The organism is Pseudomonas fjordensis (genome assembly GCF_976987115.1).
The window spans coordinates 3007274-3064944 of sequence record NZ_OZ336860.1 but is presented as its reverse complement, the minus strand read 5'-3'; the positions used below and the strand labels follow the sequence as shown (position 1 = coordinate 3064944).

The 57671-nt window shown below is 60.8% G+C and carries 47 protein-coding genes and 1 pseudogene (1 of these 48 cut by a window edge); 26 read left to right on the top strand and 22 right to left on the bottom strand.

Features of this window, described 5'->3' with window-relative positions:
- The 6 genes from ACWHXD_RS13710 to ACWHXD_RS13685 form a co-directional block, all read left to right on the top strand.
- On the top strand, positions 1–299 hold the 3' end of the coding sequence (locus ACWHXD_RS13710) for a TolC family outer membrane protein (RefSeq protein ID WP_138763038.1). 1045 nt of this gene lie to the left of the window's left edge; only the last 299 of its 1344 coding nucleotides appear in the window; its start codon lies beyond the left edge, outside the window; it ends in the stop codon at positions 297–299.
- Between the two features lie 87 nt (positions 300–386).
- A complete protein-coding gene (locus tag ACWHXD_RS13705) occupies positions 387–1283 on the top strand; it encodes a LysR substrate-binding domain-containing protein (protein WP_019820111.1) in 897 nt (298 codons plus the stop codon).
- A 217-nt stretch (positions 1284–1500) separates the two neighbouring features.
- Positions 1501–2742 (top strand): multidrug efflux RND transporter periplasmic adaptor subunit MexE, encoded by a 1242-nt coding sequence (gene mexE / locus ACWHXD_RS13700; protein WP_098952677.1) that lies wholly within the window; start codon positions 1501–1503, stop codon positions 2740–2742.
- Positions 2743–2754: 12 nt separating this feature from the next.
- Positions 2755–5934 carry an efflux RND transporter permease subunit gene (locus tag ACWHXD_RS13695; protein ID WP_044273664.1) on the top strand — a complete coding sequence of 1060 codons (3180 nt, stop codon included), beginning with the start codon at positions 2755–2757 and terminating at the stop codon, positions 5932–5934.
- Positions 5931–7346: an efflux transporter outer membrane subunit gene (locus ACWHXD_RS13690; protein ID WP_069558350.1), complete on the top strand. Its 1416-nt coding sequence runs from the start codon at positions 5931–5933 to the stop codon at positions 7344–7346. Before ACWHXD_RS13695 ends, ACWHXD_RS13690 begins: the two co-directional genes overlap by 4 nt.
- Before the next feature lie 290 nt (positions 7347–7636).
- Entirely contained in the window at positions 7637–8161 is a 525-nt protein-coding gene (locus ACWHXD_RS13685) for a hypothetical protein (RefSeq protein ID WP_098951584.1), read from the top strand.
- 725 nt (positions 8162–8886) lie between these two features.
- Here ACWHXD_RS13685 and ACWHXD_RS13680 read toward each other — a convergent pair.
- The gene (locus ACWHXD_RS13680; RefSeq protein WP_138763040.1) at positions 8887–9906 is read right to left on the bottom strand and encodes an AraC family transcriptional regulator; all 1020 of its coding nucleotides are present in this window, start codon (positions 9904–9906) and stop codon (positions 8887–8889) included.
- Positions 9907–10074: 168 nt separating this feature from the next.
- On the opposite strand from ACWHXD_RS13680, the gene efeU reads away from it, so the two are divergent.
- Genes efeU through efeO (ACWHXD_RS13660) form a run of 4 tightly spaced genes read left to right on the top strand, consistent with a single transcriptional unit; the run spans position 10075 to position 14293 of the window.
- Positions 10075–10920 (top strand): iron uptake transporter permease EfeU, encoded by an 846-nt coding sequence (gene efeU / locus ACWHXD_RS13675; RefSeq protein WP_138763041.1) that lies wholly within the window; start codon positions 10075–10077, stop codon positions 10918–10920.
- A gap of 10 nt (positions 10921–10930) precedes the next feature.
- Positions 10931–12133: an iron uptake system protein EfeO gene (gene efeO, locus ACWHXD_RS13670; protein ID WP_138763042.1), complete on the top strand. Its 1203-nt coding sequence runs from the start codon at positions 10931–10933 to the stop codon at positions 12131–12133.
- A gap of 14 nt (positions 12134–12147) precedes the next feature.
- Positions 12148–13452 (top strand): iron uptake transporter deferrochelatase/peroxidase subunit, encoded by a 1305-nt coding sequence (gene efeB / locus ACWHXD_RS13665; protein ID WP_138763043.1) that lies wholly within the window; start codon positions 12148–12150, stop codon positions 13450–13452.
- Positions 13453–13477: 25 nt separating this feature from the next.
- Positions 13478–14293 carry an iron uptake system protein EfeO gene (efeO, locus tag ACWHXD_RS13660; protein WP_138763044.1) on the top strand — a complete coding sequence of 272 codons (816 nt, stop codon included), beginning with the start codon at positions 13478–13480 and terminating at the stop codon, positions 14291–14293.
- Positions 14294–14364: 71 nt separating this feature from the next.
- Here the strand turns inward: efeO (ACWHXD_RS13660) and pssA are convergent, their stop codons facing one another.
- A complete protein-coding gene (gene pssA, locus ACWHXD_RS13655) occupies positions 14365–15708 on the bottom strand; it encodes a CDP-diacylglycerol--serine O-phosphatidyltransferase (protein ID WP_138763045.1) in 1344 nt (447 codons plus the stop codon).
- Positions 15709–15833: 125 nt separating this feature from the next.
- On the opposite strand from pssA, the gene ACWHXD_RS13650 reads away from it, so the two are divergent.
- Together ACWHXD_RS13650 and ACWHXD_RS13645 are read left to right on the top strand one after the other, a co-directional pair.
- On the top strand, positions 15834–16397 hold the full coding sequence (locus ACWHXD_RS13650) for a TetR/AcrR family transcriptional regulator (protein ID WP_032891997.1): 564 nt from the start codon (positions 15834–15836) through the stop codon (positions 16395–16397).
- A gap of 54 nt (positions 16398–16451) precedes the next feature.
- Positions 16452–16931 carry a nuclear transport factor 2 family protein gene (locus tag ACWHXD_RS13645; RefSeq protein ID WP_138763046.1) on the top strand — a complete coding sequence of 160 codons (480 nt, stop codon included), beginning with the start codon at positions 16452–16454 and terminating at the stop codon, positions 16929–16931.
- A gap of 530 nt (positions 16932–17461) precedes the next feature.
- On the opposite strand, the gene ACWHXD_RS13640 is transcribed toward ACWHXD_RS13645, so the two are convergent.
- Both ACWHXD_RS13640 and ACWHXD_RS13635 read right to left on the bottom strand, forming a co-directional pair.
- Positions 17462–18619 carry a PQQ-dependent sugar dehydrogenase gene (locus ACWHXD_RS13640; protein ID WP_138763047.1) on the bottom strand — a complete coding sequence of 386 codons (1158 nt, stop codon included), beginning with the start codon at positions 18617–18619 and terminating at the stop codon, positions 17462–17464.
- Between the two features lie 12 nt (positions 18620–18631).
- Complete coding sequence (locus tag ACWHXD_RS13635; protein WP_032892000.1) at positions 18632–18943, bottom strand: hypothetical protein; 312 nt, start codon at positions 18941–18943, stop codon at positions 18632–18634.
- Between the two features lie 185 nt (positions 18944–19128).
- On the opposite strand from ACWHXD_RS13635, the gene ku reads away from it, so the two are divergent.
- Positions 19129–19968, top strand: coding sequence for a non-homologous end joining protein Ku (gene ku, locus ACWHXD_RS13630; RefSeq protein WP_138763048.1), 840 nt, complete (start codon positions 19129–19131; stop codon positions 19966–19968).
- 24 nt (positions 19969–19992) lie between these two features.
- A complete protein-coding gene (gene ligD, locus ACWHXD_RS13625; RefSeq protein ID WP_138763049.1) occupies positions 19993–22509 on the top strand; it encodes a DNA ligase D in 2517 nt (838 codons plus the stop codon).
- A gap of 18 nt (positions 22510–22527) precedes the next feature.
- On the opposite strand, the gene lpxO is transcribed toward ligD, so the two are convergent.
- Entirely contained in the window at positions 22528–23427 is a 900-nt protein-coding gene (gene lpxO / locus ACWHXD_RS13620) for a lipid A hydroxylase LpxO (RefSeq protein WP_003191066.1), read from the bottom strand.
- A 264-nt stretch (positions 23428–23691) separates the two neighbouring features.
- Positions 23692–25017, bottom strand: coding sequence for a Wzz/FepE/Etk N-terminal domain-containing protein (locus ACWHXD_RS13615; protein ID WP_138763050.1), 1326 nt, complete (start codon positions 25015–25017; stop codon positions 23692–23694).
- Between the two features lie 340 nt (positions 25018–25357).
- On the opposite strand from ACWHXD_RS13615, the gene ACWHXD_RS13610 reads away from it, so the two are divergent.
- A complete protein-coding gene (locus ACWHXD_RS13610) occupies positions 25358–25744 on the top strand; it encodes a TIGR03067 domain-containing protein (RefSeq protein WP_138763051.1) in 387 nt (128 codons plus the stop codon).
- Between the two features lie 254 nt (positions 25745–25998).
- Here the strand turns inward: ACWHXD_RS13610 and ACWHXD_RS13605 are convergent, their stop codons facing one another.
- Positions 25999–26811, bottom strand: a complete 813-nt coding sequence (locus ACWHXD_RS13605) for a class I SAM-dependent methyltransferase (protein WP_138763052.1) — start codon at positions 26809–26811, stop codon at positions 25999–26001.
- A gap of 155 nt (positions 26812–26966) precedes the next feature.
- On the opposite strand from ACWHXD_RS13605, the gene ACWHXD_RS13600 reads away from it, so the two are divergent.
- Both ACWHXD_RS13600 and ACWHXD_RS13595 read left to right on the top strand, forming a co-directional pair.
- Positions 26967–28205, top strand: a complete 1239-nt coding sequence (locus tag ACWHXD_RS13600; protein WP_138763053.1) for an MFS transporter — start codon at positions 26967–26969, stop codon at positions 28203–28205.
- A gap of 142 nt (positions 28206–28347) precedes the next feature.
- Positions 28348–29934: an ABC-F family ATPase gene (locus tag ACWHXD_RS13595; protein ID WP_003191057.1), complete on the top strand. Its 1587-nt coding sequence runs from the start codon at positions 28348–28350 to the stop codon at positions 29932–29934.
- Between the two features lie 59 nt (positions 29935–29993).
- On the opposite strand, the pseudogene ACWHXD_RS13590 reads toward ACWHXD_RS13595, so the two are convergent.
- Positions 29994–30119: pseudogene (locus ACWHXD_RS13590) on the bottom strand (outer membrane lipoprotein carrier protein LolA); the annotation flags it as partial.
- Positions 30120–30157: 38 nt separating this feature from the next.
- On the opposite strand from ACWHXD_RS13590, the gene ACWHXD_RS13585 reads away from it, so the two are divergent.
- A complete protein-coding gene (locus tag ACWHXD_RS13585) occupies positions 30158–31330 on the top strand; it encodes an MFS transporter (RefSeq protein WP_138763054.1) in 1173 nt (390 codons plus the stop codon).
- Here ACWHXD_RS13585 and ACWHXD_RS13580 read toward each other — a convergent pair.
- Both ACWHXD_RS13580 and ACWHXD_RS13575 read right to left on the bottom strand, forming a co-directional pair.
- Complete coding sequence (locus tag ACWHXD_RS13580; RefSeq protein WP_098951605.1) at positions 31324–32361, bottom strand: alpha/beta hydrolase family protein; 1038 nt, start codon at positions 32359–32361, stop codon at positions 31324–31326. The genes ACWHXD_RS13585 and ACWHXD_RS13580 overlap by 7 nt on opposite strands.
- Before the next feature lie 191 nt (positions 32362–32552).
- Positions 32553–33164 carry an FMN-dependent NADH-azoreductase gene (locus ACWHXD_RS13575; protein ID WP_003191051.1) on the bottom strand — a complete coding sequence of 204 codons (612 nt, stop codon included), beginning with the start codon at positions 33162–33164 and terminating at the stop codon, positions 32553–32555.
- Positions 33165–33289: 125 nt separating this feature from the next.
- On the opposite strand from ACWHXD_RS13575, the gene ACWHXD_RS13570 reads away from it, so the two are divergent.
- Complete coding sequence (locus tag ACWHXD_RS13570; RefSeq protein WP_032892007.1) at positions 33290–34198, top strand: LysR substrate-binding domain-containing protein; 909 nt, start codon at positions 33290–33292, stop codon at positions 34196–34198.
- Positions 34195–34551, top strand: coding sequence for an MmcQ/YjbR family DNA-binding protein (locus ACWHXD_RS13565; protein WP_138763055.1), 357 nt, complete (start codon positions 34195–34197; stop codon positions 34549–34551). Before ACWHXD_RS13570 ends, ACWHXD_RS13565 begins: the two co-directional genes overlap by 4 nt.
- Here the strand turns inward: ACWHXD_RS13565 and ACWHXD_RS13560 are convergent.
- Together ACWHXD_RS13560 and ACWHXD_RS13555 are read right to left on the bottom strand one after the other, a co-directional pair.
- Complete coding sequence (locus ACWHXD_RS13560) at positions 34540–34923, bottom strand: DUF1294 domain-containing protein (protein WP_003191046.1); 384 nt, start codon at positions 34921–34923, stop codon at positions 34540–34542. The two genes, ACWHXD_RS13565 and ACWHXD_RS13560, sit on opposite strands and share 12 nt — an antisense overlap.
- Positions 34920–35750: an undecaprenyl-diphosphate phosphatase gene (locus ACWHXD_RS13555; protein ID WP_044273643.1), complete on the bottom strand. Its 831-nt coding sequence runs from the start codon at positions 35748–35750 to the stop codon at positions 34920–34922. The genes ACWHXD_RS13560 and ACWHXD_RS13555 overlap by 4 nt, the downstream gene beginning before the upstream one ends.
- Before the next feature lie 226 nt (positions 35751–35976).
- Here ACWHXD_RS13555 and ACWHXD_RS13550 point away from each other — a divergent pair, with 226 nt between their 5' ends.
- Positions 35977–37611 (top strand): methyl-accepting chemotaxis protein, encoded by a 1635-nt coding sequence (locus tag ACWHXD_RS13550; RefSeq protein WP_032892009.1) that lies wholly within the window; start codon positions 35977–35979, stop codon positions 37609–37611.
- A 47-nt stretch (positions 37612–37658) separates the two neighbouring features.
- Here ACWHXD_RS13550 and dctM read toward each other — a convergent pair whose 3' ends face one another.
- From dctM to ACWHXD_RS13510, 8 genes are all read right to left on the bottom strand, one after another.
- Positions 37659–38939 (bottom strand): C4-dicarboxylate TRAP transporter large permease protein DctM, encoded by a 1281-nt coding sequence (gene dctM, locus ACWHXD_RS13545; RefSeq protein ID WP_057012696.1) that lies wholly within the window; start codon positions 38937–38939, stop codon positions 37659–37661.
- Positions 38939–39571: a TRAP transporter small permease gene (locus tag ACWHXD_RS13540; RefSeq protein ID WP_138763056.1), complete on the bottom strand. Its 633-nt coding sequence runs from the start codon at positions 39569–39571 to the stop codon at positions 38939–38941. Before ACWHXD_RS13540 ends, dctM begins: the two co-directional genes overlap by 1 nt.
- A gap of 140 nt (positions 39572–39711) precedes the next feature.
- Positions 39712–40695 carry a TRAP transporter substrate-binding protein gene (locus ACWHXD_RS13535; protein ID WP_138763057.1) on the bottom strand — a complete coding sequence of 328 codons (984 nt, stop codon included), beginning with the start codon at positions 40693–40695 and terminating at the stop codon, positions 39712–39714.
- 571 nt (positions 40696–41266) lie between these two features.
- Entirely contained in the window at positions 41267–42082 is an 816-nt protein-coding gene (locus ACWHXD_RS13530; protein WP_138762636.1) for an HpcH/HpaI aldolase/citrate lyase family protein, read from the bottom strand.
- A 14-nt stretch (positions 42083–42096) separates the two neighbouring features.
- A complete protein-coding gene (locus ACWHXD_RS13525; RefSeq protein ID WP_032892013.1) occupies positions 42097–43290 on the bottom strand; it encodes a CaiB/BaiF CoA transferase family protein in 1194 nt (397 codons plus the stop codon).
- On the bottom strand, positions 43283–44650 hold the full coding sequence (locus ACWHXD_RS13520; RefSeq protein ID WP_138762635.1) for an MmgE/PrpD family protein: 1368 nt from the start codon (positions 44648–44650) through the stop codon (positions 43283–43285). The genes ACWHXD_RS13525 and ACWHXD_RS13520 overlap by 8 nt, the downstream gene beginning before the upstream one ends.
- Positions 44651–44661: 11 nt before the next feature.
- Entirely contained in the window at positions 44662–45825 is a 1164-nt protein-coding gene (locus tag ACWHXD_RS13515; protein WP_138762634.1) for an acyl-CoA dehydrogenase family protein, read from the bottom strand.
- A gap of 28 nt (positions 45826–45853) precedes the next feature.
- On the bottom strand, positions 45854–46672 hold the full coding sequence (locus ACWHXD_RS13510) for an HTD2 family dehydratase (protein ID WP_138762633.1): 819 nt from the start codon (positions 46670–46672) through the stop codon (positions 45854–45856).
- A gap of 243 nt (positions 46673–46915) precedes the next feature.
- Here ACWHXD_RS13510 and ACWHXD_RS13505 point away from each other — a divergent pair, with 243 nt between their 5' ends.
- The 3 genes from ACWHXD_RS13505 (at position 46916) to ACWHXD_RS13495 (ending at position 50638) form a co-directional block, all read left to right on the top strand.
- Positions 46916–47797: a LysR family transcriptional regulator gene (locus ACWHXD_RS13505; protein WP_003191032.1), complete on the top strand. Its 882-nt coding sequence runs from the start codon at positions 46916–46918 to the stop codon at positions 47795–47797.
- A gap of 209 nt (positions 47798–48006) precedes the next feature.
- Positions 48007–49830, top strand: coding sequence for a serine hydrolase domain-containing protein (locus tag ACWHXD_RS13500; RefSeq protein WP_098951614.1), 1824 nt, complete (start codon positions 48007–48009; stop codon positions 49828–49830).
- A gap of 16 nt (positions 49831–49846) precedes the next feature.
- Positions 49847–50638 carry a MipA/OmpV family protein gene (locus ACWHXD_RS13495; RefSeq protein WP_138762632.1) on the top strand — a complete coding sequence of 264 codons (792 nt, stop codon included), beginning with the start codon at positions 49847–49849 and terminating at the stop codon, positions 50636–50638.
- Positions 50639–50771: 133 nt separating this feature from the next.
- On the opposite strand, the gene ggt is transcribed toward ACWHXD_RS13495, so the two are convergent.
- Positions 50772–52496 carry a gamma-glutamyltransferase gene (gene ggt / locus ACWHXD_RS13490; RefSeq protein ID WP_098951617.1) on the bottom strand — a complete coding sequence of 575 codons (1725 nt, stop codon included), beginning with the start codon at positions 52494–52496 and terminating at the stop codon, positions 50772–50774.
- Between the two features lie 201 nt (positions 52497–52697).
- Here ggt and ACWHXD_RS13485 point away from each other — a divergent pair, with 201 nt between their 5' ends.
- Together ACWHXD_RS13485 and ACWHXD_RS13480 are read left to right on the top strand one after the other, a co-directional pair.
- Positions 52698–53843, top strand: coding sequence for a MalY/PatB family protein (locus ACWHXD_RS13485; RefSeq protein WP_032892019.1), 1146 nt, complete (start codon positions 52698–52700; stop codon positions 53841–53843).
- A gap of 89 nt (positions 53844–53932) precedes the next feature.
- Positions 53933–57118, top strand: coding sequence for a dermonecrotic toxin domain-containing protein (locus ACWHXD_RS13480; RefSeq protein WP_192901651.1), 3186 nt, complete (start codon positions 53933–53935; stop codon positions 57116–57118).
- A 39-nt stretch (positions 57119–57157) separates the two neighbouring features.
- Here the strand turns inward: ACWHXD_RS13480 and ACWHXD_RS13475 are convergent, their stop codons facing one another.
- Positions 57158–57373 (bottom strand): TOBE domain-containing protein, encoded by a 216-nt coding sequence (locus ACWHXD_RS13475; RefSeq protein ID WP_003173733.1) that lies wholly within the window; start codon positions 57371–57373, stop codon positions 57158–57160.
- Positions 57374–57671 lie beyond the last annotated feature (298 nt).

Sequence of the window (57671 nt, the reverse complement as noted above, 5' to 3'; positions counted from 1 at the left end):
ACGCCGGGCTGAAGGCGCGCCAGGCTTACCTGCAAGTCACCAACGGCATGAGCCAATACCAGGCACTCAAGCAGGCCTTGAACTCTAGCCAGATCAACCTTGCCGCCGTGACCCACGGGTTCGAAGCCGGTTCCCGCATCAACACCGACGTGCTGGATGCCCAACAAAAAGTCACCGATACCCAGCAACGCCTGGCCCAACAACGTTATGCGATCCTGATGGCCCAGTTGCACCTGTTGGCATCCACCGGCAACCTGAGCGACGCGCGCCTGCGGGATATCAGTCATACGCTGAACTGACGCACTGATCAGTAGTGCGCTGACATTCGCTCAACGTGAGGGCTGATTTGGATTAAGCTTGGGCATCTCAAAAATGGAACACTGCCCATGTTCGACCTCAACGAACTCTTCCTCTACGCCAAGGTGGTCGAGCACGGCGGGTTTGCGGCGGCGGGTCGAGCGTTGAACCTGCCCAAATCGACCTTGAGCCGCAGGGTCAGCCAGCTTGAAGCCAGGCTGGGAGCACGGCTGATACAGCGTTCGACGCGCCAATTCCAGGTGACCGATATCGGCCATGCCTATTACCGCCATTGCGTGGCGATGATTGCCGAAGCCGAGTCAGCAGAAGATGTGATTGCCTTCAACAAATCAGAGCCGCGGGGCGTGATCCGCCTGAGCTGCACCACCGCATTGCTCAACTACTGGGTGGCGCCGATGCTCGCCCAATTCATGGCGCAATGCGCCAGCGTCGAACTGAACGTGAAGAGCTTCAACCGCAAGGTCGACATCATCAGCGAAGGCTATGACATGGCCTTGAACCTGTGTTTCCCACCGCTGGAAAGCAGTGAGCTGGTCATGAAGGTACTGGCTAAAAGTCCTCAGGTACTGGTGGCGAGCGCGACTTTTTTGCAGGACGCTCCCCTGCCCTCGCTACCGGCTGACCTTGCCGGGCTGGCGACTATCCATTGGGGCAACCCGTTGCTTCAATACCTGTGGGACCTGACCGGGCCGGACGGCGCGACGGCCCAGGTCGCGCACACGCCGCGCCTGGTCAGTGATGACATGTCGACCCTGAAAAATGCAGCACTGGCGGGCGTGGGCATCGCCAACCTGCCCCAAGTCGTCGTGAAAGACGAGTTGGCCGATGGCCGCCTGATTGCCGTATTGCCTGAATGGCAACCCGCTGAAGGCGTGATCACCGCCGTGTTCCCCTCCAGGCGCGGGCTGATGCCGTCGGTGCGGTCCTTGATCGATTTTCTGGGCGATGCGTTTGAGGCGCCGTGATGCTCCCACGCGGTGCTGGGAAAGTTCCTTGCACCCTGAGCAACAGTCTTTTGTCATCAATCACATTGATAGCTCCCTAACAAAACCCCCATGCTAGAGGGCTGACTCCGCGCTTATATCATTCCGAATGATAGTTACCTTTGCTTCATTCGATTCGTGACATACCGCCTCCCCGCGCATGATCCGCCCATCTCAAATACATTGGCGGATGCACCTCATGGAACAGTCACTCAAACATTTGCGCTTCCCCCTGGCGATCTTGGCCGTGGTGGTGATGAGCGCGTGCGGCAAGACCCCGGAACAAGCGGCCGCCATGCCTCCAGCCAAGGTCAGCGTGGCCAAGGTGTTGGAACAACCGGTCAACGAATGGGACGAGTTCACCGGGCGCCTTGAAGCCCCGGAAACCGTGCAGATTCGTCCTCGGGTGTCTGGCCAGATTGACCAAGTCGCTTTTACTGAAGGCGCTTTGGTGAAGAAAGGCGACCTGCTGTTCCAGATCGACCCTCGCCCGTTCCAGGCCGAAGTGCGCCGCCTCGAGGCCCAGCTTGCACAGACCAAAGCCGCCGCCACCCGCAGTGAAAACGAAGCGCAACGTGGCGAGCGCCTGCGCCAGAGCAATGCGATCTCCGCCGAACTGGCCGACTCGCGCACCACCGCCGCCCAGGAAGCCCGCGCCGCCATGGCCGGGATCCAGGCGCAGTTGGACCTGGCCAAGCTGAACCTGAGCTTCACCCGCGTGACCTCGCCCATCAGTGGCCGCGTCAGCCGTGCCGAAATCACCGCCGGCAACCTGGTGACCGCCGATACCACGGCGCTCACCAGCGTGGTGTCCACCGACAAGGTCTACGCCTACTTCGACGCCGATGAGCGCGTATTCCTCAAGTACACCGAACTGGCCCGTGAAGGCCGGCGTGGCGCAACCACACCTGTGTACCTGGGCCTGTCCAACGAAACCGGCAACCCGCACCTGGGCCAGATGAACTTCGTCGACAACCAGGTCAACCCGGCCACTGGCACCATCCGTGGCCGTGCGGTGTTCGATAACAGCAAGGGCGAATACACCCCTGGCCTGTATGCGCGCTTGAAGCTGGTCGGCAGCGGCACCTATTCGGCCGTGTTGATCAATGACGAAGCGGTCGGCACCGACCTGGGCAAGAAGTTCGTGCTGGTGATGGACGGCGACAAGCCGGCTTATCGCGCGGTGGAACTGGGGCCGAAAATCGAAGGCTTGCGCATCGTACGCAGTGGCCTGACCAAGGACGACACCGTGATCGTCAAGGGCCTGCAACGTGTGCGCCCAGGCTCGCCGGTCGCGCCGGAAACCATCCCGATGGCCAGCAAGGAAACCCTCGCCGCCTTGGCCCAACAACGACAAGCGCTTGAAGCCAGCAACCTGGAGCAAGTAGCGCCGCAAACCGCAGCGCCCAAGCTCGCAAGCGTCGCGGCTCCACGCGGTTAAGGAATACTTAAGATGAATTTTTCCAAGTTCTTCATTTCACGGCCGATCTTCGCAGCGGTGCTGTCGCTGTTGATCCTGATCGCCGGTGCAATCTCGCTGTTCCAACTGCCGATCAGCGAATACCCGGAAGTGGTGCCGCCGACCGTGGTGGTGCGCGCCAACTTCCCGGGCGCCAACCCCAAAGTCATCGGTGAAACCGTGGCCGCGCCGTTGGAGCAAGCCATCACTGGCGTCGAGAACATGCTCTACATGTCCTCGCAATCCACCGCCGACGGCAAGCTGACCCTGACCATCACCTTCGCCCTGGGCACCGACCTGGACAACGCGCAGGTGCAGGTGCAAAACCGCGTAACGCGCACCCAGCCCAAGCTGCCGGAGGAAGTGACGCGTATCGGTATTACCGTGGACAAGGCCTCCCCCGACCTGACCATGGTGGTGCACTTGACCTCCCCGGATCAGCGTTACGACATGCTGTACCTGTCCAACTACGCGATCCTCAATATCAAGGATGAACTGGCCCGCCTGGGCGGCGTCGGTGATGTGCAGTTGTTCGGCATGGGCGACTACTCCCTGCGCGTGTGGCTCGACCCGAACAAAACCGCTTCGCGCAACCTGACCGCCACCGACGTGGTCACAGCGATCCGCGAGCAGAACCGCCAGGTGGCAGCCGGTGCCCTGGGGGCCCAGCCTGCGCCTAGCGACACCAGCTTCCAGTTGTCGGTGAATACCCAGGGCCGCCTGGTCACTGAGGAAGAGTTCGAGAACATCGTGATTCGCGCCGGCGCCAACGGTGAAATCACGCGCCTCAAGGACATCGCCAGGGTCGAACTGGGCTCCAGCCAATATGCGCTGCGCTCGCTGATCGATAACCAGCCCGCCGTCGCGATTCCGATTTTCCAGCGTCCCGGCTCCAATGCCATCGACATCTCCAACGATGTGCGCAGCAAGATGGCCGAGCTGAAAAAGAGCTTTCCGGCGGGGATGGATTACCGCATCGCCTACGACCCGACCATCTTTGTACGCGGTTCGATCGAAGCGGTGGTGCATACCCTGTTTGAAGCACTGATTCTCGTGGTGCTGGTGGTGATCCTGTTCCTGCAGACCTGGCGCGCCTCGATCATCCCCTTGGTGGCGGTGCCGGTTTCGTTGATCGGTACGTTTGCGGTGATGCACCTGTTCGGGTTCTCACTCAACGCCCTGTCATTGTTCGGCCTGGTACTGGCCATCGGTATTGTGGTGGACGATGCCATCGTGGTGGTGGAGAACGTCGAGCGCAATATCGAGCTGGGCCTGGAGCCCTTCCCGGCAACCGAAAAAGCCATGAGTGAAGTGACCGGCCCCATCATCGCCACGGCGCTGGTGCTGTGTGCGGTGTTCATTCCGGCCGCCTTTATCAGTGGCTTGACCGGGCAGTTCTACAAGCAGTTCGCCTTGACCATCGCGATCTCAACCGTGATCTCGGCGTTCAACTCCCTGACCCTGTCCCCTGCCCTGGCCGCTGTGTTGCTGCGCGGTCACGACGCACCGAAGGACCGTTTCTCCAAGTTCCTCGACAAGGTCTTCGGTGGCTGGCTGTTCCGTCCTTTCAACCGCTTTTTCGAAAAGGCCAGCCATGGCTACGTAGGCACCGTGCGCCGGGTGATTCGCGGCAGCGGTATTGCCTTGTTCGTCTACGCAGGTTTGATGGTGCTGACGTTCTTCGGGTTTGCCCACACGCCGACCGGTTTCGTACCGGCCCAGGACAAGCAATACCTGGTGGCCTTCGCCCAACTGCCCGACGCCGCAAGCCTGGACCGTACCGAAAACGTGATGAAGCGCATGTCGGAGATCGCCCTGAAACAACCCGGCGTGGAAGCTGCAATTGCCTTCCCGGGCCTGTCGATCAACGGGTTCACCAACAGCCCGAACAGCGGCATCGTGTTCGTGACCTTGAAGCCCTTCGATGAGCGCAAAGACCCGAGCATGTCCGCCGGTGCGATTGCCGGTGCACTGAACGGCCAATACGCCAATATCGAAGAAGCCTACATGGCGATCTTCCCGCCGCCGCCGGTACAAGGCCTGGGCACCATCGGTGGTTTCCGCCTGCAGATCGAAGACCGTGGCAACCTCGGCTATGACGAGTTGTACAAAGAAGTGCAGAACGTGATTGCCAAGAGCCACGGCGTGCCTGAGCTGTTCGGCCTGTTCACCAGCTACACGGTGAACGTGCCGCAAGTGGACGCGGCCATTGACCGCGAAAAGGCCAAGACCCACGGCGTGGCGATCAGTGACATCTTCGACACCCTGCAGGTCTACCTGGGCTCGTTGTATGCCAACGACTTTAACCGCTTTGGGCGCACCTATCAGGTCAACGTGCAGGCCGAGCAACAGTTCCGCCAGGACGCCGACCAGATCGGCCAGCTGAAAGTGCGCAATAACAGAGGCGAGATGATCCCCCTGGCGACCTTTATCAAGGTCAGCGACACCTCGGGCCCGGACCGTGTGATGCACTACAACGGCTTCATCACCGCAGAAATCAACGGCAACGCCGCGCCGGGCTACAGCTCTGGCCAGGCCCAGGCCGCGATTGAAAAACTGCTCAAAGATGAACTGCCCAACGGCATGACCTACGAGTGGACCGACCTGACCTATCAGCAAATCCTCTCGGGCAATACCGCGCTGTTTGTGTTCCCGCTCTGCGTACTGCTGGCGTTCCTGGTGCTCGCCGCCCAATACGAAAGCTGGAGCCTGCCACTGGCGGTGATCCTGATCGTACCGATGACGCTGCTGTCGGCCATCACCGGGGTGATTATCTCGGGCGGCGACAACAACATCTTCACCCAGATCGGCTTGATCGTACTGGTGGGCCTGGCGTGCAAAAACGCGATCCTGATCGTCGAGTTCGCCAAGGATAAACAGCAGGAAGGCCTCGACCCGCTCGCCGCGGTACTGGAAGCCTGCCGCCTGCGTCTGCGGCCGATCCTGATGACCTCGTTCGCGTTCATCATGGGTGTGGTGCCACTGGTACTCTCCAGCGGTGCCGGCGCCGAGATGCGCCATGCCATGGGCGTGGCGGTGTTCTCCGGGATGATCGGTGTGACCTTCTTCGGTCTGTTGCTGACGCCAGTGTTCTACGTACTGATCCGTCGCTATGTCGAGCGCAGTGAAGCGCGCAAAGCGGCCAAGGCCTTGAAGCTGGAGACACAGCAATGAGTGTGAAAATATTCCTGCCGAGCCTGCTGGTGCTGGCGCTCGCCGCCTGTGCCGTAGGCCCGGACTACAAGACCCAGCCACTGGAGGCGGCCAACATCACGGCCGCCGCCGACACCAAGAGCTACGACCACGCCAAGTACGAAGGTATCTGGTGGCAGCAGTTCGACGACCCGACCCTCAACCAGTTGGTGACCCAGTCCCTGAGCGGCAACCGTGATTTACGCGTGGCCTTCGCCCGTCTGCGGGCGGCACGGGCCATCCGTGATGATGCGGCCAACGACATCATGCCGGTGGTCACCTCCCGCGCCAGCAGCGATGTGGGCAAGGGCCAGATTCCCGGCCAGACCACCAAGCGTGTCAACAGCGAGCGCTACGACCTGGGCCTGGACATGGCCTGGGAAGTGGATTTGTTCGGGCGTATCCGTCGCAACCTGGAAGCCAGCGACGCCGACCAACAAGTGGCCGAAGCCGACCTGTACCAACTGCAAGTCACCATGATTGCCGAACTGGTGGACGCCTACGGCCAACTGCGCGGCGCGCAACTGCGTGAACGCATCGCCCTGGACAACCTGAAGAACCAGCAGGAGTCGCGCACCATCACCGTCAGCCTGCGCGATGCCGGCGTGGGTGATCAACTCGACGTCGAACGCGCCGACGCGCGCCTGGCAGCGGTTGAAGCCAGCGTGCCGCAACTGCAGGCCGAACAAGTGCGTGAGCGCAACCGCATCGCCACCCTCCTCGGCCAGCGCCCCGACAAACTGAGCGTGGACCTGAGCCCGAAAGACCTGCCAGCGATTGCCAAGGCGTTGCCAATTGGCGACCCGGGGCAACTGCTGCAACGACGCCCGGACATCCTCAGCGCCGAACGCAAACTGGCCGCCGCCACCGCACGTATTGGCGTGGCCAAGGCCGACCTGTTCCCACGGGTGAGCCTCAGCGGCTTCCTCGGCTTCACCGCCGGGCGCGGTTCGCAGATCGGCTCGGCCGCCGCGAATGCCTGGTCCCTGGGCCCGAGCATCACCTGGGCCGCGTTTGACCTGGGCAGCGTGCGTGCGCGTTTGCGCGGTGCGAATGCCGAAGCCGATGGCGCCTTGGCGACCTATGAACAGCAAGTGCTGCTGGCGCTGGAAGAGTCCGAAAACGCCTTCAGCGATTACGGCAAGCGCCAGCAACGCCTGGTCTCGCTGATCCGCCAAAGCGAATCCAGCCGCGCCGCCGCCGACCTCGCGGCGATCCGCTACCGCGAAGGCACCGTGGACTTCCTGGTCCTGCTCGACGCCCAACGCGAACGCCTGGCCGCCGAAGATTCCCAGGCCCAGGCTGAAGTCGACCTGTATCGCGGGATAGTGGCGATCTACAAGGCGCTGGGTGGTGGCTGGCAGCCGGATACGGTAGTCGCCAGCAACAAGTGAGGTAAAGAGCTCCTTTGGTTGGTCGCATCCAGCCAATTTTTAGCCCTGCGGTCCATTCGGTCGTGGGGCTTTTTTTTGCCAGGACTTCCTAAAATGTTGAAAGTTATTTCTGTAAGCCAATTAGGAAGTCCTTCGTAGGTAATTTCCTAGTACTGCGCTACACCTGGCTTCCAGCTTTAAATACTTCAGAAACAACAGTGCGTTTTCATGTAGGCAAACAGCACCCCACGTTAAAGTAATTGGCGCACGTGTCGACAACCAAGTGCCACTTACTAATGGAGGAAGGCGACATGGCTATCATGTTGACTGCTGAGCAGATGAGGCATACGAAGGCAACCAACGCTTACGTTATTAAAAACCCTGAGCAAATAACGAATGAATTCACAATCACTGAGGAGTCCGTAGCAGCTGACACACTAAATCTTGGTGAAACAAAAAAAATCGCCGACCTGAAAGAATATTTAAAGGGCTTTGACATGACAGCCATAAGCTCAGATGACCTCAGAAAAGTAGCGCGACGATTATTCGACAATGAAATGATAGATATACATGCATTTGTAATATTCGCCGAAGGCAATTTGGCGAGTGGTGCAGATGGCCTTCCTACAGAAACAGACGTTAAATTCAACGCCATCGCTTTGTTTAATGAGCGGCTTGAGGACTACAATGATTTCCTTGAGAATAATCCTGCAGACGTGAAAGAAGATACTTTGAGGTGGCGGCGGGGGATGATAGATGCCAATCACGCGATAGGTGCATTGACCTACTTCGTCAACTCTTCCAGCAGTGATTTAAAGATTCATGAGCAAGCTTGAATCCAAGTCGTTTGGGCAGTGCGCTAAGGAGGATCTTAACGCACTGCCAATGCAGGCCTTCAGCGGCCGTACTTGGCGATGCCTGAGTAGGATTTCACATCAGGGTCGGAATTGAACATAGCGACTCGATAGGTACCAAACGATCCAGAGTATGAAGCGCTGCTCCCAAAGCTTGTCGCAACAGATTGCCAAGAGGCTCCCAACTGCTTTTGGATAATCAACTGTGGCGCCCGCCCTCCTCCCGTGGAAGCTGAGGCGTCAATAGTCGCACCCGCACATCCATTCGCGGAAGTTATGGCGAACGGACCATACACTGTCGTTTCGACACCAGGCGGCAAAAGCCCGCTATAGCTGTCACTTATATACAGACACAAGGCCGGCACCTGAGCAGACAAAAGCATTAACGCGAGACACGGCAACGCAATAAGACATTTCATGATCTCACCTCAAATCAGCAAATAGTAAATAAATACCCACTCGAAATATCTGATCTTTTATTTCCCCATAAGCGCACCTCACAGTTAAGCAATGGCTGCCAGCACACGACACTCGATATCAACCCAGCAGATATCAAGCACCCACTAATGCGGGTGAGAACACGTTGCTTACGGTGCACGAAATCAAGCGCTAAATATGCCAGCCACGTCCTAAAATATAGAAGGAGCGTTCTGTCATACTTGGGTGAAGGAATAAGTGAGAACTGTCCTAATCCCGCATGACGGAAGTTAGAGTCGACTCGGCTCGCTCAAAATCAAACTCCGATAATGCCCGGGATTCGATCCAGACCACTTACGAAACGCCTTGTAGAACGAACTCGCATCGGCAAACCCCAACCGCGTGGCAATTTCCGCAAAGCTGATTTGCGGTTCAGCCAGCCACACAATCGCCAGTTCCTTGCGCACGCTGTCCTTGAGGCCTTGATAGGTCTGCCCTTCTTCCGCCAAACGGCGGCGTAGTGTGGACGCAGAAATACACAACCGGGCGGCAAGCCCCTCGGTTTCCGGCCAGGTGTCGGGGGGCATCTGCCGCAAGTCGTGCTTGATGCGCGTGGCGAGGCTTTCCGGGTCGCGGTATTTGACCAGGATGTTAGCCGGTGCATGAGCCAGGAAACGCTGGAGCTCTTGCGGGCTGCGCTTGATCGGCAGGTCCAGGCAATCAGCGGAAAAGATCATGCGGGTGCGTGGTCGATCAAAGCGCAGGTTGTCAGAAAACATCACCTGATAATCGTCACAGAAGTCCGGCTGCGCGCAACGCAGCTCAATGGCGAGGATCGGAATACGCCGCCCCGCCAGCCAGCAGGCGACGCCGTGGACGATCATCCAATAGGTGAAGTAGGTAAACGCTCGCTTGGGCTCATCAGGCTCGAGCAGGACAATTTCCGCCAGGCTCTGTTGGCGCACCAGCTGGGCTGGCAGGTGCTCCAGCATCAGCGAGAGAAACCCCAAGCCGGTTTCCAGGCCGGCCGCCAGGCTGGGTTGCGCCATGGCGGCGCGACACAGGAACGCCAGGCTGCCGGATTTGAGTTTGCGCGGGTCCATACCAAAGAACTCATCATCCCTGCGCCGCGCCAGCAAACGCCACAGGCGTGCATAGGCGGTGGCCGCCACGCGAGCGCCGGGCTGCTCAAGCAATTCCGGGGCAATCCCGACTTTACTCAATGCCTCAACGGTGGCCGCTCCCGGCGCGCAACTCTGCAACAGCGCTTCGCGCACGAGGTGGATGGAGATGGTGTCTTTTTCCGACATGGGGCGTTGAGCTGTCCAGCTGCGGTGTGGTTGGCCTGCATCATAAGGGCGGTTGCGCTTCGCCACCACTGTTCAGCCCACGTTCAGCAAAGGTCAATATTTCTTGTTTAGCAATGAGTATCATTATGTTACAACTTAGCTCCCTAACTAGTTGCGCCCGGGTGCCCGATGCTCGTTCCTTTTTTAATCATGCTGCGCGAAGGCATTGAAGCGGCATTGATCGTTGGCATTATCGCCAGTTACCTGCAACAGACCGGGCGTGGCCAGTGGATGCCCGCAGTGTGGATCGGCGTGTTCCTTGCGGCGGCGCTGGCGCTGCTGGTGGGCGGTGGCCTGGAGTTGGTCAGTGCGGAATTCCCGCAAAAACAGCAGGAATTGTTTGAAGGTGTCGTCGGGCTGGTCGCCGTGGGCATCCTCAGTTCCATGGTGTTCTGGATGCGCAAGGTGGCGCGCTCGATTAAGCACTCGCTGCATGAGTCCCTGGACCATGCACTGGCCGGCTCCAGGCATCAGGTGTTCGCCCTGATCGCCATGGTGTTTTTCGCCGTGGCCCGCGAAGGGCTGGAGACGGTGTTCTTCCTGTTGGCCGTGTTTCAGCAGAGCGAAGGCCCAGGTGCTCCGGTGGGCGCCCTGCTCGGCCTGATCTTGGCCATTGTCGTGGGTTTGCTGATTTATTCCGGCAGCATGCGCCTGAACCTCGGCGCATTTTTCCGCTGGACCGGCCTGTTCATCCTGGTGGTCGCCGCCGGCATTCTCGCCAACTCGGTGCAAGCCCTGCATGAAGCCGGCGTGTGGAATCACTGGCAGACCGTGCTGTTCGACTTCAGCGCCGCATTGCCCATGGACAGCCCACTCGGTTCAGTACTGGCCGGCATGTTCGGTTACCAGGAGGCGCCGACCGTCAGCACCCTGGGCGCCTATCTGATTTACCTGGTGGTGGCCCTGGTGATGTTCTTCCTGCCCTCGGCCCCGACCCAGCCTGTTGCCAACACTTCTTCCGTTTCCAGCCAGTAAGGACCGTCTCTTGCCCAACCCAACCCCTCAATCGGCCCCGCCGTCCCGCACCCTGCGCTGGGGCGTGGCCGGCTCGGTGGTGGTGATGATCGCCGCCGGTGGCCTGTTCTACTACGCCTCGCAATTGGCCGCCGGCAAGCGCCAGGCCAACCACAATGAAATCGCGGTGACCATCCACAGCCACGCCTGCGAACCCAACGCCCTGACGGTACCGGCCGGGCATGCCAGCTTTCGCATCATCAACCGTTCCGACCGCGCGGTGGAGTGGGAAATCCTCGACGGCGTGCTGGTGGTCGAAGAACGGGAAAACATTGCCCCGGGCCTGAGCCAGGTGATCAACGCCAACCTGCTGCCCGGCGACTACGCCATTACCTGTGGCCTGCTGAGCAACCCGCGCGGCACCTTGCATGTCACGCCCACGGCAGAGTCTGACGCCCAGGCCAAGGCCAAGCCGTCGATGGTGGCCTTTATCGGCCCGTTGTCGGAGTTTCGCGTGTACTTGAGCGGCCAAGGCGGTGCGCTGGTCAAGGCCGTGACGGCCCTGCAACAGGCCATCGCCGCCGGTGACCTGGCCCAGGCCCAGGCGCTGTATGTACCGGCCCGCGAGGCGTATCAGCGCCTGGCGCCTGCGTCCCAGCGCCTGGCCGAATTGGATAACGCGATCAACGCCCGCGCCGATTACTTTGAAAAACGCGAGCAAGACCCCGCCTTCAGCGGCTTCCACCGTCTTGAATACGGCCTGTTCCAGCAACACAGCCTTGACGGCCTGGCGCCGGTTGCCCAACGCCTGGTCACCGACGTCACCACGCTCAAGCAACAGTTACTGGCCCAGTCCCTGCCACCGGAGCAACTGGTGAGCATTGTGGTGCGCAACCTAAACAGCCTGGCGGACGTGCGGGCGGCGAGCGGTGAAGAGGAACGCTACAGCCACATCGACCTGAACGGCTTTGCCGCCAACCTGGAGGTCGCGCACAAAGTGGTCGACCTGATGCGCCCGTTGCTGGGCAAGTCCGCCGCCGACCTGTTGCCCACTATCGACAGCGCGCTCAGCGCCTTCGACGCCGAACTCAACGGGCTCAAGGTGAATGACCGCTACCCCAGCTACGACAAGATTACAGCCGATCAGCGCAAGCAGATCGCCGACAAGGCCAAGGCACTGGCCGTTGCACTCGATGGAATCGACCCCGCCCTTGGCCTTTCCGGCCTGCAGTGAAGACGACCGCATACATGAGTGATACAGAACAGTTTGACCTCCAACGTCGCCGCGTCCTGTTGGGCATGGCGGCCACCGGCGCTGCGATTGCCGGCAGCAGCCTGAGCTGCCCGGCGATGGCTGCAGCGGCTGAGCAAGTCACCACCGCACCGCGCAGTGACAAAACCCAGGACCACCAGGCGTTTTTTGGCAAGCACCAAAGCGGCATCGTCACCCCGCGCCCGGCCTGCGGCATGGTCGTGGCGTTCGATGTGCTGGCCAGCGACCGCGAAGACCTGGAACGCCTGTTCCGCACCCTCAACGAGCGCATCGCGTTCCTGATGACCGGCGGCACCGTGCCCCAGGTCGACCCGAAATTACCGCCTACCGATTCCGGCATCCTTGGCCCGGTGGTCACGCCAGATAACCTGACCATCACCGTGTCGGTCGGCGAGTCATTGTTCGACGAACGCTTCGGCCTCGCGGCAGCCAAACCCAAGCGCCTGAGCCGCATGGTCGGTTTTCCCAACGATGCGCTGGAGCCCGCGCAGTGCCATGGCGACCTGAGCCTGCAGTTCAGCTCCAACACGCCGGACACCAATATCCACGCCCTGCGCGACATCGTCAAAAACCTGCCCGACCTGCTGCTGGTGCGCTGGAAGCAAGAAGGCAGCGTGCCGCCCCAGGCACCGACTAAACCCGGTGAACCGGCGCAGAGTGCGCGCAACTTCCTGGGCTTTCGCGATGGCTCGGCCAACCCCAATTCCAACGATGACAAGGCCATGGACCAGATCGTCTGGGTACAGCCCACCAGCGACGAACCGGCCTGGGCCGCCCATGGCAGTTACCAGGCCGTGCGCATCATCCGTAACTTTGTCGAGCGCTGGGATCGCACCCCGCTGCAAGAACAGGAAAGCATCATCGGCCGTATCAAACCCACGGGCGCGCCCATGGACGGCCAGCATGAAACCCAGGTCCCGGACTACAGCAAGGACCCTGAAGGCAAGTTGACCAAGCTCGATGCCCACATCCGCCTGGCCAACCCGCGCACCCCGCAGACCCAGGCCAACCTGATCCTGCGGCGGCCGTTCAACTACTCCAACGGCGTCAACAAGAACGGTCAACTGGACATGGGCTTGTTGTTCATCTGCTACCAGGCTGACCTGGAGAAAGGCTTTATCAGCGTGCAAACCCGGCTCAACGGCGAGCCGCTGGAGGAGTACCTCAAGCCCGTGGGTGGCGGGTATTTCTTCACCTTGCCCGGGGTCACCGGGCCCAAGGATTTCATCGGGCGCACGCTGCTGGCTGCAACGCACCCTCACGAACCTGCCAAGACCTAAAACACACCAGAGCGGAATGTCTCCCATGAAGAAGTCGTCTATTGCGTTGTTGTTACTCAGCCTTTCGCCACTGGCAAGCTTCGCCGCTACTGCGCCGTTGGACCTGGTGGGCCCGGTGTCGGATTACAAGATCTACGTCACCGAAGAAATCGGCGAACTGGTCACCCAGACCCACGCGTTCACCGACGCCATCAATAAGGGCGACCTGGCCACGGCCAAGAAGCTGTATGCGCCGACTCGCGTGCACTATGAATCCATCGAGCCGATCGCCGAGCTGTTCAGCGACCTCGACGCCTCCATCGACTCCCGTGTGGACGACCATGAAAAAGGCGTGACGGCCGAAGACTTCACCGGCTTTCACCGCATTGAATACGCACTGTTCTCGCAGAACTCGACCCAGGGCCTGCAAGCGCTGACCGCCAAGCTCAACGCCGATGTGAATGACCTCAAGACCCGCGTCGATGGCCTGACTTTCCCGCCGGAGAAAGTCGTGGGTGGTGCCGCTGCGTTGCTGGAAGAAGTCGCGGCCACCAAAATCTCCGGTGAGGAAGACCGTTACAGCCATACCGACCTGTACGACTTCCAGGGCAACATCGACGGCGCGAAAAAAATCGTCGACCTGTTCCGTGGCCAGATCGGGCAGCAGGACCAGGCCTTCCTGGCCAAAGTCGACAAGAACTTTGCCAGCGTCGACAAGATCCTGGCCAAGTACAAAACCAAGGACGGCGGCTTTGAGACCTATGACAAGGTCAAGGACAACGACCGCAAGGCGTTGGTCGGCCCGGTCAACACCCTGGCCGAAGACCTCTCGACCCTGCGCGGCAAGCTGGGTTTGAACTAACTGCCGCGCACAAAAAAACACCCAGTCCCTGTCGAAGGGGCTGGGTGTTTTTTTGCGGGCACGTTGCTCAGCTAGAGAATGCGATACAGCAAGCGCTCGATCCGCACCCGGCTGACACGCCGCAGGAACTTGCCGACAGCGGGCGGGTAATCCACCAGCGTCTGCAATTGCTGGTAACCCTGGATACGCGTGGTGTGCTGGAAAATATTCGCAAGCTCGGCGCTTCGCGGCTCCAGCCATTGGCCTTGAGGGTCGTCGATCAGCAAGCCATTTTCCAGATCAAGGCGAAATGCCCGAGGGTTGAGGTTGTTGCCGGTGAGCAAGGTGTAGCGCTCATCCACCCACATGCCCTTGAGGTGGTAGGTGTTATCGCCGTCGCGCCATAAGTGCAGGTTCAACTGGCCGCTGTTGATCATCGGCTGGTGCCGCTTGGCAAAGCGTCGCAGGCTGATCTCGTACAGGTACGGCAACGCCGCAATCACCTTGAAAGGCTCGGTGGGCGGAATGTAGAAGTCGTTGGCGGTCTTGTCGCCCACCACGATGTCGATCTTCACGCCGCGTGCCAGGGCGCGGTTGATCTCACGGGTCACCGGCAATGGCAGGTTGAAATACGGCGTGCAAATAGTCAGTTGCTGCTGGGCGCTGGCGATCAGTTCGAGGATCACCCGGCTCAACGGGTTGTTCTTGCCGACGCCCAGCAAGGGGCTGACCGACAGATGGTCGTTGGGCAATTGCCCGGCCGTGGTGTCGTAGGTCGCATGCTTGAGACGGCTGCGCAGGTCGCCGATGTCGTTGCGCAAGCTGCGGGTGGTGGGCGGGTTCGGCAGATCCAGGCGATGCACGGCCTTGGACGCTACCAGGCCGTGTTCCACCAGGTGCTGCATCGAATCGGCCAAGGGTTGGCTATGGATCAGGTGGTAACGGTCGAAGCGGTATTTGTCGAACTTGTGCAGGTACACATTGTTCAGGCTGGCGCCGCTGTAGAGCACGCTGTCATCGATCACAAAACCCTTGAGGTGCAACACGCCGAACAGCTCGCGGGTTTGCACCGGCACGCCGTACACCGGCACTTCGGTGGCGTGGCGCTGGGTCATCGCCTGGTACCAGGCGCTGTTGCCCGGTTGCTTGCCCGCGCCGATCAACCCACGCTGGGCGCGCAGCCAATCCACCATCACCACGATGTCCAGTTCAGGCCGTGCGGCCTTGGCGGCGTGTAGCGCGTCGTAGATTTCCTGCCCCGCCTCGTCCTGCTGCAAGTACAAGGCAACGATGTAGATACGCCGCGTGGCCTGGGCGATTTTCTCCAGCAGGCAGCGACGATAGGCGTCAGCGCTGGGCAGCACCTCAATGGCCTCGTTGGACAACGGAAAACCGCGCAGCTTGGGCAACAGGGAGCGTTTGAAGAACGACGGCATAGGGCTCGCAATGGGTCGAATCCGAAGAGGCCCAAAGCTTACACCATGAGGCTGCTCAGGTCTCGCGGTGGGTAATTTAAAAAAACCTGTTGACCATGAAGAACGATCGTTCTACTGTATTCGACATGAACGATATAACCCAGAATGAAACCCGCGACATCATCCTCGACGTCACCGAGAAGTTGATCTATCGCCACGGCATCGCTGCCACCGGCATGGACTTACTGGTGAAAACCGCCGGTGTGTCGAGAAAAAGTATCTACCGCTACTTCGCCAACAAGGATGAGTTAGTGGTGGCCGCCCTGCAACGCCGCGACGAGCGCTGGATGCAGTGGCTGCGCAGCGAAGTGGAACGCAGTGACGACAGCGGCGAGCGCCTGCTGGGGCTGTTCAGCGCGCTCAAGCGCTGGTTCGGCTCGGCAGACTTTCGCGGCTGCGCTTTTATCAATACCAGTGGCGAAACTGGCGACGCCCAAGACCCGGTGCGCCTGTTGGCCAAAGCCCATAAACGCAAACTGTTCGAGTACGCACTTGAACTGTGCCAAGCACATGGCACACCCGACCCGGAGCAGCAGGCCGCGCAACTGCTGATTCTGATCGATGGCGCCATTACCGTTGCCCTGGTCATGGGTGATTCAACAGCTGCCGATAATGCGCAATGCATGGCGCGAACTTTACTGCAACTGTGAACCCACAGCCCAGGCAACTTTAGACCCAACCTTTATTGCTTTGAGGAGTCGCCCATGTCAGCCCAAGAAGAAGTCCGCCCGCCCCTGCCGCCGTTTACCCGCACGTCTGCCATCGAAAAAGTTCGCCTGGCCGAAGATGGCTGGAACTCCCGCGACCCGCAGCGCGTGTCCCTGGCTTATACACTGGATACGAACTGGCGTAACCGCGCCGAATTTGCCCATAACCGCGAAGAAGCCAAGCAGTTCCTGACCCGCAAATGGGCCAAAGAGCTGGATTATCGACTGATCAAGGAATTGTGGGCCTTCACCGATAACCGCATCGCCGTGCGCTACGCCTATGAATGGCACGATGATTCGGGTAACTGGTTTCGCTCGTACGGCAATGAGAACTGGGCGTTCGATGAGAACGGCTTGATGGCCAACCGCTTTGCCTGCATCAACGATATGCCGATCAAGGAGAGCGAGCGCAAATTCCATTGGCCGCTGGGGCGGCGCCCGGATGAGCATCCGGGCCTGTCAGAACTGGGGCTATAACCCCGATTCTGTAGGCAGCGTGAGATCCAATGTGGGAGCTGGCTTGCCTGCGAAGACGGCCTTACAGTCGACACCGTTATACCGAGTACATATCCATTGCTGCGGTAACGGCCACTTAGGGTTCCGCTCTGACAGCGGGTCACTTTTGGAAAAGAGCCCCAAAAGTAACCAAAAGGGCTCTTGCCCCACCACTCGGCACCTCGCTGTGGCTCGGTGTGCCCGTAATCCGCCAGTGATTTGGGGGGCCGCCGCCACGCGCCATCCATGGCGCGGGGCGGCTAAACCGGCATCCCTGCCGGTTTACCCCCCAAATCCCTGTCGAATTCCGGCCAGCGTGGTTTAACGGGGCGCCTGAGATCAAGAGCAGATCAAGAGCAGAGCAAGAGCGACTCGCTTCGCATCGTGGTTACCGTCTGCTGTTACAACCCACAACGTTGTGTAGATACCTATGCCTTCGCAAGCCAGCTCACACATTTGGATCGCGGGGCATCAATTGGATCAACGTCTGCTAACAGCGCCCTCCCACACGTTTAGTCCTGATTCAGCCCCACTCGATACAACACACCGTCATCCTCATCCGTCAGCACATACAGAAACCCATCCGGCCCCTGCCGCACATCGCGAATCCGCGCTTTCAATTCGCCCAGCAAGCGTTCCTCGTGAACCACCTTGTCACCCTCGAACTGCAAGCGAATCAGCTCCTGGCTGACCAGCGCACCGATAAACAGGTTGTGCTGCCAGGCCTTGAACCGGTCGCCGTCATAGAACGCCATGCCACTGATGCCCGGCGACTTCTCCCACACATGATGGGGCGCCACTGTGCCCTCTGCCGTTTTGCCCTTGGCTTCGGGAATCGGCAGCAGGGAATAGTTGATGCCATGGGTCGCCAGCGGCCAGCCATAGTTCTTGCCGCGCTCGATGATATTGACTTCATCACCGCCACGGGGCCCGTGTTCATTTTCCCAGATCGTGCCGCTCCAGGGGTTCAGGGCCAGCCCTTGCGGGTTGCGCTGCCCGTAGGACCAGATCTCGGGACGCACGCCGGGCTGACCGACAAAGGGGTTGTCATCCGGCACGCGCCCATCCGGGTAGATGCGCACCACTTTGCCTTGCAACTTGTCCAGGTCCTGGGCCGTAGGGCGGTCGTTGTTTTCACCCAGGGTCACGAACAGGTAGCCGTCCCGGTCAAAGGCCAGGCGCGAACCGAAGTGGTTGCCGGTAGACAGCTTGGGCTCCTGGCGCAGAATCACCTTGAAGTCCTCCAAGCCGCTCAGGTCAGTTGCCAAGCGCCCACGCCCTACGGCAGTGCCAGCCTTGCCGCCCTCGCCACCGCCTTCGGCGTACGACAGGTACACCAGGCGGTCCTGCTTGAAGTCTGGCGACAGCACCACATCCAGCAACCCGCCCTGCCCTTTGGCCCATACCTGCGGCACGCCCTTCAAGGGTGCAGACAGCTTGCCGTCCGGGCTGACAAAGCGCAGGTTTCCAGGCCGTTCGGTCACCAGGAAACCTTGCTGGTCGGGCAGAAACGCCAACGCCCACGGATGGTCCAGGCCCTTGGCGATCGGTGTTGCGGTGATGCTGCCTTGCTCGCTGGGGAACTGTTGGCTATCGGCGGCATACACCGCGCTCAACGGCAGTAACGCGGCGGCGCACAGGGCGGCTAGCAGGGTTTTACGTACAAACATAAGGCGAAATCCTCAGCGGCGATTGCCGTTGGCATCATAGGTGGGCGCTTTGGGTGCGGTGGCCGGGCGGCTGGGGGCCGCCTCCTGCTTGGGGTAGCGGTTGCCAATGCCGCCGTTTTCCAGCGTCGGCCTCGGGTTGGCCGGGACAGGCTGAATACTGCGAACCGCCGGTGCATTGGGCTGCGTGCCCTGCATGCTATTGGGGTTGGCCCGGTGAATAGGGCCGTGGTCGCTGCTGCGGCCCGGCAGGTTTTGCGCCTGGGCCAATGGCGCAAGGGCCAGGCCCAGCGCCAGTGCTGCAAGATGACGTACACAAGGGTTCATGGCCAAACCTCTCTATGCCAGGTACTACGTGCTTTCGATAACACGCTACGCCGTGGGTTCGGGTTGTGACACTAAATAGTTTCTCATCAGGTGTAACACGATCTGTCCGAGCATCTATCCGCCGAAACTTTTGCCCTGCGCTGTGAGTCACCAGCACACAGGCTCTTCGTTGAGGAATCACACCTATGCCACGGGCAATCTGGAAAGGCGCCATCAGTTTTGGCTTGGTTCACATCCCGGTATCGCTGGTCTCGGCGACCTCTTCACAAGGCGTCGACTTTGACTGGCTGGACAAGCGCAGCATGGACCCGGTGGGCTACAAGCGCATCAACAAAACCACCGGCAAGGAAGTCACCAAGGAAAATATCGTCAAGGGCGTGGCCTTTGAAAAAGGACGCTACGTGGTGCTCAGCGAAGACGAGATTCGCTCGGCCCACCCCAAGTCCACCCAGACCATCGAAATCATCGCCTTCGTCGCCAGCGACCAGATCCCTCTGCAAAACATCGACACGCCCTACTTCCTCGCCCCGGACAAACGCGGCGGCAAGGTCTACGCACTGCTGCGCGAAGCGCTGAAAAAAACCGGCAAGGTCGCGCTGGCCAACGTGGTGCTGCACACCAAGCAACACCTGGCTGCGTTGATGCCGCTGGAGTCGGCCCTGGTGCTGGTCATGCTGCGCTGGCCCGCCGAAGTGCGCAGCCTGGATGAACTGGAACTGGGCAGCGATGTGACAAAACCGACCCTGGCCAAAGGTGAATTGGACATGGCCAAGCGCCTGGTCGAAGACATGAGCGCCGACTGGCAGCCCGATGAATACCGTGACAGCTTCCAGGACAAGATCCGGGCGCTGGTAGCGAAGAAGGCCAAGGCCGGCAAGATAGAAGATGTGGAAACGGCCGAAGGCGGCGAAGAGCGCAAGTCCGCGGATGTCATCGACCTGACCGAACTGCTCAAACGCAGCCTGGCGGGTAAACCTGCGGCGAAAAAAACCGCCACGAAAAAGTCCAATAACAAGGCCTCTTGAGCCTGCCATTGACGGGAGAACGACATGGCAAAGCCCCTGAGCGAGTACAACCGCAAGCGCGATTTCAAGATCACCGCCGAACCCGCCGGCAGCTCACCCAGCAAACGTAAAGCCTCGGCCTTAAGCTTTGTGATCCAAAAACATGATGCACGCAACCTGCATTACGACTTTCGCCTGGAACTTGATGGCGTGCTGTTGAGCTGGGCGGTGCCCAAGGGCCCAAGCCTGGACCCGAGCCAGAAACGCCTGGCGGTGCATGTGGAAGACCACCCACTGAGCTACGGCAGTTTCGAGGGCAGCATTCCCGCCGGCCAATACGGTGCGGGGGATGTGATCGTGTGGGACCGAGGCATTTGGCAACCCCACGATGACCCACGCAAGGCCTATGCGGCGGGTAAACTCAAATTCACCCTGATCGGTGAGAAGCTCTCCGGTGACTGGGCTCTGGTACGAACCCGGCTCAAGGGCAGCGGCGACAAAGAGCAATGGCTGTTGATCAAGGAAAACGATCAGCAAGCGCGCCCGGCGGCTGAATTCGATATTGTCGAGGCCGAGCCGGCCAGCGTGCTCAGTGATGCGGTGGTGGGTAAGCCAAAAGCCAAAGCCAAGGCCAAACCCAAGGCCGCGCCAAAAGCCAAAGCGCCCAAGCGTACCGCTGCCCTGCCGGATGAGTTCGCCCCTCAATTGGCAACCCTGGTGGACCGGGCGCCCGAAGGTGACTGGCGCTACGAGATCAAGTTCGACGGCTACCGCATCATGGCGCGCATTCGCGACGGCGAAGTGCGCCTGTTCACCCGCAACGGCCACGACTGGACCGAGCGCCTGCCGCGTCAGTGCAAAGCCTTGCAAGCCCTCAAGCTCAAGGACAGTTGGCTGGATGGCGAAGTGGTCAGCCTCAATGGCGACGGGCTGCCGGATTTCCAGGCGCTGCAAAACGCGTTCGATATCGGCCGCAGCCTGGACATCGTCTATTACCTGTTCGATGCCCCGTTTTTGAACGGTCGCGACCAACGCGAAGACCCGGTCGAAGAGCGTCGTGCTGCGCTTAAATCCGCACTGTCGGGCAGCCGAAGCAAATTGCTGCGCTTTTCCGAAGCCTTTGCCGCCAGCCAGCGCGATATTTTCGAAAGCGCCTGTGACCTGGCGCTCGAAGGTGTGATCGGCAAGCGTGCCGGCAGCCCCTACGTGTCGCGGCGCAGTGACAACTGGATCAAGCTCAAATGCCGCCTGCGCCAGGAATTCGTGATCGTCGGCTACACCCGCCCTCAAGGTTCGCGCAGCGGCTTTGGTGCGCTGCTGCTGGCGGTCAACGATGACACCGGCCTGGTCTATGCCGGGCGCGTAGGCACGGGCTTTGATCAGGCGGCGCTGAAAAGTATCTATGCCCAGCTCACCCCGCTTGAGCGCAAGGACTCGCCACTGCAAAAGCCGCTGACCAGTGCCCAGGCCCGTGGCGTGCACTGGGTTGAGCCGAGCCTGGTCGGTGAAGTGCAATTTGCCGAGTGGACCCGTGAAGGCGTGGTGCGCCAGGCCGCGTTTGTGGGCCTGCGTACCGACAAGCCAGCCTCGCAGATCATTCATGAACAGCCGCGTGCGGCCAAGTCGGTCAAGGCATCCGGGGCATCGAAAGCCGGTAAAGCCCAGGCAACGGTGAAGAACGTGAAAATCACTCACCCCGATCGCATTATCGACACGCACAGCGGCACGCAAAAACAGCAACTGGCGCAGTTCTACACCGATATCAGTGAATGGATACTGCCCTTCCTGCGTGGACGTGCCGTGTCATTGTTGCGGGCGCCGGAAGGTATTGAAGGTGAGCAGTTCTTCCAGAAGCACTCAGAGCGCATGGCAATCCCGCACATCAAGCAATTGGACCCGGCGCTGGATCCAGGTCATGCGCGCCTGATGGAAATAGACAGCGTGGATGCCCTGGTCGGCGCCGTGCAAATGGGTACGATCGAGTTTCACACCTGGGGGGCCACCGCAGACAAGATCGAAACGCCTGACCTGTTTGTTCTCGATCTCGACCCGGACCCGGCACTGCCCTGGAAAGCCATGCTGGAAGCCGCCCAACTGACCCTGTCGGTACTCGATGAGCTGGGCTTGCAAGCCTTCGTTAAAACCAGCGGCGGCAAGGGCCTGCATTTGATCGTGCCGTTGGCCCGGCGCGATGGCTGGGACACCGTGAAGGCGTTCGCCAAAGCCATTGCCCAATTCATGACCCGGCAACTGCCCGAACGCTTTACCGCCACCAGCGGCCCCAAGAACCGCGTGGGCAAGATCTTTATCGATTACCTGCGCAACGCCCGTGGCGCCAGTACCGTGGCGGCGTATTCAGTGCGGGCACGCCCGGGCCTGCCAGTGTCGGTGCCGGTGAGTCGAGAGGAGTTGAAAGGGTTGCGCGGCGCCCAGCAGTGGACAGTGGCGAACCTGCATCAGCGGCTACAAGCGTTGAAGGACGACCCGTGGGCCGGGTATGCCAATCGGCAGAAGATCAGCAAAAAGATGTGGGACAAGCTGGGCGCGCAACCCCCTGAGTGATCCGCGCCCTGAGCCAGGTCAGATAAGAATGAAGATCAGCGCCAGACCGGCAAAGATCGCCCACTTTTCCAGGTAGTAGCGCGTGCGATTACGCTTTTTGAGCTCTTTGCCACGCAAGCGAATCTTGTACAAGCGAGTGAAGGCACGGTTGAGGCCGCCGGTCTTGTCGCCCTCGTCGTTGGGCGAACCCGCAGCGGCCATCACATTGCGGCTGAACCAACGGTTGAACGCCGCCGCCCAACGGTATTTCATCGGCCGTTCAATGTCGCAGAACAGAATGATGCGGTTCTGTTGGGTGGTGTTTTCCGCGTAGTGAATGTAAGTCTCGTCAAACATCACCGGCTCACCGTCGCGCCAGTAATAGTTTTCACCATCCACGTTGATATAGCAGCCTGGGTCATTAGGCGTATCCAGCCCCAGGTGATAGCGGTAGGAGCCTGCATACGGGTCACGGTGACGCACCAGCTTGGAGCCCGGAGGCAGCTCGGCGAACATCGCCGCTTTGATCGAGCCGATGCTCTGCACCAGTTCGGTGGTGCGGGGGCACAGCTTCATCGCCGACGGGTGGCTGTCGCCGTACCACTTGAGGTAGAAACGCTTCCAGCCGGTCTTGAAGAACGAATTGAAACCTACGTCGTTGTATTGCTCCGAGCGCTTGATCTCCCCCGCTCGCATCAGGTTCTGGCCTTCTTCGCGGATCTCTTCCCAGTGCTCCTGCAACGGGCTCAGGTCCGGAAAGTCGCTGGGTGAGAGATAGGGACGGCTGGGCTGCTTGGAGAACAGGTACAGGAAACAGTTGATCGGCGCCAGGAACGTCGAGTGATCGCTAAGCTGGCGACCCAGCTTGTGTCGCACCCGACCGCGCAGGTGTACATACGCAATGGAAGCAACGTAGAGAGCAACAATGATGAGTTTCAAGGGATTCGTCACACGTCAGGGAGAGAACAGGCTGCTCCTGCGGGCCCACAACGGCCGAGGATGGATAAGCAGCACCTGAAATCACAATTCACATACAGGCAACACGGCCGGCGGGATAACCGCCTGCGTGCCACCATTGGCAGTTATTTAGCCACACTTTGTAACCAAAGGTTAACTAAGAATTGTGAAAAGCTGTCTATTGAGTGTGCTGGGGGTAGGAGCAGGCAGGCCCTTGAGCCTGCCTGTTTGAGGGCGTTTGCAGGGTTACAGCGGCGCGTCTTTACCCTCGCGGCGATCGCCTAATGCCGTATAGGGGACGGCCTGGGTGCGGCTGCGAACGAAGTAGCGGATCAGCGCAATCATCAGGCCCAGCAACAGGCCGCCGACGAGGCTCAACGCGATGACCAGCGGCTTCTTCGGCTTGATCGGCGACAGAGGCTCCTGGGCTCGACGGTCAATCGTCACCAGCTTGAGGTTGCTCATGTCGATGTTCAAACCACGCAACCTGGCGACTTCAGCACGAAGCGGCTCGACGTCCTGCAAGAAGATGTCTTCGTTGCCACGCTTGCGCAACACTTCAACCTCACGGTTGCTTTCCAGCAGTTGCAGGTCTTTGCCGATCTCGGCAATGCGCGGGTTGGTGAAGTCATCACTGGTACGCTGTTGCAATGCAGCGCGCTCGGCTTCCAACGCCTCGGTCCCCATGAAATACAGCGGGATCTTCTGGTTGTTCACCTCGGTACGCATGACCTGGCTCGAACCCGTGCGGGTGGAGTCGGCCATAGAGGACGGCGTTGTCGGTGTACGGATGCCCATGGACTTGGCAATGCTGATGGCTTCGGCCAACTCGGCAAGGCGGTTGGTGCGTTCCATCTTCATCTGCAGGCGCAAAGCGCTCAGTTCATCCTGCAGTTGAGCACGCTTGAGCCGGTCGGCTTCCAGCAGCTTGGCGATCTTGGATTCTTTATCGGTATCGTAGTTGGCGCGGGCGGCGTCGATCTTGCCCTTGAGCTCGCTCAAACGGTTATTGACGATCACCTTCAGGTCAGCACCCACCTGCTGACGCTCGGCGGCAATGGCGTAGTCCACAAAACCGTTGAGAATCGCAACACCGTCGACGTCGGTCGGGTATTGCAGCTCCAGACGAATATAGCTGCTCAACGAATCGGATTTCTTCGGATCGGGCAAAATCAGATTGACCGAATTGCGGTTGAACGCCTCAAAGCTCTGCTCAAGGGTTTGCCCCGGTTTCTTGAACGCCTTGAACAACTCCTCATGGTCCTTGAAGAACCCCAGGCGCGCATCATAAGAGTCCAGCTGTGCGCCCACTTTGAGCAACGCATCGGCAGGCGGCAACTTATACACTTCCGAACGGTTCAAGGCGTCTAGCTCGTTGATTGCCGCAGGCCGCAACACACTACTGACTTCATAGGTCTTGGGTGCCAGGAAGGCATAACCTGCGCCTAATACCCCGACCAGAAGCGTACACCCGACCACCAGCTTTTTTTGTCGCCAGATGGCGTGAAACAATTCAAACAAATCAATTTCATCAGACGCTGCGGAAGGTGGAAGCGGGGAAGTACGATTCAAAATAAGAACACCTTAAAATAATACTAAAAGGCCATCATTCTCAGAAGTCTAAAAGACTTCAAAAATCAGGGACAACGCCCTGGATACGGCAGACCAATGGCGATGTGACCACTCCGCCCCCTGAAATATCCCACAGACTTAGGGATTATTTCGGATTCATTTCGGTGAGTAAGCCAAATGACACAGCCATGTCAGACTGATCTGGTTGCAAGCGTAGTCAATACAACATGAAAAAGCTGTCAAATACCTGTCTTATAAAGAAAAAAATTTCGCCTACCTGTGGGACAGTGTCAGCCTTAATACAATTGAACATTTTTTTGAACAGCAATAAGGAGTTTGCATGTCACCGCTTTCAGCCTCGGACTTTCACGCATTGCAAGGCACTTGGGAACAAACAGTCCTTGAAGACAGTGGCGTGCGTAACCCCGTGGATGCCCACAGCGCGCCAGGTGCGATCACGACCATTGCAGGGGATCGCTTCGAAGTGACCACGGTCAGTGGCGAACTATTATTGGCGGGACGGTTCGAGTTGGACGCCAGTACCACGCCAAAAAGCATCACCTGGACAGATGCCATTGGCGAAGACGCAGGCAAGCAGCTCCCCGCCAGTTACCGGCTCGACGGCGATGATTTCGTATTTATCGCAGCGGATGAAGGCATGCCCAGGCCCACCGTGTTCAGCACCGGCCCTGGGCAAACCATGCGCACCTTCGTACGGCGCTCATGAATTCCCCTCTGTAGGAGCGAGCTTGCTCGCGAAAAACTCACAGACGCCGCGCTCATTCAGGCAACACGCGTAATCGTTAGCGTTCTTCGCGAGCAAGCTCGCTCCTATACCAAACGGCATTAGTCATCCGATTTGATCACGGCATTTTCACAAGGCCTTCACTTTTCCACCTATAGGGTGAAGCCTACCTACTCCAGTGAATCCCTTGGCCCGCCCTCTCCTCGCGGGCCTTTTTTTGCCTGCGCAAACCTTGATCAGCCATCACGCTTGGTCGCTGTCAGGGTAAAACACAGCGGCAGTTGCGCGGCCTGATGCTCATACTGTTCGTAAAGTTCTTCCCGGTTGCAATGCGGGTATTCCTGCAAATGGGCGATCTGCAACTGCGCTGCGATAGCCCCGCTGACCACGCTGCCCAGGGTATGTACGTACCAATAGGAGGTCGGCCCGGGCCGTTCATCCTTCCCTTCATAGACAATTGCCTCCTGCAGTACAAAGGGCTCGCGCTGAAAGTAAGAACTGGCAGGCTGCATCGGGTTGGCCCCACAGGGGTCAAACACCTCGAGAAAGGGATGGGTTTCGTACATGACCAGCGTGCCGCCGGGCTTCAGCACACTGGCAACCTGGCGCATGAACAGCGCCACATCCGGCATCCAGCCCAGCACGCCAATGGTCACCAGGGCAATATCGAACCGCGCCTGCAAACGCTCGGGCAAATGGTGGATATCGGTCTCAATGAACTCAGGGCTATGGGGCGAGACCTCGGCCAATTCCCGCGCCTGTTCAAGAAACGCCCGGGATTGATCGACCCCCACCACCGAACGCGCGCCCAAGCCATACAGCGATAGGCTTTCGCGCCCGTTGTTGCAGCACAACTGCACCACGTCCTTGCCCACCACGCCCACTTCTTGCAGCAAGGTGGTGATGGTCGGGTCAAGGCAGGAAAAATCAGGCTCGGCTACCGCGGTCAGTAGTGCCGTCCAGGTCGCGGTATCTTTGTGTAACCCGGCAGATTCATCCCAGGCATTTTTGTTGCTGGTGATCGCCTGTTGCGCTGAGGGCATGTCCATTGCTTCTCCAGAAACTCATTACAGGGGGCTTTGGAAAGTAAGTTAAATGCACGCAGGAGGAAAGCCTCCCCGACCGCGAAACTTATCACCCAGCCCACAGGTCACTAACCCAATGCGCGTTCAGCCCCTGAGCGCCGCTCTTGAAGGTCCGCACCGTGGCCCGTCATTCAGACCTGCGCATCGCTTTATCCCTGGACAGCCTGAACTTCTTTCTCGCCGATGTGCGCGACGGTCTCGGACCGTACCTGGCAATCTATCTGCTGGCCGTGCATCAATGGGAGCCGGCCAGCATTGGCGTGGTCATGACCCTGGCAGGCATCGCTGCCTTGCTGACCCAAGGCCCCGCAGGTGCGCTGATCGACCGTACTCGCAGCAAACGCGCGGTGGTTGCCATTGCTGCGCTGCTGGTGACGGGCAGTTGCCTGATGCTGCCCTTCGTCAGCTCATTTGGCTGGGTGGCGTTGACCCAGGCTGCCAGCGCCGTAGCTGCGTCTGTCTTTGCCCCGGCAATTTCCGCCATCTCGCTGGGGATTACCGGGCCCCGCGCCTTCACCCGGCGTACCGGGCGCAACGAGACCTTCAACCACGCGGGTAATGCCGTGGCCGCGTTGCTGGCCGGCGGGTTGGCGTACCTGTTCGGGCCGGTGGTGGTGTTCTACCTGATGGCCTTTATGGCGGTCGCCAGTGTCATTGCGGTCAGTTGCGTGCCGGCCAGGGCGATTGACCATGAGGTCGCCCGTGGTTTCGATCCGGCCCATCACACCGACCACGAACAACCCTCGGGCCTGAAATCGTTACTGGCCAACCAACCGCTGCTCCTGTTCGCCATCTGCTGCGCACTGTTTCACCTGGCCAACGCCGCGATGCTGCCGCTGGTCAGCCAGAAACTGGCGCAGATCAATCTGCAGATGGCTACCCCGCTGACTTCAGCCTGCATCGTCGCCGCCCAATTGGTGATGGTGCCGATGGCCTGGCTGGTCGGGCTCAAGGCCGATGTCTGGGGGCGCAAGCCGCTGTTGCTTGCAGGTTTCCTGATACTGCCGCTGCGTGGCGTGCTCTATACCTTGTCCAGCGACCCCTACTGGCTGGTGGCCGTGCAGATGCTCGACGGTATCGGCGCCGGCATTTTCGGCGCCCTGTTCCCGGTGATCGTCAAAGACCTGACCCAAGGCACCGGGCGCTTCAACGTCAGCCTGGGCGCCCTCTCCACCGTATTTGGCCTCGGCGCGGCGCTCAGTAGCAGCCTGGCCGGTTTCGTGGTGCAGCAGGCTGGCTACAACGCGGCGTTCCTGACGTTGGCGGCGGTTGCAGCCGCTGCCTTGATGCTGTTGTGGCTGGCCATGCCGGAGACCTTGGCAAAACCATCCTTCGCTCGCCATACAACTGTCGCCTGACATATGCGACAATGCGCGCCAAATTCCAACACACATCCCAAATTTTGTGTTCAGCGACCGGGTTTCGCGCCTTGATGTCGCTGTTGACGCATGCCTGAAGGCACCTGCCGTCACGCTCGCAACCCATTGATAGGTAAAGTAATTGATCTCCACAGCTAACATCACCATGCAGTTCGGCGCCAAGCCGCTCTTCGAGAACGTCTCGGTCAAGTTCGGCGCCGGCAACCGCTATGGTTTGATCGGTGCCAACGGTTGCGGCAAGTCGACCTTCATGAAAATCCTCGGTGGCGACCTCGACCCGTCCGGCGGCCAGGTCATGCTCGAGCCGAATGTACGCCTGGGTAAACTGCGCCAGGACCAGTTCGCCTACGAAGAATTCACCGTGCTCGACACCGTGATCATGGGCCACGAGGAGCTGTGGAAGGTCAAGGCCGAGCGCGATCGCATCTACTCGCTGCCGGAAATGAGCGAAGAAGACGGCATGGCCGTGGCCGAGCTGGAAACCGAGTTCGCCGAGATGGACGGCTACACCGCCGAATCCCGCGCCGGTGAACTGCTGCTGGGCCTGGGCATTCCCCTGGAACAGCATTTCGGCCCGATGAGTGAAGTGTCCCCAGGCTGGAAGCTGCGCGTATTGCTGGCCCAGGCACTGTTCTCGGATCCTGAAGTGCTGTTGCTCGACGAACCGACCAACCACTTGGACATCAACACCATCCGCTGGCTGGAAAACATCCTGACCCAGCGCTCCAGCCTGATGATCATCATCTCTCACGACCGTCACTTCCTGAACAGCGTGTGCACCCACATGGCTGACCTGGACTACGGCGAGCTGCGCCTGTTCCCGGGCAACTACGACGAGTACATGACCGTGGCGACCCAGTCCCGCGAGCAACTGCTGTCGGACAACGCCAAGAAAAAAGCGCAGATCTCCGAACTGCAATCCTTCGTCAGCCGCTTCTCGGCCAACGCCTCGAAAGCCAAGCAGGCCACGTCCCGTGCCAAGGCGATCGACAAGATCCAGCTGGCCGAAGTCAAGCCGTCGAGCCGTGTGAGCCCGTTCATCCGTTTCGAGCAGAACAAAAAGCTGCACCGCCAGGCGGTCATGGTCGAGAAGATGGCCAAGGGTTTCGACGGCAAGCCGCTGTTCAAGGATTTCAGCTTCCAGGTTGAAGCCGGCGAGCGCGTGGCGATCATCGGCCCCAACGGTATCGGCAAGACCACCCTGCTGCGCACCCTGGTCAACGAACTGACCCCGGACGCCGGCAGCATCAAGTGGACCGACGCCGCCGAGCTGGGCTACTACGCCCAGGACCACGCCCACGACTTCGAAGACGACGTGAGCCTGTTCGACTGGATGGGCCAATGGACCCAAGGCGAGCAAATGATTCGTGGCACCCTGGGCCGCATGTTGTTCTCCAACGACGAGATCCAGAAGTCGGTCAAAGTGATCTCCGGTGGTGAACAAGGGCGCATGCTGTTCGGCAAGCTGATCCTGCAAAAGCCGAACGTGCTGATCATGGACGAACCGACCAACCACTTGGACATGGAATCCATCGAAGCGCTGAACCTGGCGCTGGAGAACTACCCGGGCACGCTGATCTTCGTCAGCCACGACCGTGAGTTCGTATCGTCCCTGGCCACCCGCATTATCGAGTTGAGCCCTAGCGGCGTGATCGACTTCAGCGGCACCTATGACGACTATCTGCGCAGCCAGGGTGTGGTGTTCTAAGAGCCGCACTGAGCTGCAAGCTACAAGAAAAAGCCCTGTCCCTGTGACGGGGCTTTTCGCATGCACACTACTGTAGGAGCGAGCTTGCTCGCGAAAAACCTGAGAGCACCGCGCAGAATCAGGCAACCCGCGTTATCGTTGACGTTCTTCGCGAGCAAGCTCGCTCCTACAGGCAGGCGGGATATGCCATGATGCTTTACCGCCCGCCAGCGATTGAGTATTCATGCCTGCCGCCCCCTCCTCCCTGTCGATCACCCTGCAGATCGTTTCCATCGTCTTCTACACCTTCATTGCCTTTATCTGCATCGGCCTGCCGATCGCGGTGATTCCAGGCTATGTGCACGAGCAACTGGGCTTCAGCGCCGTGATTGCCGGGGTGACCATCGGCTCGCAGTACCTGGCCACGCTGCTCAGCCGTCCGATGGCTGGGCGGATGTCGGATAACGTCGGTACCAAACGCGCGATCGTGCTGGGCCTGGCCGGCATTCTGATCAGCGGTGTACTGACCTTCATCGCCACCCTGCTGGAAAGCCTACCGAGCGTGAGCCTGGGTATCCTGATCGCCGGTCGCCTGTTGCTCGGCGTGGCCCAGGGCCTGATTGGCGTGGGGACCATCAGTTGGTGCATGGGCGCCGTGGGCGCTGAGCACACCGCTCGCTCGATTTCCTGGAATGGCATCGCCTCTTATGGCGCAATCGCCATTGGTGCGCCCCTTGGCGTGGTGATGGTGGCTGACTACGGCTACACCAGCCTCGGTATTGCCCTGGCGGTGCTGGCGGCGCTGGGCCTGGTGCTGATCCGCAATAAACCCTCGGTGCCAGTGGTGCGTGGCGAGCGGCTGCCGTTCTGGGCGGTGTTCGGGCGTATCGCGCCATTCGGCGCCAGCCTGTGCCTGGCTTCGATTGGCTACGGCACGCTGACGACCTTCATCACCCTGTATTACCTCAATCGTGGCTGGACCGGTGCGGCGTATTGCCTGACGGTATTTGGTGTGTGCTTTATTCTCTCGCGCCTGGTGTTTATCTCAGCCATCAGCCGGTTTGGCGGGTTCACCGCCGCCATCGCCTGCATGCTGATCGAAACCCTGGGCCTGACGCTGTTGTGGCTGGCGCCGTCTACCGGCGTGGCCTTGATCGGCGCCGGGTTGACCGGCTTTGGCTTGTCGTTGGTGTACCCGGCGCTCGGCGTGGAAGCGATCAAGCAAGTGCCGGACAGCAGCCGCGGCGCGGGGCTGAGCGCCTATGCGGTGTTTTTCGACCTGGCCCTGGCGATTGCCGGGCCGTTGATGGGCGCCGTGGCGTTGAACCTCGGCTATGGCTGGATCTTCTTCTGCGCGGCGTTGCTGTCGGTCAGCGCGCTCGGCCTGACCGTACTGCTCAGGCGCCGCGCCTACTGATCAGCGGTTTGCAAGCCGGCGCGGGTGGCCTCACCCAGGGTATGGCTGAAAAAACGCCCGGCCTCGGAGACCAGGTCGCGGTGGATGCCTTCGCGATCGACGCCATCGGCATCTGTGCAAATGGCCGGCATGCTCGCCAGTTGGTCACTGTCACACGGCGCCATGAACACGAAGTGCCCGGCCCCGGCCAACAGTTTGAAATCCGGGGGCTGCGGCAACTTGCGCGCCAGGGCGGCGGCGTTCTTGTCCACGGCCACCAACTGGTCGCCATCGCCACTGTAGAGCAGCACCGGCACATGCACGTCCGCCAGGGTGTGGCGGCCAAACATCAAGCTCAGCGGCGCCATCAGCATCAAGGCATGGATGCGCGGGTCGGCCTGGGGTTGCAAATCGTCGCGGTCGACCACCAGTTCGCCCTTGGTAGTGCACGCGTCGCGGTCTTCGGGGCGCTCTTGGCAGTAGCGGCGCAGACGTTCGAAATCAGGCTTGGCGCCGGCCAGGATCAATGCCGTCTCACCACCGGCGGAATAACCGATGACACCGATCTGATCGATATCCACAAAGGGCGACAGCATCGGCTCGGCCAAGGCGGCGGTGATCGCCTGGGAGATCTGGATCGGCCGACCATATAAATTGCTCACAGTGCCCAGGCGGCTGTGGTCCTTGTAGTTGTCCCCGGGATGCAGCACCGCCACCACCACAAAACCCTTGCGTGCCAAGGCGGTGGCCAGGTCATGCAGGGCCAGCGGCGTGCCGGTATTGCCGTGGGACAACATCAGCATCGGGAATCGCCCGATCGCCACCTTGGCATCTTCACTGGCCGCCACATGGTAGGCGCCCAGCGCGGTGGAGCGCTCGGCATCGGTGGAGGGGTAGAACGCGATGGCTTTCATCGGCTGCGCATCCAGCGGGTCGAGAAAACTCATGCGATGAAACCCCACGCTCCAATGGGGGTGCGGTGCCGGCGCGGCGTGCACTGAAACCAGGCCGCCCAACAGCGAAAGAACCAAAACAGCACAAAGACGCATCATGGGGATGTCCACCTTTGCTGCACAAGAACCGGCCTGTCGAATAAAAAGTCCAGGGTATCGAATGGATGTCTGCATAACCTGGGCCACAACGAAAAAACTCCGTACTCCGCTCGCGCTCAGGCGATCAGAATACAGAGTTTAGGCGCTCGGTTTCAGAATGAAGCCGAGGACAGAGCAAATTTACATAAGCCTTACGCAGCGGCGAACAGTTGCTCGTTGATGCGCACGTTGGCGTCGCTCATGGCTTTGCTGCGCACTTCATCACCGTAGGCCAGGCCTTCGGCGCGAACGATCTCGATGTCGGTGATGCCGAGGAAACCGAACAGCAGCTTCAAGTAGCCTTCGTGGGCAGCGCCCGAGGCCTGGTCGGCATGCAGGCCGCCGGCGGTGGAGACAATAATGACCTTCTTGTTGCCGCACAGGCCTTCAGGGCCGGCTTCGGTGTAACGGAAGGTCTGGCCGGCTACCGCGATGCGGTCGATCCAGGCTTTCAACTGGGTGGGGATGGTGAAGTTGTACATCGGCGCACCCACTACCACGGCATCGGCGGCGAGGAATTCAGCCAGCGACGATGCACTCAGTTCTGCCTCGTGCTTTTGCGCCGCATCGCGCAGTTCGGCGGCAGTGCCCAATGCACCCAGGGTAGCGCCGGAGAAATGGTTGATGCCTTCGCTGGCGAGGTCACGGTAAGTCACTTCCACGCCCGGCTGGGCGGCTTGCCATGCCTTGACCACACCCGCGCTGAGCTGACGGGAGGCCGAGTTGTCGCCGAGGATGCTGGAATCGATGTGCAACAGTTTCATGATGGATCTCCGAGGTGGGATCGACAGTGGCGATCAGATGGTGGTGATGCTACGCATGAAACCAATGATCGATAAGCCATCTGAAATGCGATAGTTTGTCCCACTGACAGGACAATAGGCCCACCATGCAAGACCTCAACGACCTCTACTATTTCGCCAAAGTCGTCGAAGCCGGCGGTTTTGCTGCCGCTGGCCGGCTACTCGGGATTCCCAAATCCAGGCTGTCACGGCGCATTGCCGAGCTGGAAGACCGCCTGGGTGCACGCCTGCTGCAACGCACCACCCGGCAACTGACCCTTACCGCCGTGGGTGAGCGCTACTTGCGCCACTGCCAGGCCATGTTGCTGGAAGCGGAAATGGCCGACGAGGCCGTGGCCAGCATGTCCAGCGAACCACGGGGGCGCTTGCGGGTCAGTTGCCCGGTGGGCCTGGCCCAGCAGATCCTGCCGGAGCTGGTAGCCGGTTTTTTGGCCGCCCACCCGTTGGTGCAGTTGGACATGACCCTGGTGAATCGCCGCGTCGACCTGGTGGCCGAAGGCATTGATGTAGCGCTGCGCGTACGCGAACTGGGCGACGAAGACCCGTTGCTGGTCACCAAACGCCTGCGCCAGGCGCATACCGTGCTGGTGGCCAGCCCCGTTTTCATGCGTGAGCGGCGGGTCGAAACCCTGGAAGACCTCAAGCAGCTGCCAATCCTTGGCGCACTCGAGGCCGACCGAATGGTGCACCAACGCATCATCGACCCCCAGGGCAACATGCACGAACTAGTGATGGAGGCGCGCTTGGGCATCGAAGACTTTATCGTGCGCAAGGCCAGCGCAATGATGGGCGTGGGCTTTACGGTGCTGCCAATGATGTACTGCGAAGCAGAACTGGCTAATGGCCGCCTGGTGCAATTGCTACCGGAGTGGTCGTTGCCGGGCGGCTGGCTTCAGGCGGTGTACCCGCACCGGCGCGGTGTGCTGCCGGCCATCCGGGCCTGGATCGACTATCTGGAAGAAGGCTTCAAGGGCTGTGGAGATCGGCTGTTATGAGCATGACAGAAGAACAAGTCGCAGGTTTCTGCCTGAACCTGCCAGGCGCACGGGAAGACTATAAATGGGGCGGCGTGAGGGTGTTTTCGATTGCCGGCAACAAGATGTTCGCCTTACAGAACCTGCGCGGTGAATCGCTGGCCTTCAAGGTCGACAAGGAGCTGTTCCTGGGCCACGTCGACCGGCCGGGCATCCACCCGGCGCCTTATTTGGCCAGGGCCCAGTGGGTCATCATGAACACGCCCTACCCTTTGGGCGCTGAGGAACTGCGCGGCTTGTTGCAGCGCTCCCACCAGTTGGTGGTGAGCAAGCTGCCCAAGCGCACGCAGATTGGCTTGCGGCTAGAGGATTGACAGCAAGGTGCCGCCCAAGAACAACTGGTCCAGCCAGAACACCTGGTGCAACAGCACAATCACCCAGAACAGCACCTGGTAAGACACCTTGCGCGTCTTGTGCCGGAACACCTGCTGGGCGATCAACGCCCCCGGCCAACCGCCGGCCAGCTCCACCGCATGCAGGATGTTTTCCGGGGTGCGCCAGCCTTCAGTCTGTGCTTTGCGCTTATCGCTCCAGTACAGGAAGAACGCCACTACACTGACCACGCCGTAAGCCATCAATGGGATGACCGTTTCGCCGCGATACCACAGCAAGGCCGAGCCCAGCAGCGGCGCGGCACACAGCAGCACAAAAAGCAGCGCCTTCAGGCGTGGGTGCTGGATGCTCATGGCTTGACCGCAGTCCAGTCGATCCAGCCGAATTGCCAGGTCGCCAGGATCACCAGGCCAAAGGCAATCCGGTACCAGGCAAACGCCGCATAGCTGTGGCTGGCGATGAACTTGAGCAGGGCCTTGACCGCAATCATCGCGAAGATGAATGAGGTGACAAAGCCAATGGCGAACACCGGCAAGTCCGCGGGCTGGAACAGGTCACGGTACTTATAGCCCGAGTACACCGCTGCACCCACCATGGTCGGCATCGCCAGGAAGAACGAGAACTCGGTGGCGGTCTTGCGTGACAGGCCGAACAACAGGCCGCCGATGATCGTCGCACCGGAGCGCGAGGTGCCCGGGATCATCGCCAGGCACTGGGCCAGGCCGACTTTCAGGGCGTCTTTCCAGGTGATGTCATCGACGGTCTCAGCCCGCACCGCATGTTGGCGGCGTTCAGCCCACAACATGATCACGCCGCCCACCACCAGCGCCGTGGCCACGGTGATCGGGTTGAACAGGTAGTGCTTGATCAGGTCGGCGAAGATCACCCCAAGTACCACTGCCGGCAATACGGCAATGATCAGGTTGACCGTGAAACGTCGGGCTTTGGGCTGGGTCGGCAGGCCGATAACCACGTCAAAGATCTTGCGCCGAAACTCCCAGACTACCGCCAGGATCGCGCCGAGCTGGATGATGATGTTGAAGGCTTCGAAACGCTCGCCGCCAAAATTGATCAGGTCGGCGACGATGATCTGGTGGCCGGTGCTGGAGATCGGCAAGAACTCCGTAAGCCCCTCGACGATGCCGAGAATCAATGCCTGTATGGCGGTCCAAAAATCCATGCTGTCTCCAAAGGTCATGCACGGGGCATGCCTCTTAGTCTTTTTTAAGTTCACTGACGACGAGCGCACACAAGCGCCCGCGGTTGATTCTCAACGCCGGTCTGCAAAAATTCCGTGAAAAATCAGGCAGTACTCAGGTTTTTCGATTCCGGGCCGAAAGCCTATCAGACACGCCGGAAATCTCGAAGCAGCACCACAATTATAAAGAGCAGGGAGTGACAGGACGATGAACAGTTTGCGCAGCATGTCGATCAGCCGCCGCCTTTGGCTGATCCTGATAGTCGCCGTGTTGATGCTGCTGGCCTTGGGGCTGTTGATGCTCAACCAGATCCACGGCGACCTCTACCAGGCCAAGCGCCAGCAGACCCAGCACGTGGTGCAGACCGCCAGTGGCGTACTCGGGTATTACCAGAACCTGGAGAAAACCGGCGTACTGACCCGCGACGCCGCGCAACAACAGGCCTTGAGCGCGGTGCGCGGCCTGCGTTATGACCACGATGATTACTTCTGGATCAACGACCTCACCCCCGTGATGATCATGCACGCGGCCAACCCCAAGCTCGACGGCCAGAACCTTTCGGCGATTCGCGACCCGGACGGTTTCGCCGTGTTCAACGAATTCGTGAGCCTGGCCAAGGCCAAGGGCGCCGGCATCGTCAACTACCGCTGGCCGAAGCCCGGCGCCGAAGCGCCGGTAGAGAAAACCTCGTACATCCAACTGTTCGAACCCTGGGGCTGGATTATCGGCTCCGGCGTCTACGTGGACGATGTGCAGGCCGAATTCAGGGGCCAGGTGTGGAAGGCCTCGGCGATTGGCCTGGGCATTGCGTTGATGATGGCCGTGCTAGTGGTGCTGATTGCCCGCAGCATCGTGCAGCCGTTGCAGGCGGCGGTAAATGCCATGGGCAATATCGCCAGCGGCGAAAGCGACCTGACCCACAGCCTCGACACCCACGGCCGTGACGAATTGACGCAACTGGCCCAGCACTTCAATAGCTTTACCGCCAAGCTGCGCCAGGTGGTCGGCCAGTTGCAGGTGTGCGCGAACGCCCTGGGCCAGTCGTCCACCGAGCTGGGCCACAACGCCAGCCAGGCCCACGACCGCAGCCAGCAGCAATCGCAGCAGATGGAACTGGTGGCCACCGCCATCAACGAAGTCACCTACGGCGTGCAGGACGTGGCCAAGAATGCCGAGCACGCTGCCAGCGAAATGCGCGATGCCCAGGCCCAGGCACAACAGGGCCAGGTCAATATCGACGGTAGCTTGCAGCAGATCGACCAGCTCTCCACCACTATCAGCCAGGCTGTGGAGGTGATCCGCACGCTCTCCAGCGAAAGCACGCAGATCGGTGGGGTACTAGAGGTGATCCGTTCCATCGCCGACCAGACCAACCTGCTCGCCCTCAATGCCGCCATCGAAGCCGCCCGCGCCGGTGAGCAAGGCCGTGGGTTTGCGGTGGTCGCCGACGAGGTGCGCCTGCTGGCCCAGCGCACGCAGAAATCCACCGCCGAGATCCAGGTGATGATCGAGCGCCTGCAAGGTCACTCCGAAGCGGCGGTCAAGGTCATCAGCGACAGCCACAGCGCCTCGCAACTGACTATTGAACAAGCCGGCCAGGCGGGCGCAAGCCTCACCGCCATCGGCCAGGCGCTGCACAACCTCAACGGCCTGAACGCCTCGATTGCCAGCGCCACCCTGCAACAGGCCCATGTGGTGGAAGACATCAACCAGAACGTCACCCAGGCGGCCGGGCTGTCCCACAGCACCGCATTGGCGGCGGAGCAGTCCAGCGTGGCGAGTGCACAGTTGCGTGGCTTGAGTGAACAGCTTGATGGGCTTTTGCGTCAGTTCAAGGTCTGACGCCCCTCAACGGTGGGAGGGCTGCCCTCTCCCACCGTCCAGCGGCCTCACATCCCCAGCCACTGCGGCAGCGCGAGGGAAATGAACGGCAGGTAGGTGACCATGATCAGGAACACCAACAGGATCATCAGCCACGGCATCGCCGCACGAATGGTCTGCCCCAGGGTCAGCCCCGTCACCGCCGAGGTCACGAACAGGTTCAGCCCCACCGGTGGGTGCACCAGGCCGATCTCCATGTTCACCACCATCACGATGCCCAGGTGAATCGGATCAATGCCCAGCTTCATCGCAATCGGGAAAAAGATCGGCGCCAGGATCAGCACAATGGCCGAAGGCTCCATAAAGCTGCCGGCAATCAGCAACACCACGTTGACCATGATCAAAAAGCCAATCGGCGTCAGCCCTTCGGAGATCACCCAGGCGGTGATTTCCTGCGGGATCTGCTCGGTGGTCAGCACGTGGGCAAACAACATGGCGTTGGCGATGATGAACATCAGCATGATCGACAACCGCCCAGACTCCAGCAGCACTTTGGGGCAGTCACGCAGCTTCATGTCCTTGTAGACGAACAGCGCGACAAACGCCGAATACACCGCCGCCACCGCCGCCGCTTCGGTCGGGGTGAACATGCCGCTGTAAATGCCCCCAAGGATGATCACCAGCAGCAACAAACCCCAGAATGCCCGGCGTGCGCAACTCAGCCACTCACGGAACGTCGCCCGGGGTTGCGCCGGCAGCTTCTTGATGCGGGCGACGATGTAGATCGCAATCATCAACATCAGGCCCAGCAGCAAGCCCGGAATCACCCCGGCCATGAACAGCTTGCCCACCGAGGTTTCGGTCGCCGCCGAATACACCACCATCACGATCGACGGCGGAATCAGAATGCCCAAGGTCCCGGCGTTACAGATGATGCCCGCCCCAAACTCCTTCGGGTAACCGGAACGCACCATGCCTGCCACGGCAATCGAGCCCACTGCCGCCACCGTGGCCGGTGACGAGCCGGACAGCGCCGCAAACAGCATGCACGCCAGCACCGCCGCAATCGCCAGGCCACCGCGGATATGCCCGACACAGGCGTTGGCAAAGTCGATCAGCCGTTGGGCCACGCCGCCGGTGGTCATGAAGGCACCGGACAACAGGAAAAATGGAATCGCCAGGAAGGTGTAGGCGTCGCTGGTTTCAAACAGCTTGATCGCCAGGGAACTCACCGAGTCCTGGCTGAACATCAGGATAGACACCGCACCGGACAGCCCCAGGGCAATCGCAATCGGCACGCCCAGGAACATGAACACGAACAACAGCAGAAACAGACAGAGCACGGCCATCAGTGACGCTCCTCATGGCTGCCGGCCAACTTGCTGGCCTCACCGGCCTCGTCGGCCAACCCCAGCCCGACCTGGCGGTGGGTAAAGATGCGGTAGAAAATTTCCAGGTAGCGGATCAAGACCAAGGCAAAGCCAATGGGCACGATCACCACGATGTCGCCGACATCGATGCCGAACTGGTCGAGGTCCTCGGCGCCGATATGGGCGGTCATCACCGCACTCACCCACTTGTAGCTGGCCACCATGAACAGCCCGGCATAGGCCAGGCAGCACAGGCACGCGAGCATGCCGAGCAGGCGTTGCACCGGGCGCCGGGTCAGCCGCACCAGCGCGTCCACGCCCAGGTGGCCTGCGGTGCGCACGCCGTAGGAAATACCGAAGAAAATCAACCAGCCGAACATGGCCTTGGTCAGCGCCACGCTCCAGGTCATCTCTTGGGCCAACGTCATGGTGCCGTCGCCCAGGGCATTGAAGAAGGGGCTGCTCCAGGCCCATTTGTCGGCCAGGGCAAAGAACAGGGTGTAGACGTTGTTGAGCATGACGTAGACGAATGTCACCAGGGTCATGGCGGCCAGCAGGAACGCAATGAAGCCTTCCTCCAGATGCTCCCAGACGCGCCTTAGCGTTTGCATGGCAAAACCTCGCGAGGCAGAGATAGGTAAAAAACCAGGTCAACCTGTGGGAGCTGGCTTGCCTGCGATAGCGGTGAACCAGCCGCCAGTTGTATCAACTGACACACCGCAATCGCGGGCAAGCCCGCTCCCACAGGAAATTACTGGTTGGAAGCGTCCGCCGCCTTGATCAGGTCAGCCCCAATCTCGCCCTCGAACTTCTGCCACACCGGGCGCATGGCTTCGCGCCACAGCGCACGTTGCGCGGGGGTCAGTTCGATGATTTCGCTGGTCTTGGCGTCGATGATTTTCTGCTTAGCCGACTGGTTCAGCGCCTCGGCCTGCTTGTTCACCTCCACGGTGACCTCGGCCATGATCTGCTCCAGGGTGCTGCGCACATCCGGCGCCAGGCCGTTCCAGAATTTTGCGTTGGTGATCACCATGTAGTCGATCAAGCCATGGTTGGACTCGGTGAAGTACTTCTGCACTTCGTTGACCTTCTGGCTTTCATAGTTCGACCAAGTGTTCTCGGTGCCATTCACGGTGCCGGTCTGCAGGCCTTGGTAAACCTCGGCAAAGCTCATCTTGCGCGGGTTGGCGCGGATCGCCTTGAACTGTTCTTCGAGCACACTGGAAGCCTGCACGCGGAACTTCAGGCCACGGGCGTCCTTGGGTTCATGCAGGGCCTTGTTGGCGGAGAGTTGCTTGAGGCCGTTGTGCCAATAGGCCAGACCGAGGATGTTCTTATCCTGCATCGAGGTCAGCAGTTGCTTGCCCTCAGCGGCCTGGAAACGGTCGACGGCGGCCAGATCGTTGAACAGGAACGGCAAGTCGTAGATCTGCACTTGCTTGGTGTAATGCTCGAACTTGGCCAGGGACGGCGCGAGCATTTGCACGTCGCCCAGCAGCAACGCTTCCATTTCCTTGCCATCGCCAAACAGCGACGAGTTCGGGTACACCTCGACCTTGACCTTGCCGGGCAGGCGCTCTTCAGCAAGTTTTTTAAACAGCAACGCGCCCTGGCCTTTAGGGGTGTTCTCGGCAACCACGTGGGCGAACTTGATCACAATCGGGTCTACCGCCTGGGCCAGGCCCGCGGTAAACAAGGTGGCGGCGCACAGCAGCGCCCGGGAAAGCTTGAGCATGGGAATCACCTTCTTATTGTTGTGTTGTAAGGCAAGGTGCCTGATGTAACGCGTGTCGTGAATTTCGAATTTTAGATACCTGCGTTCGGCCTGGCCGAACGCGTCCAGTGTGGGAGCTGGCTTGCCTGCGATAGCCATAGGTATCTGCGCAACTTTGGCGGTTGCAACAGCAGACGGTAACCACGATGCGAAGCGAGCCGCTCTTGATCTTGCTCTGCTTTTGATCTTGATCTCAGGCGCCCCGTTAAACCACGCTGGCCGAACGCAGGCTTGAATTCGTGGGTAACCCGGCAGGACGCCGGGTTAGCCGCCCCGCGCCATGGATGGCGCGTGGCGGCGGCCCACGGATTCAAGCCTGCGTTCGGGCACACCGAGCCTAAGCGAGGTGCCGAGTGGTGGGGCAAGAGCGTTTTGCTTACTTTTGCGCTTTTCAAAAGTGAGCCGCCGTCAGGGCGGAACCCTAAGTGGCCGTTACCGCAGGAATGGATATGTACTCGGCATTACGGTGTCGACTGTGAGGCCGTCTTCGCAGGCAAGCCAGCCTCCCACATTTTGTTCCCGGTTTTGTCAGTTACAGTTGCGCGGCCAGCAGCCGTTGCGCGCGCAGCAGTAACGGCGCATCCACCATCTGCCCGTCAATCTGATAAGCCCCTGCCCCATGGGCACCCGCCTCCACCACCCGCCTGGCCCAGGCCAGCTCTTCGGTGCTCGGCGCCAGCGCGGCATGGATCACCGCGACTTGCTTGGGATGAATGCACAACGCGCCGGCAAAGCCCATTTCATAAGCGTGCCGGATCGAGCGGTGCAGGCCTTCGGGGTCGTCGATGGCCGGGTGCACGCCGTCCAGCGGCGGCGCCAGGCCCGCGGCGCGTGAATGCACGATCAACGCCAGGCGCGCCTGGTCGAGGGCCAATTCGGCCGCGCGGGACTGACTGCTCAGGTTGAGGTCCAGCGCCAGGTCCAAGCCGCCGAACGACAGGCGTTCCACCTGGGGCGCCTGGGCAATCTGCGCCAGTGCCAGCAAACCGCGTGCGCTTTCGATAATCGGCCAGATAGCCTTGCCGGTCGCGGCCACCACCGCCACCTGGGCCGCGCTTTCGACCTTGGGCAGCAACACCCCCGCCACATTTGCATGGGCCTTGCAGAAGGCGACATCGGCAAAATGCTCGGCATGCTGGGGCGCGTTGATGCGTACCCACACCTGGGCTTCGGCATGCGCATGCAAAAATACGCCCAGATTATCCCGAGCCTGACGCTTGAGCGGCTCTTCCACCGCGTCTTCAAAATCCACAATCACTGCGTCGGCGCCGCTGGCCAGGGCCTTGGCAAACCGCTCCGGGCGGCTGCCCGGCACAAACAGCGCAGAACGTACTAAAGGCTTTGGCATCACTTGATTCCTGATTAAATAACGCCGCGCTCGCGCAGGCTGTTAATGGCCTCAACCGAGTAACCCAGCTGGTCGAGGATGCCTTGGCTGTGTTGCCCCAGCGCTGGCACGCCGTCCATGCGCGGGGTAAACGCAGCGTTACGCGCCGGTGGCAGCAGCGACGGCAACGGCCCCGCCGGGCTGTCGACTGTGCGCCAGCGGTCGCGGGCCTTGAGTTGCGGGTGGTCCCACACGCCTTGCATGTCGTTGACCCGCGCACTGGCAATCTGCGCGTCTTCCAGGCGCTGGATCACCGCCTCGACGTCCAGTGGGGCAAAGCGCTCCACGATGATCTGGCGCAGCACCTCGCGGTTGGCCGAGCGCTTGAAGTTGGCGCTGAAGCGCTCGTCCGTGGCCAGCGACGGGCTGAGCAGCACTTTGTCGCAGAACGCCGCCCATTCGCGCTCGTTCTGCAAGCCGAGCATCACCGTGCCGCCGCCACCAGTGGGAAACGGCCCGTAAGGGTAAATCGTCGAATGCGCGGCACCCGCACGCGGTGGCGGCGGCGCGCCGTCGAAGGCGTAGTACATCGGGTAACCCATCCACTCCACCAGGCTTTCGAGCATGCTCACATCGATGCGGCTGCCCTGGCCGGTTTTGCCGCGCAGCAGCAGCGCCGACAGAATGCCGCTGTAGGCGTACATGCCGGCGGAGATGTCCGCGATGGAGCAACCGGCCTTGGCCATCTGTTCTTCACCTGGGCCACCGGTCACCGAGAGAAAGCCGCCCTCGCTCTGGATCAACAGGTCGTAGGCTTTCTTTTTCTCGTAGGGCCCGCCTTCGCCGTAGCCGGAAATATCGCAGACGATCAGCCGTGGAAAGCGCGCGTGCAGCGCCTCGAACGATAAGCCCATGCGCGCCGCCGCGCCGGGGGCAAGGTTCTGCACCAGCACATCGGCGTCGGCCAGCAGCGCATCCAGAATGGCGCCCGCCTCGTCCTGCTTGAGGTCCAGGGTCAGGCTTTCCTTGGAGCGGTTGGTCCAGACGAAATGCGACGCCAGGCCACGCACCCGCTCGTCATAGCCACGGGCGAAGTCGCCGGTGCCGGGGCGCTCCACCTTGATGACCCGGGCACCCAGGTCGGCCAGTTGGCGCGTACAGAATGGCGCGGCAATCGCGTGTTCCAGGCTGACGACGGTGATGCCGTCCAGCGGTCGTTGTTCAGTCATCACAAATTCCTCCAAGCCAATGGGCCATGGACGCGGTAGTGCGCAGGTTCCACACCTGCTCGATCAGGCGGTTGGCCTGGGCCGGGGTGCGGGCGCCGCTGAAGTGGGCCAGACGCTGGAACTTATCCGCCAGCTCGGCACGGCTCAGGGTGTTGCCCGGGTCACCCTTGGGTTCATCAATGGCACCGTGCAGCGTGCGGCCATCGGTGGTGGTGACGGTGACGCGGCCCAGCCAGCGTTGCGGGTAGGCGCTGTCGACTTCGGGGTCCAGGCTCATGCTGACCTTGTCGCGAAACGCCGCGACCGCAGGATCGCTCAACGCCAGGTCATGGAATTCAGGCAACCCGGCTTTGCCATGCACGGCGATCAGGCCGAGCACGGTGCCCATGGAGAATTTGGCCTGGTGCACCGTGGCTGGCACCGTCACGCGGCCGAGTACGTCGATGGCGCCTTGGTGCACCTGGGTTTGCACCTGGGAAATCTGTGCAGCGCTCAAGCCTTCACGCTGCATCACGTCCAATAGCGCATCGGCAGCGGGATGGGTGTGGCGGCAGGAGGCGTGGAACTTGAACGAGGTTTCGACCAGCGCCCAACGGCTGCCCAGGTCGGCAGACAGTTTGCCCGGCTGCGCATCACTGGACATGCCCGCCGCCAAACCCTGGTCGCCTTCAAGGATATTGCGCGCGCCGGTCAGCCCATCGGCCGTCAGGTAAGCCGCCAGCAAGCCGTCCGCCGCCGCCTTGGCCGTGTGCAGTTGCTTGGAATCGGCGGCGTCGCGCAGAAACTCCCACAGCCCGGCGGCCTGGGTGCCGGCGCTGCCGAGCAGGTTGATGAATTGCTCTTCGTTAAAGTCGAGCAACTTGCCCACCGCGACCGCCGCCGCCAGGGTGCCGACCGTGGCCGTGGTGTGGAAGATGCGGTAGTGGGAACGGCCCATGAACTCACCGATGCGAATCCCCGCCTCATAGCCGGCCACCGAGGCCAGCAACAGTTCACGGCCAGACTTGCCGAGGTCCTGGGCAGCGGCCAACGCGGCGGGAAACACCACGGTGGCCGGGTGCAGCACGGAGCTGTTGTGCAGGTCATCCTGCTCCACCAGATGTGAGGAGGCGGCGTTGACCAGGGCGGCAAAATACGCGCTGGTGCCGGCGCCGTTGACGATCACCTGGGCCGGGCCGCTGCTCGGGCCCATCTTCTGTGCGTAGCGTTCAAATAGGGGAATCGGATGCGCGCCCTGGCTGGCCAAGGCGGACGCGAGCCAATCCAGGTACAGCTCTTCGGTGCGCGCCAGTACGTGTTCGGGCAACTGCGCGTAAGTCAGCTCAGCCAGGAATCGGCACAGGGCTTGGGTATGATGCATGCTCAAGGCCCTCAGAAGCTGCGCGGCAGTTCGAGCAAATGCTCGGCCACGTAGGACAGGATCAGGTTGGTGGAGATCGGTGCCACCTGGTACAGGCGGGTCTCGCGGAATTTACGCTCCACGTCGTACTCGCAGGCAAAGCCGAAGCCGCCGTGGGTTTGCAGGCAGGCGTTGGCCGCTTCCCAGGACGCCTTGGCCGCCAGGTACTTGGCCATGTTGGCACTGGCCCCGGCGTTCTTGCCGCTGTCGTATTCCTCACAGGCGCGCCAGCGCATCAGGTCCGCCGCTTCAATCTCGATATGCGCCTCGGCAATCGGGAACTGCACGCCCTGGTTCTGCCCGATGGGCCGGCCAAACACCACGCGGTCGCGGGCATAGGCGCTGGCCTTTTCAATAAACCAGCGGCCGTCACCGATGCACTCGGCGGCAATCAGGGTGCGCTCGGCATTCAGGCCATCGAGGATGTATTTGAAGCCCTTGCCCTCCTCGCCAATCAGGCTGTCCAGGGGCAGCTCCAGGTTGTCGAAGAACAGCTCGTTGGTCTCGTGGTTGACCATATTGGCAATGGGCTGCACGATGAGGCCGTTGCCGATGGCCTGGCGCAGGTCCACCAGGAAGATCGACATGCCTTCGGATTTTTTCTGCACTTGGGCCAAGGGCGTGGTGCGTGCCAGCAGGATCATCAGGTCGGAATGCTGCACCCGCGAGATCCAGACTTTCTGGCCGTTGATCACGTACTTGTCGCCGCGCTTGATCGCCGTGGTCTTGATCTTGGTGGTGTCGGTGCCGGTAGTGGGTTCGGTGACGGCCATCGACTGCAGGCGCAATTCACCACTGGCCAGCTTGGGCAGGTAGAAGCGTTTTTGCGCCTCGCTGCCGTGACGCAGCAGGGTGAACATGTTGTACATCTGGCCATGCACGGTGCCCGAGTTGCCGCCGCAGCGGTTGACTTCCTCAAGGATCACCGAGGCTTCGGCCAGGCCCAGGCCGGAACCGCCGTATTCCTCGGGGATCATCGCCGACAGCCAACCAGCGTCGGTCAGCGCCTTGACGAAGGCTTCGGGGAAGCCCTTTTCTTCATCGATCTTGCGCCAGTAAGCGGCATCGAATTCGGCGCACAAGGCACGCACGCCGTCGCGGATGGCGTTGAGTTCTTCAATGTCATGGGCATTCATTAACGGCTCTCCGCCTGTTGTTATTGGGTTATTCGAAATGCACCTGAGCGGTCTGCGCCAGGCCTTCAGTGTTGCCGGCCCAGAGGTCTGCGACGCCGGTTGCGGTGATGCGCCCGCCCACCTCAAAAGGCTGTGGCGCAATCAGTGGGCGCACACCGCGATAGGCAAAGCGGCGCAGGGTCGCTTCGGGGTGCGCCCGGCAGAACGCACGCAGGCTCAAGGTGGCGATCAGCGGGCCATGCACCACCAGGCCGGCATAGCCTTCGGTGCCGATGACATAGGGGTAGTCGTAATGGATGCGGTGGCCGTTGAACGTCACGGCGCTGTAGCGGAACAACAAGGTCGGCGTCGGCTCGACGGCCTCTGTCCATTCGCCTTGGGCCAGCGCGTCGCCGCTGCCCGCCTTGGGTGGCGTGGGTTCGCGGTAGACGATGTCCTGTTCCTCGCGGATAGCCAGGCGGCCGCCCTGGGAGTAGTCATGGCGCACGGTGACGAATAACAGTGAACCGGTGCGCCCGGTCTTTTCTTCGACCTGGGTGATGGTGGATACGCGCGTGGCCGCCTCGCCAGCCCGCAGCGAGTGCAAAAACTCAAGGCGCCCACCGGCCCACATGCGATTGCGGTTATCGGCCGGCGGCAGGAACCCGCCGCGTGCCGGGTGACCGTCGCTGCCCAGGGCCGATTCGGGCAACGGGTCCTGGAAAAAGCACCATTGCCACAACGCAGGCACCGCGTCGCCATCGGCGGGCACCGCCTCACCGAACGTGGCGGCGATGCGCTTGAGCAGGTTATGGCTCAGGTGGTCGTGGGCGGTCTCACTTCGGCCGATCCAATCAGTAGCGCTCATCGGGTGCAGGTCCTCAGGCAGTGGGTGACTGCCGTGGATCATGCAAGGGCCTGCCCGTTCTGAGAATTTGCATTTCAATAAACCAGCGTTCGGTTATGCTGAACGCTTACAGCCACACCGTGAACCAATGTGGGAGCTGGCTTGCCTGCGATAGCGGCGTGTCAGTGACGAAGATGCTCACTGACACACCGCTATCGCAGGCAAGCCAGCTCCCACAGGAAACCTGTTCTTCGGGAGCCTTGCATGCACTTCGATCTCGCCGACCTGCGCCTGTTTATCCATATCGCCGAATCCCCCAGCCTTACCCAGGGTGCCAAGCGCGCCTTCCTGTCGCCGGCTGCCGCCAGTGCGCGGATCAAAGCCCTGGAAGGCCAGCTCGACACGCGCCTGTTGTACCGCGACAGCCGGGGCGTGGAGATCACCCCGGCAGGCGAGCGGCTGTTGCACCATGCGCGGTTGATCATGCGCCAGGTGGATTACCTCAAAAGCGAGTTCACCCAATACGGCGTGGATTCGGCCGGGCATATCCGTATCTTCGCCAACACCACGGCGGTCACCGAGTTCTTGCCGGAAGTCCTGGCTGGCTTTCTGTCGCAGCGCCCAGGCGTCACCGTCGACCTGCAGGAACGCCTGTCACGGGACATCGTGCGCGGGGTGCTCGATGGCACCAGTGACATGGGTATCATCGCCGGCCCCGTGGAAGCCTCTGGCTTGCAAGTGCTGCATTTCAGCACCGATGAACTGGTGCTGATGGTGCCGGTCGGGCATCCGCTGGCCGACTTGCCTTCGGTGACCCTTGAGCAGACCCTGGCGTATCAGCATATCGGCCTGCATGAAGGCAGCACGCTGTTGAGTTTCCTGCGCGAACACGTCGAGCGCCTGGGTAAGCAATTGTCGCTGCGTATCCAGGTCTCGAGCTTCGAAGCGATCTGCCGGATGGTCGAGGCAGGCGTGGGCATCGGCATCATTCCCGAGTCCGCCGCCCTGCGCCACAGCCGCACCATGCAGTTGGTGACCGTAAAGCTCGACGAACCCTGGGCGATTCGCGAGCGCAGCATCCTGGTACGTGAGCTGGAAGCGTTGCCAGGGACCATTCGCGCGCTGATCGCCACGTTGATGCCCTGATCCTGTAGGAGCGAGCTTGCTCGCGAAAAACCTCAACGATAACGCGTGCTTTCTGGATAAACGCGGCGCCTGTGCGTTTTTCGCGAGCGAGCTCGCTCCTACAGTGGGCCGTTAACAGTCTTTGACAGTTTCCCGACAAAGCACTCAAAGATTCCAAGCCCCCGCCGCCCTAGCATTCCAGCATCCAAATCATCATTCGGGTGCTCTTGATGTTTCGCAGGTTGCGCGGTATTCCGCTATTGGGTTGCCTGATGGGCAGTATCGGTTGCCACTCGCAACCGCCTGTCCCGCCGCCGATTCAAAAAGGCGATTACGGCGCAATCATCCGCTACTTGCAAACCCGCATTCCCCGGGAGATGGCTCGGGACAATGTGGCAGGTTTGTCGATTGCGCTGGTCAATGGCCAGGAGCTGATCTGGGCCCGTGGCTTTGGCCTGGCTGACAAAGACCAGGGGGTGCCGGTCACGCCCAATACCGCGTTTCGCGCCGGTGGCATTTCCAAACTGCTGAGCGCCACGGCGGCGCTGCAGCTGGTGGAGCAGCACCACCTGGCGCTGGATGCGCCGATCCAGCAGACCCTGCGTGAGTTCTACGTACGTTCACGCTTTCACAGCGACCAGGCCGAGGCGGATCGAGCGATCACTTTGCGGCGCTTGCTCAGCCATCAATCCGGCTTGCCCAGCGAGCACCTGCGCGACCTGCGCAGCACTTACGCCATGGGGCAAATGCCGATGCGTGTGTCGGGTGTGTGGCTGAGCAGTCTGCCGGGGTCCCAGGTGGCGTACTCCAACCTTGGTTATTCACTGGTGGGCGCGGCCATCGAGCGCAGCAGCGGTAAAAGCTTTGAAGCCCAGTTGCAAAGCAGCCTGCTCACGCCCCTGCGAATGAACCAGTCCAGCTTCGTGGGCACCGGTGCGCAAATGGGCTTTCGCGCCCATGGTTACGAAGACGGCAAGGCCAGCACCGACGCCCAAGTGCGTGACCTCGCCGCCGGTGGCCTGTGGACCAGCCCCAAAGACCTCAGCCGCTACGTGCGCATGCTGTTTGCCAACGGCACCTACAAGGGCAGCCAGGTCCTCGGCAGCGCTTCTATCGACGCCATGTTTACCCAGCAAAACACCGGCAACGCCCTGGATTTCGACTGCCAGATCGGCCTGGGCTGGTTTCTGGCGCCCTGCGGTGACGAGCCCATCGGCCCCGGCGTGCGTACCTACCAGCACAGCGGTGGCGGCGATGACTTCGTCGCCCAATTGACCCTGCTACCGGATCAGCAGCTGGCGGTGATCATCATGGCCAACGACAGCAACGCCGAAGACATGGTGGTGTCACTGACCACCGACAGCCTGCGCCTGATGCTCCAGGCACAGACCGGCCAGCCCGTGTGCGCCGATGACTGCCAGGCCCCGAGCCACGGCCTCAAGCTGCGCCATGTGCCGGCGGCGGTGGATCGCAAGCGCCTGGCTGGTTTCTATGCGACCGCCTGGGGCGTGTTCCGCATCAGGGATGAGCATGCGCGCTTGACCGGCGAACTGGCCGGCTACGATTTCGAGCTGTTACGTGATGAGCAAGGCTGGCTGCGCGCGCAGAAAAAGATCCTCGGCTTCTGGCGCAAGGACCTGGGCGAGTTGGGCCGCGTGCAGTTGGATGTGATCCAGGTACAAGGCCGCCAAATGCTCACCGCGCGCAGCCACGGCCAACGCATTGCCATCGGTGAACGCATCGAGCCACCACCCTTGCCCGCCGCCTGGGCCAACACGGTCGGCACCTATCAGGTGCTCAGCAGCCATGAACCCGACGCGCCATTGAGTGGCATCAGCGTGCGTCAGGAGGACGGCTTCCTGGTGATTCGCGGCCAATTGCACGGCGAGCCGCTGACCGACTACATCCTGCTGCCCATCGACAACGCCCATGCGGTGCTGGCCGGCAACGGCTACGGCCTGGGCGATACCGTCAGCCGCCAGGTCAACGGGCTGAGTGCTTCGGGCTACTCGTTCAAACGCACCCATTCACCCCACACACCCTTGAACCTCTAACCAGGAAAACACCCTGATGCACTCAAAAAACCTGTGCCTGTCATTAACCTCACTGTGCCTGCTCGCCGCCGCCGATACGGCGCTTGCCGAAGACTGGCAATACAGCCTCAAGGCCGGCATGGCCAACGCACCCCGCTACAGTGGCAGCGACGAACGTATGACGGCGCCTGTATTCGGCGGCCAAATCATCAGCCCCTGGGGCATCTTCCTCGATACTGATACGGGCCTGGGCTGGGGTTACGAAGGTAATGCCCTGAGCTTCAGCGCATACGTTGGCGCAAGCGGTTCGCGCAAGGATAAAAATGAAAGCATGCAGGCCGGCTCCAAACGCCTCAAAGGCATGGGCCAGATCAAGTCACGTCCGCAATTGGGGGTGAGTGCCGCCTACAACCTCGGCGGTGTGATCATCGGCGCCACCCTGGAACATGCGCTTGAAGAAGATAAACACAAGGAAACCGGCAAGGCTTTTACCCACCTGGAGTTGAGCCTGGGTACCCATCTGTATGAAGGCCGCTACGGCTCCATCGATGCCGCCATCAGCAGCCACTTCGGTGACCGCAACTACCTGCAAACCTGGTACGGCGTGACTACCGACCAGGGCACCCGCAGCCGCTTCAAGGAATACAAGGCAAGTGCCGGCAATATCAGCAATGGCATGAGCCTTTCATGGAGCGTGCCGATCAACGAACACACGCAGTTCTCGACCTTGCTGGATGTGCAATACCTGGCGGACAAGGCCGGCAAGAGCCCGATTGTGGAGCAGCGGTTGCAGGCGTCGGTGTCGGGGGAGTTGCAATACACCTTCTGATCTACCTTGCCCTCTGTAGGAGCGAGCTTGCTCGCGAAAAACGTCAACGATAACGCGTGTTTTCTGGGTAAACGCTGCGCCTGTGAGTTTTTCGCGAGCAAGCTCGCTCCTACAGAGACAATGCCAGCTCCTTTTAGTAGCCCAACGACAAGCCCGTGTTGCGCCGCGGGTCATTGGCCCCATAGAAACGGTTGTTACCCACCGGCTTGCCCTCCAGGGAAGGCGCGCCTACCAGGATGGCGGCCAAGTGGTTGGCATCTTGCGGGCCGGCAAACTTGTGGCCCCAGCTTTCAAGGATCTTCTGGGTGTCCGGGCTGACCGCAAAGGTCTCAAGGTTGGTGGTTTCCGGCATCCATTGCTGGTGGAAGCGCGGTGCGTCCACGGCTTCCTGGATGTTCATTTTGTAGTCGATGACATTCAGGATGGTCAGCAAGGTCGCGGTGATAATACGGCTGCCCCCCGGTGTGCCAACGACCATTACTGCCTTGCCGTCCTTGGTGACGATGGTCGGGCTCATCGAGGACAACGGCGCCTTGCCCGGTGCGATGGCGTTGGCTTCGCCCTGCACCAGCCCGTACATATTCGGTACGCCGACCTTGACGGTGAAGTCATCCATTTCATCGTTGAGAATCACCCCGGTCTTGCTGGCCATCACCCCGGCGCCAAACCAGTCGTTGAGGGTATAGGTCACCGAGACCGCGTTGCCCCACTTGTCGACGATGGAATAGTGGGTGGTGTTATTGCCTTCGTGGGGCGACACACCTGGCTTGATCGCCTGGGAGTCACCGGCCTTCTGCGGCTCGATGGCAGCGCGTAGCTTGGCCGCGTAGTTCTTGTCCAGCAGATGCTCGATGGGGTTCTTTACGAAGTCCGGATCGCCCAGGTAGCTGTTGCGGTCCACGTAGGCATGGCGCATCGCTTCGATCTGGTAGTGCAGGCCCTGGGCCGAGTGATAGCCCAGATCGGCCATCGGGTAGCCTTCGAGGATGTTCATGATCTGGCAGATCACCACACCGCCCGAGCTGGGTGGCGGCGCCGAGACCACATGGTAGCCACGGTAGTCGCACTCGATGGGGGCCAGTTCGCGGGTTTTGTAGGCGTCGAGGTCGGCCTGCGTGATGATGCCTTTGCCGGCCTGGCTGGAATCGACCACCGCCTTGGCGACCCAGCCTTTATAGAAGCCGTCGGTGCCCTTGGCCGAGATTTCCTTAAGGGTCTTGGCCAGGTCCTTCTGCACCAGCTTCTGGCCCACCTGCATCGGTTTGCCGTTATGCAGGAAGATCCCGCGCATGTCCTGGTCTTTTTCGAACTCACCGGTGGCGGTGTGCAACAGGTCGATATCGCCCTGCTCCAGCGCAAAGCCGTTTTCCGCCAGCGTGATCGCCGGGGCAATCACTTGCGCGCGCTTGAGGGTGCCGTACTTGCTCAGGGCCAGCTCCATGCCAGACACCGTGCCCGGTACGCCGACCGCCAAATGGCCTTTGGCGCTGAGGCCTTCGACCACATTGCCGGCCTTGTCGAGGTACATGTCGGCCGTCGCCGCCAGCGGGGCTTTTTCGCGGAAGTCGAGGAAGGTCTTGCGCCCGTCCGCCAGTTGCACGGTCATGAAACCACCGCCGCCCAGGTTGCCCGCCGCCGGATACACCACCGCCAGTGCGTAACCTACCGCCACCGCCGCATCGACCGCGTTGCCGCCGGCCTTGAGCACATCGACACCCACGTGGGTTGCCAGGTGCTGGGCCGTGACCACCATGCCATTTTCACCCGCAACCGGGGCTTGGGAAGCTGCGTGCACACCGTTGACCGTCAAGACCAGCGCGGTCGCAATCAAAGTGTGACTGAAGGGTTGGTATTTCATCCATGGCTACTCTGATTATTGAGATGCACCAAAATAGCTCCTAGCCGATTCAATCCCCAGCGCAATGGCGTTTTTATTACAGAACTTGTCGGTCATGGAACGCACACCGCTGCGCAAGGCGGCAATCAGCTCTGGCCTATAAAATTAATGGCGCTAAAATCGGCGCCATTCTTTTACCGCCGCCCTGATACGAGCCTGTCCATGAGCTTTGATTTCGACACGATCCACCCACGCTTCGATACCGGCAGTACCAAGTGGAGCCGTTACCCGCAAGACGTCCTGCCGATGTGGATCGCCGACATGGACATCGCCGCGCCGCCCGCCATCTTGCAAGCCCTGCACGCGCGCCTCGACCAGCAGATTCTCGGCTACAGCGTGGCCGGCCCGGACGTGCGCGACGCGATCGTTGCCGACTTGTGGGCCAAGTACGCCTGGCGCGTGCAGCCTGAAGAACTGCTGTTTCTGCCCGGCGTCGAGCCTGGCTTCAATATGGCCCTGCACGCCTTCGTCCAGCCCGGCCAGGCGGTGGTACTGCAAACCCCCAACTATCGGCCGATTCGCCTGGCGCCCGGCAACTGGAACCTGCCACGCATCGAAGTGCCGTTCCACTTGATCGATGGCGAGTACCGCACACCGCTGCCGGCCATGCGCCAAGCCTTGAGCGGGGCCGGGGCGCTGTTGCTGAGCAACCCGCACAACCCCATCGGCAAGGTGTTTGCCCGTGAAGAGCTGCTGGCGGTGGCCAATGCCTGCCTGGACACCGGCGCATTGATCATCAGCGACGAAATCCACGCCGAGCTGTGCTTCGACGGCCGTCGCCACATCCCCACCGCCAGCCTCAGCCCCGAGATCGCCCAGCGCACCATCACGCTGATGTCAGCGAGCAAGGCGTATAACGTGGCCGGCTTGAAGACCTGCTTCGCCGTGGTCCAGAACGCCGAGGTGCGCGAGCGTTTCAATCAGGCGCGCTGCGGCATGGTCGACAGCGTCAGCCCCCTGGGCCTGGAAGCTACCCGCGCCGCCTACAGCGAATGCACCGAGTGGCTCAGCGCGCTGGTGCAGTACCTGCAAGCCAACCGCGACTACCTGCTCGACGCGGTAGAAACCCGCCTGCCCGGCGTGGTGATGCATGCGCCACAGGGTACCTTCCTGGCGTGGCTCGATTGCAGCGCCCTGGGTCTTGATGACCCGCAGCAGTTCTTTCTGGAGCAGGCCAAGGTGGGCCTGAGCGCTGGGATCGAATTTGGCGATGACAGCCAGCAATTCGTGCGCCTGAACTTCGGTTGCCCACGGGCGATGCTGGAGGAAGGCGTGCAGCGCATGCAGATCAGCTTACAAAACCGCTGACGTCGGTCGGAACCGCACGGGAGATTTTCCGCACATACCGGGCTTAGCTGCCCGCTGTGCCATTGAAATTCTCCCGGAGCCGCCCGTCGATGATTCTGCCGCCACGCCCACTCCCCCTCATTGCCTGGGATTTCAAACCCATCGCCGGCGATACCCCGCAGGTCTTGCCGGCCTACTCGGTGGAGCCTCTGCAACCGCCACGCAAACCGGCGTTGAGGCAAAACCGCAGTACATCGGTAGACCACCAGAAAGCCCTCTACCGGCAGCTGTTGCAGGCCACGCACACTGCGCTGCCCAGGGTGCGCGACGAAGCCAAGCAATGGGCCGAGGCGCTGGTGTTCAAGTTGACCGGGCGCAAGGTCGATGCCGACACCATCTTCCTCAATCGCTTCCAGCAAGCACAAAGTGCCAATACCGTCACCGACTGGGAACATCTGGGGGAAGAACCCACGGTTTCCCAGGCACTGCCGGACGCGTTGTTGAGCAACTTCAGCGAACACGACGCACTGCCCGGCGTGCTTGACCAACAGGCCGGCCTGTACACGGTCGGCCGCGGGCAAAGTACCCAAGGCGGCTATGGCGCCCATAACCAGTTTGCGCTGGCGCCTTCCCAGCTGATGCATGAAAGCTGGAAAACCGACTTTCAGGCACACATGACTCAAAAGCTCGAACGCTTCTGGCGCGACCATGGCGATGACTACCGCACCGCCTTGAAAGGTGAGTTCATTTATCAGGCCCGTAAACAGCTCAAGGCCTACGAGAGCGCCTCACCCGCCGAACGCCTGAACATGCCGGCCGAGCAGCGCTTTACCCGCGATGATTACCGCCTGGTGATGGGCGCCGCCGCCAACCTGCCCCTGGATGAAAACCAAGCCCTGAGCGTCGAACAACTACGAGCGACAGCGCCGGTAGAAGGCCGCACACGGGTTCACGTGTTTGACATCAACGGGCGCCCCGCTCACGACATCCTGCGTTTCACCGCCACTGACTACGGCAGCCACGGGCAATTACGTGATCGTCGAGACGGCGTGCAAGTCCTGTATATGCCGGGGCACAAGCCCGCTTTCCTGCGCTTTGATTCCCTGGACGCGATGGACCAATGGGTGGCCGAGCAAGGCCGGCATGCCGAGACGCGCAAGGCGCTGCAATCGCACTTCGCCCTCAGGGACCGACAAGACAGCGACTTGGGGTTCTGGAGCGATTTCAAATCCTTCATCACTGGCGATTCGCGCTCGAACAAAGGCGCGGACAGCGCCATTCGCTACTTGGCCAGCGGCTACTGGGACACCCTGGAAGGGACCGTTATCGACAGCGCCAATGTGCGCATTCACGGCGACGTGTTCAGCGTGATCAAAGACGCCACCCGCGAACGCATGTCCCGCGATGCAGACGTCATGATCAAGTCCAACAGCGAGGTCACCCGCGATACCTGGCTTAACGATTTGACCGTAGCCGCGGGCCTGGCGGCCAAGTTCGCAGTGATTGGCGAGCCGGTCGTGGTCGGTGTCGCGGCCGCCGCCGGCCTTGTAGAAGCCGAAGTGGGTGTCGAGCAATCGATCACGGGTGACACGCAGGCCGAGCGAAAACACGGCAACACTGCCGCACTGGATGGCGCGCTCAATGAGCTGTTTGCCATCGTGGGCGGTACAGTGAAGGAGCCTGCTTTTGAGCAACCGGCCACGATCCCCCTGACCCGGCAGCTTTTCAGCGACGGCCGGCAGGCAATGGTCATCGAACACCCGTTGAGCCCCAGTGCCTATACCCTGCCACGCGCCAATGGCTATGACCTGGTGGACCGTGGTCGGGTGTATCGCTACCTCAATACAAGACCTGGCGAGCTGACCGACCTGCAAGCAGCAGAACACGCCAAGCCCTTGGAGGGCTTTGAGGCGCTTTGCCCTGCGCCCGCTGCGGGTGGGCGGGTGCGACGCGGCATCCAGGACGAGTGTTTCGTTAAACTTATCGCCGACCTGCCCAAACCCCAAGAACGCCTGCAGGCCCTGGAGCACGTGCGCTTGTTCCCGTCCAAGGCCGGGCTGTTCACGCGCGAGCGCACGGTGGTCTATGAAAAACGCCTGCACAAAATAGTCAAAGGCGACACCGGCCCCCAACTGGTGCCCGTCGCCAACGGCGAACGCATCACTTACAAGGCGCACGTGCACGGCCAGCTCATTGACGACCCCGATTTCGGCTTTTACACAGGCGATAGCGCCGGCACGCTTGCTAACGATACTCGGGTGGTCAAACTCGGCAGCATCAGCAACGCCAGCAATGATCAGCGCCAGCTCAGAGGCGTGGTCGTCACCAGCGCCAGCCAGCGCTACCTGGTGGTAGAGGCTGACACTGCCGAGTTCTATTACGCACCACTGGATAAAACCCAAACCCGGGATATCAGGTTCAAGAAATGCGGGCCTCTAGAGATGAGCCTTGCGCAAGGATACCGCCAGTTTCTGAGTACCAACCATGCTGTACAGGCCCTTAAGGCCGACTTCGTCGCGCTGGCTCCGCTCAAAAAAGCCTTCAAGCAACTGCAGCGCTCAGGTTTTAGCAAAGCCGACATCGACGAATTGAAGCGCCACTGCAAGGGCATGAACCCTGAGCAGCAGCGCGAAGTGGTGTACCGGCTGCAACAGGCCAATGCCATCGTGAAACCGGATGTAGCCTTGCGCCCCCATCGTGTTTCACCGTTGCCTGGCAACCAGGTGCATCCGGCCGCAGACCTGGCCAGGGCCGACGCAGCCAGGCTTACCCTGGGCTGGTTGCGGCGCACCGCCACGCTGAAAGCCGCCAATACCGTGCAGGTGGCCATGGGTGAAGCCACGACACTCACGAGCGGCAACGACGCGCTCTCCACCCGCAGCCTGACCGACTGCTCGGCCATTGCGGTGCTCACCGACTGGGACGGTGCGCGTTACCAGACCCGCACGCTGATGCACCTGACCGGCAGCAACCTGGAACTGGGCCTGCGGGGCGGCAATACCCAAGCGTTGCTGGATCGATTGAACGCATCACTGAACAAAGGTGGGCGGGTCATCCTGGTAGGCGGGGTCAATTCAGATTCACTGCAAGGCATGGCCACCACCATCGGGCAATCGTTGCAGGGCGAACAACCGCTCAGGACACTGCTTCAAGCACGGCCCGGCGTCAGCGTCACGCTGGCCAGCTCCCTGGGCATTACGGTGAATGCTGATGGCACGTTCGAGCTGATCGAGGGAACGGGCAAAGGTGTCATGCCCGAGGATCAGGTCAGGGAAATTTTCAATCGAGTTGACTGAGGGCACTGCCCCACGCCTTTCCCTGACCCTGTTGGGCGTTCACAACTTGGCAATGGACACTTCTGTGGACTTCACAAAGGCAATCACCTCACTGCCCACTTTCAATTCCAGGTCACGCACCGAGCGCGTGGTGATCACCGACGTCACAATGCCCGAGGCGGTCTGCACGTCGATTTCCGACACCACTTCCCCCAGCAGAATCTCCTTGATCACGCCTTTGAACTGGTTGCGCACGTTGATCGCTTTGATGGTCATGTCGGCTTTCCTTTTGGCTGTTGGGTCAATCCGCACGAATGCGCAGGCCCTCAAAATGCGCTGCCGGATAGAATATTAAAAGGAATAAATGTCTATTTATTTATTCGATATAGGCATATGCGGGGTGATGTTTCATGACCCGCCCACGGCTGAATTTGTGTGTGGCAGCGACCTATGACCGCACATCTTGTGCGTTGACCAACTTTGTTACACCCCATATAGTGTGCCCACAAACAGATCAGACCACTACATAGTGTGCAGCATCGGTATTTACCGACCACACTACGCGCAGTATTTC

Excerpts from the sequence above, each read along its gene's own strand:
- ACWHXD_RS13705 (WP_019820111.1), top strand. The coding sequence starts at position 387 with ATGTTCGACCTCAACGAACTCTTCCTCTACGCCAAGGTGGTCGAGCAC.
- mexE (WP_098952677.1), top strand. The coding sequence starts at position 1,501 with ATGGAACAGTCACTCAAACATTTGCGCTTCCCCCTGGCGATCTTGGCC.
- ACWHXD_RS13695 (WP_044273664.1), top strand. The coding sequence starts at position 2,755 with ATGAATTTTTCCAAGTTCTTCATTTCACGGCCGATCTTCGCAGCGGTG.
- ACWHXD_RS13690 (WP_069558350.1), top strand. The coding sequence starts at position 5,931 with ATGAGTGTGAAAATATTCCTGCCGAGCCTGCTGGTGCTGGCGCTCGCC.
- ACWHXD_RS13685 (WP_098951584.1), top strand. The coding sequence starts at position 7,637 with ATGGCTATCATGTTGACTGCTGAGCAGATGAGGCATACGAAGGCAACC.
- ACWHXD_RS13680 (WP_138763040.1), bottom strand. The coding sequence starts at position 9,906 with ATGTCGGAAAAAGACACCATCTCCATCCACCTCGTGCGCGAAGCGCTG.
- efeU (WP_138763041.1), top strand. The coding sequence starts at position 10,075 with ATGCTCGTTCCTTTTTTAATCATGCTGCGCGAAGGCATTGAAGCGGCA.
- efeB (WP_138763043.1), top strand. The coding sequence starts at position 12,148 with ATGAGTGATACAGAACAGTTTGACCTCCAACGTCGCCGCGTCCTGTTG.
- efeO (WP_138763044.1), top strand. The coding sequence starts at position 13,478 with ATGAAGAAGTCGTCTATTGCGTTGTTGTTACTCAGCCTTTCGCCACTG.
- pssA (WP_138763045.1), bottom strand. The coding sequence starts at position 15,708 with ATGCCGTCGTTCTTCAAACGCTCCCTGTTGCCCAAGCTGCGCGGTTTT.
- ACWHXD_RS13650 (WP_032891997.1), top strand. The coding sequence starts at position 15,834 with ATGAACGATATAACCCAGAATGAAACCCGCGACATCATCCTCGACGTC.
- ACWHXD_RS13645 (WP_138763046.1), top strand. The coding sequence starts at position 16,452 with ATGTCAGCCCAAGAAGAAGTCCGCCCGCCCCTGCCGCCGTTTACCCGC.
- ACWHXD_RS13640 (WP_138763047.1), bottom strand. The coding sequence starts at position 18,619 with ATGTTTGTACGTAAAACCCTGCTAGCCGCCCTGTGCGCCGCCGCGTTA.
- ACWHXD_RS13635 (WP_032892000.1), bottom strand. The coding sequence starts at position 18,943 with ATGAACCCTTGTGTACGTCATCTTGCAGCACTGGCGCTGGGCCTGGCC.
- ku (WP_138763048.1), top strand. The coding sequence starts at position 19,129 with ATGCCACGGGCAATCTGGAAAGGCGCCATCAGTTTTGGCTTGGTTCAC.
- ligD (WP_138763049.1), top strand. The coding sequence starts at position 19,993 with ATGGCAAAGCCCCTGAGCGAGTACAACCGCAAGCGCGATTTCAAGATC.
- ACWHXD_RS13610 (WP_138763051.1), top strand. The coding sequence starts at position 25,358 with ATGTCACCGCTTTCAGCCTCGGACTTTCACGCATTGCAAGGCACTTGG.
- ACWHXD_RS13605 (WP_138763052.1), bottom strand. The coding sequence starts at position 26,811 with ATGGACATGCCCTCAGCGCAACAGGCGATCACCAGCAACAAAAATGCC.
- ACWHXD_RS13585 (WP_138763054.1), top strand. The coding sequence starts at position 30,158 with ATGCCTGCCGCCCCCTCCTCCCTGTCGATCACCCTGCAGATCGTTTCC.
- ACWHXD_RS13580 (WP_098951605.1), bottom strand. The coding sequence starts at position 32,361 with ATGATGCGTCTTTGTGCTGTTTTGGTTCTTTCGCTGTTGGGCGGCCTG.
- ACWHXD_RS13575 (WP_003191051.1), bottom strand. The coding sequence starts at position 33,164 with ATGAAACTGTTGCACATCGATTCCAGCATCCTCGGCGACAACTCGGCC.
- ACWHXD_RS13570 (WP_032892007.1), top strand. The coding sequence starts at position 33,290 with ATGCAAGACCTCAACGACCTCTACTATTTCGCCAAAGTCGTCGAAGCC.
- ACWHXD_RS13565 (WP_138763055.1), top strand. The coding sequence starts at position 34,195 with ATGAGCATGACAGAAGAACAAGTCGCAGGTTTCTGCCTGAACCTGCCA.
- ACWHXD_RS13560 (WP_003191046.1), bottom strand. The coding sequence starts at position 34,923 with ATGAGCATCCAGCACCCACGCCTGAAGGCGCTGCTTTTTGTGCTGCTG.
- ACWHXD_RS13555 (WP_044273643.1), bottom strand. The coding sequence starts at position 35,750 with ATGGATTTTTGGACCGCCATACAGGCATTGATTCTCGGCATCGTCGAG.
- ACWHXD_RS13550 (WP_032892009.1), top strand. The coding sequence starts at position 35,977 with ATGAACAGTTTGCGCAGCATGTCGATCAGCCGCCGCCTTTGGCTGATC.
- dctM (WP_057012696.1), bottom strand. The coding sequence starts at position 38,939 with ATGGCCGTGCTCTGTCTGTTTCTGCTGTTGTTCGTGTTCATGTTCCTG.
- ACWHXD_RS13540 (WP_138763056.1), bottom strand. The coding sequence starts at position 39,571 with ATGCAAACGCTAAGGCGCGTCTGGGAGCATCTGGAGGAAGGCTTCATT.
- ACWHXD_RS13535 (WP_138763057.1), bottom strand. The coding sequence starts at position 40,695 with ATGCTCAAGCTTTCCCGGGCGCTGCTGTGCGCCGCCACCTTGTTTACC.
- ACWHXD_RS13530 (WP_138762636.1), bottom strand. The coding sequence starts at position 42,082 with ATGCCAAAGCCTTTAGTACGTTCTGCGCTGTTTGTGCCGGGCAGCCGC.
- ACWHXD_RS13525 (WP_032892013.1), bottom strand. The coding sequence starts at position 43,290 with ATGACTGAACAACGACCGCTGGACGGCATCACCGTCGTCAGCCTGGAA.
- ACWHXD_RS13520 (WP_138762635.1), bottom strand. The coding sequence starts at position 44,650 with ATGCATCATACCCAAGCCCTGTGCCGATTCCTGGCTGAGCTGACTTAC.
- ACWHXD_RS13515 (WP_138762634.1), bottom strand. The coding sequence starts at position 45,825 with ATGAATGCCCATGACATTGAAGAACTCAACGCCATCCGCGACGGCGTG.
- ACWHXD_RS13510 (WP_138762633.1), bottom strand. The coding sequence starts at position 46,672 with ATGAGCGCTACTGATTGGATCGGCCGAAGTGAGACCGCCCACGACCAC.
- ACWHXD_RS13505 (WP_003191032.1), top strand. The coding sequence starts at position 46,916 with ATGCACTTCGATCTCGCCGACCTGCGCCTGTTTATCCATATCGCCGAA.
- ACWHXD_RS13500 (WP_098951614.1), top strand. The coding sequence starts at position 48,007 with ATGTTTCGCAGGTTGCGCGGTATTCCGCTATTGGGTTGCCTGATGGGC.
- ACWHXD_RS13495 (WP_138762632.1), top strand. The coding sequence starts at position 49,847 with ATGCACTCAAAAAACCTGTGCCTGTCATTAACCTCACTGTGCCTGCTC.
- ggt (WP_098951617.1), bottom strand. The coding sequence starts at position 52,496 with ATGAAATACCAACCCTTCAGTCACACTTTGATTGCGACCGCGCTGGTC.
- ACWHXD_RS13485 (WP_032892019.1), top strand. The coding sequence starts at position 52,698 with ATGAGCTTTGATTTCGACACGATCCACCCACGCTTCGATACCGGCAGT.
- ACWHXD_RS13480 (WP_192901651.1), top strand. The coding sequence starts at position 53,933 with ATGATTCTGCCGCCACGCCCACTCCCCCTCATTGCCTGGGATTTCAAA.
- ACWHXD_RS13475 (WP_003173733.1), bottom strand. The coding sequence starts at position 57,373 with ATGACCATCAAAGCGATCAACGTGCGCAACCAGTTCAAAGGCGTGATC.